The organism is Bacteroides sp. MSSM.1001136sp1_RTP21357st2_D2_RTP21359_211015, from assembly GCF_040913205.1.
In the GTDB taxonomy this organism is placed as follows: domain Bacteria; phylum Bacteroidota; class Bacteroidia; order Bacteroidales; family Bacteroidaceae; genus Bacteroides; species Bacteroides ovatus.
On record NZ_JBDFVF010000024.1, the window covers coordinates 57,672 to 113,659 of the forward strand.

Sequence of the window (55,988 nt, forward strand, 5' to 3'; positions counted from 1 at the left end):
AAAGCTCATTGACGGACTGAAAGCGACATGCCAGTCTTACGGTATGGGCAACGATGGCAACGAATATAAGATAATCACTCAGGTGTTTCTCTATAAATTCTTGAACGACAAGTTTGGCTATGAGTTGAAAAACACCAAAAGCGATATTGCCAAGAAACTGATAGGGGATGTGAAATGGGAAACGGCATACGAGAACCTTTCGGATGATGAGCGTATGCTTATCCAAAGTGCCATTTCGCCCGATGTTCCTATGCTTGAGCCTTATCACCTGATAGCTAACCTTTGGAACCAGCAAAGTAAAGGGGATTTCGATACAATCTTTGATTCCACGATGACAGACATTGCGGAGCAAAATGCGGATATTTTCTCTACGCAAACAACTGCCAACACAAAGATTCCTTTGTTTGAGGCTTTAACACCGTTTGTGACTGACACGGCACAACGTGCGCCATTCGCTCGTGCTTTGGTGGACAAGCTTGTGAACTTCTCTTTTGAAGAGGCATTTGCTCAAAACTACGATTTCTTCTCCAGTATATTTGAGTACCTGATAAAGGACTACAATACAGCCGGAGGTGGTAAGTACGCGGAATACTATACTCCTCATGCTATTGCCACGATTATGGCCCGTCTTTTGGTGGGTGACAATGCTGACCTTCATAGTATGGAATGTTATGATCCATCAGCAGGAACAGGAACCCTTCTTATGGCACTTAGTCACCAGATTGGTGAAGACCGTTGTACCATCTTCTCGCAAGATATTTCTCAACGAAGCAACAAGATGCTGAAGCTGAATCTGCTGCTTAATGGGCTTGTCTCTTCACTTGACAATGCTATTCAAGGTGATACCCTTGTTAATCCTTATCATAAGAGCGATGGCGGACAGCAACTGCGCCAATTCGACTTTGTTGTCAGCAATCCGCCCTTCAAGATGGATTTCTCAGATACAAGAGAAAAGATAGCTGCCATGCCTGCACGTTTCTGGGCAGGAGTGCCTAATGTGCCTGCTAAGAAAAAAGAATCAATGGCAATCTATACTTGCTTTATCCAGCATGTTATCAACTCGCTGAAAAAGACAGGCAAGGGTGCGATTGTTATCCCAACCGGATTTATCACAGCTAAAAGTGGTATTGAGAACAAGATACTTCATAAAATAGTAGATGATAAGATTGTATATGGCTGTGTTTCCATGCCAAGCAATGTATTTGCCAATACGGGTACGAATGTAAGTGTGTTATTCTTCGACAAGTCGGCAACCACAGATAAGGTAATTCTGATTGATGCCAGCAAATTGGGTGAGGAATACAAGGATGCCAACGGATTGAAGAAAGTACGTCTAAACGATGAGGAGATAGAAAAGATTGTCGGCACATTCCAACGCAAGGAGGCCGTAGATGATTTTTCTGTAGCCGTTACCTACGATGAGATTAAGGAAAAAGGATATTCGCTCTCAGCCGGACAATATTTCGACATCAAGATTGATTATGTAGATATTACCGAGGAGGAATTTAACCAACGTATGGCTAACTATAAGCAAACCCTTTCCGAACAATTTGCAGAAAGCCATCGGTTGGAAGAAGAAATCATGAAACAGTTGAATGCTTTGCAATTCAACGTAAATGTAGGCGACAATGAGTAAAGGATTGACCATCATAGACAAGGACTATACCCAGTGGGTAGAAAATCTTAGTGTGCGTTATCGGCAAAGTCAAATCAAAGCCGCCGTAAGAGTAAACCGAGAATTGCTCAAGTATTATTGGGAACTTGGTCGAGACATAGAAGAAATGCACGTTGAAGAGCGTTGGGGACAGAGTGTCATTAAGAATCTCTCTGTGGATTTACAACTCAAGAATCCGAATTCAACGGGGCTTTCTCGTACTAACATCTATTATGCAAAAAAATTCTATTTGCTTTATTCTCAACACCTAAAGGTTGTCCCACAAACTGTGGGACAATTAGAGGATGAAAATGGGCCACAATCTGCGGAAGACTCTTCTGAAGTTGTCCCACAGCCTGTGGGACAATTGAAAGAGATGCTTTTTTCAATACCTTGGGGACACCATCGTTATTTGATTGACAGATATGGAACTGAACCAGAAAAGGCTTTCTTTTATGTAAAAAAGACAATGAAAGAGGGGTGGAGTCGTGATGTGCTTCTCAACTTTATGGACTCAGGACTATATGAACGAGAGGGCAAGGCCCTGACAAACTTCACACGTACATTGCCAGACGAGGCAAGCGACCTCGCACAAGAACTGACGAAAGACCCTTACAATTTTGCCTTTACAGGAATAACGAAACCCTACAATGAGCAAATTCTCAAAGATGCATTGCTCGCCAACATATCCCAATTCCTGCTGGAACTCGGTACGGGATTTGCATACGTTGGCAAAGAATACCGACTTCAGATAGGACAAAAGGAAAAATTTATTGACTTGCTTTTCTACAACATAAATTTATCATGCTATGTGGTAATTGAGGTTAAGATTGGTGAGTTTGATTTTCAAGACTTGGGTCAGTTAAGTGGTTATGTGGTTGCATGCAATCATATCCTCAAGAAAGAGGGAAGAGATAATCCTACAATCGGTTTACTCATCTGTCGTCAAAAGGATTCATTACTTGCGCAATACGCATTGGAGGGAAGTAATCTTCCTTTAGGAATATCTGAATATGAGTTATCTAAACTCTATCCTAAAAAGGTGGATGGAACAATACCAACGATTGAAGAGATAGAAGCAAAATTGGGCAATAAAGATAAAAGTTGAAAGAAAAATATGATAGATTATGATAAAATAACCGAATATATGACCACTATGGGATTGAATGTGAATGGTGGTTTTCAGTTGTCTGCATTTGCGATAAATGAAATGTTAGGCAATCATTACTCTATATCCGAAAAAGACTTGCACGATGGTGTAGAATGGCTAAAAGCTAAGATGAAAAAAGAAGTTGAAGAAAATCCATATTGGACTACAGAGCATAAAGAAGATGTAAAAAATGGACAAGAATACTTTTTGAATTGCTTTGAACATGAAGCCAAATCATATCTAAAAAATCAAAATAGATTATTATGATTTTGACGAAATATAAATTGGGAGAAATCCTTGATGTTACAAGAGGTGCAAGTCTCAGTGGCGAGTATTACGCCACTGAGGGTGAATATATCCGTCTGACTTGTGGCAATTTCGACTATCAGAACAACTGTTTTAAGGAGAACAAGTCCAAGGACAATCTTTATTATGTCGGAGACTTCAAATCTGAGTTTCTAATGGAAGAGGGAGATATTATTACCCCTTTGACAGAACAGGCAATAGGCTTGCTTGGTTCTACTGCCATTATTCCTGAAAGCGGCAAATACATACAAAGTCAAGATGTAGCAAAGATTATCTGCAAGGAAGACTTGTTAGATAAGGATTTCGCATTTTATCTCATATCCTCCGCCCTCGTTAAGCAACAGCTAAGTGCTGCTGCCCAACAGACTAAAATTCGTCACACTTCACCTGATAAAATCAAGGATTGCACAGTGTGGATTCCCGAATTATCTGAGCAAAAACGCATCGGTAAGTTATTGCGCTCCATTGACCGCAAGATAGAACTTAACCGAGCGATAAATCAGAATTTAGAGGCGATGGCAAAGCAGCTCTACGATTACTGGTTCGTGCAGTTTGACTTTCCTAATGAAGAGGGTAAACCGTATAAGTCGAGCGGTGGCGAAATGGTGTGGAATGAGAAGCTAAAACGCAACATTCCTGTTGGCTGGCATTGTGGGAACCTCTTTGAAATTGCTGTTTTTACAAATGGTTTGGCTTGTCAGAAATTCAGACCAAAGGATGATGAAGTGCCATTACCTGTCATCAAGATACGAGAAATGCACGATGGTATTTCTGTTGACACTGAAGAGGTAACGTCAAATATACCAGAATCAGTAAAGGTGTATAATGGTGACGTGCTATTTTCATGGTCGGCATCACTGGAAGTTATGCTCTGGGCTTATGGGCTTGGAGGACTTAATCAGCACATCTTTAAGGTTACATCTGCAAATGATTTCCCGAAATCATTCTACTATTTTCAACTTTTGGATTATGTCGATGTATTCAAGAAAATGGCAGAAGCAAGGAAAACAACGATGGGACATATTACGCAAGACCATTTACAACAAAGCACAATCGCCATACCTGATAATAAAGATATTGCGGATAAATTTGAGGAACTTATATCACCAATCTTTAAGCAGATAGTGAAGTTGCAAGAGGAAATATCAAATTTTATCAAGCAGCGTGACGAACTTTTACCACTTTTAATGAATGGACAAATAACAATAGAATAAAAATGCCTCGCATACTCTACAAATATTTAGATATAGTTGGCGCAAAGTGCATGATTGGTAACCAGAATCTCCAATTCACTAATGCGTCTCAACTGAACGATCCTTTCGATTGTCATCCAAAACTAATTGACTACTCAAATGTACCTAATACTAAACTTCAAGGATGGATACCTAAGGAATGGTGGATAGAGAAAGAAGAAAACGATGCACTCAATTTGCGTAATGATACATGGCTATGTAGTTTATCAAAAATCAATGATTCATTACTCATGTGGAGCCATTATTGTTATAACCATAAAGGTATTTGTATTGGACTTGACATAGACAAAGTGTTGGAATCTGTTCCACCAATGTTTGGTACAATATATCTTGAACCGCTTGTTCTTGATGTTCAATATCAGGATATAATAGAGCGTCCTAACGCATATCATACCACAAAAGATTTATTCAGTTATCAATGGCAGACAAAAGCAAAGGAATGGGAATATGAGCAGGAGGTTAGATTAGTCATACCCAAACCAAGTCCAATATATGCAGCATTTACTCCTCAACAGGCAAAGCTGACAAAGGAAATATGGGATTGGCGTGAGATACGCCACTATATGCCACTGAAAGGCGAATGCTTTGAGTCTATCTATTTTGGTGTCAACATAGATGAGCAAGAGAAAGAAAAAATAATTCAGTTTGTTCGTAAGAAACTGAACCCACACATCAATCTTTACCAAATGCGTGTATATGCCGATGCCTTTAGGATACAACCAGAATTTATCAAGCCTCTAAATTCTGATTTATCCGACGGTTGAGTTCAATTTTCTTGTCCAATGCAGAGAATATTTCGCCAATTCGCTCTTGATTACGTAATGGAATCATTGGAACTGGAAACGAATTGAGCACTTCAACGGATAACGCATAGCGTTGTCCGCTTCCAGAAGCATTACAAGCGAAATATTTCTTTGCATAGTCAGTATGCAGAAGGGCGTTTAGGTAACGTCCATCTAAAATATCTTTGTTTGGAGTAATCAGGGCGCAATGGTACCCCAAGATAACATCATCAAAATCATCGGCAATATAAGTGGGAACACCAATGTCATCACGAGTCTCACTATCCTTGGTTAAAGCTACTTGACCTTTCTTTAATTGGAACTTGGAAATCTCATTGGGACGGGCAGTCGCAAACATAAAGCCATCATGCTGAGCTGTGGTTATAGCCCAGTTATAATAGACATCAACAAAGTTGCAAAGCCGGATTTCTTGTTCGCCGTCTTTTGTTTTCTTGTCAACCCCACTAATTTCTACAGTGGCAATATCTCCCAGTTTCTGTTTATCCATTTGCATCCTATTTTGGATGCAAAGTTACACATTTTCAAGCAGAATCCAGCATGATTACTTATCCCAAGTATTTCTTATGGGCTAACTTTACATTGTTTTGGTTCACAATGGCATAATGCAAGGTAGTATCTATACGCACATGACCGAGCAGACGTTGCACCTGTTCAATGGGCATACCTTTGTCAATAGCCATTGTTGCAAGTGTACGACGAAACTTATGCGGATGAACCTTAGGCATAGAAAGGGACTTTCCTAATTCCCGGATTCTTACTTCTACACCGCTAATTGTTAGGCGAGTATGAGGTGAGTGGAGGGAAACGAATAAAGCAGGATTGTCATCTGTGCGTTCATCAAGGTATTGCTGCAAATGTAGTTTAGTTCGGGCATTGAAGTAAACAACACGTTCTTTGTTGCCCTTGCCAAATACCACGCACTGGCGTTCATGGAAGTCAATATCTTCACGATTCAACTTAACCAATTCACCCACACGAATGCCCGTGGAAGAAAGAATGTCTATAAGGGCAAGGTCTCGTTTGTTGGTGCAACTATCCCGCAGTTGCTCCAGCTGCTCGTCAGAAAGCACCTCCTTAACAAGCGAATCTGTCTTAACCTTGTGGATACGTCTAACGGGACTTTTGGCAATATAATCTTCATCTTCCAACCATGCAAAGAAGCTGGAGAAGATGCGTCTCATGTTGTCTATGGTCACTTTACTGGATTGGTGCTCTTCCTGATAATCGGATAGATAGGCTCGAATATCTGATGTTGTTATATGACAAATCGCTACTGAAAGCGTAAGTAATAATCGCTCAATAGTATTACGGTAATATGCCAATGTCTTCTCTGAGCACCCCTCTATCTTCTTTGCCGAAATAAACGAGCTTAGAAGATGCTCATTCTCTTGCGCTTGTTGTTTGGAACAATCTTCTTTTTCGACTATTTCTACATTATGTAACTCTGATGCAAGCACAGTTTTAAGCCGTGCCATTTGTCGGCAGTCCAAGTCACGCTGCATCTCCGCAACTATTGCCTGAATGATGTTTTCTTTCATAATTCTATAAAAATGATGTATTATAATATAGAATATAAGCAAGAGAGACCTGATAGCCTCTCTTGTGCATTTTTAATTAGTCTTCGTTCCAATGCCTTTCACATTCAGGACAGCAATTGACACTAGATTCTGCATAGAACTCATGTCCACAACATTCACAAACGATTCTAAGGAATCTCTTTCGAATAATTCTATACCTCATAATGTAATTATTAAAGGTCATGTGGGAATATGCCCATGTATATATGAATAGTAATTTAGCAGCACAACGGGTTAAAAAGAGTCGATAAATCAGAATTTACCAACACTTGACCGTTCATTAAAAGTGGTAATAGTTCGTCTCGCTGCTTAGTCAAGTTATTATTCTCAATTATATTTTTATCAATCATTAAGTGATATTGAGAAACAATAGCATGAAATTTCTCAATTAGTTGTTCTTGAGCTTCAAACCAATGATTTGCCAGAAATACATCTGTTTGAAAGTTCTTAATACCAGAGGTTTTACCTTCAAAATTGAACATATTATCATTATCATAGAGGCTTTGCCATAGATAATAAAAGTACTCTGAAAGCACTCGTTTCTTCATACTAAATGATTGACAGAAATTAGAGCAGACCAGAGCTCCTCCATTTCTTTCTATAACTCCTTTTGTTATCAAAGCTACTCTACCTGTCGCTTGGACTGGGCTTCCTCCAGAAATTTCAATCACAATGTCACCATCTTCTAAAAGTCGGTCAGAGTGTTTCGATGTAATATGTCTTGTGGGCACATCATTTAGCTTAATAATATCAGCTCCACGCACACAGCCTACTTTGATTGTTCCATCTTTAGACGTATCATATCCCCAATCTCCACCTTTATTCTTATCTATAAAGGCATTAAGTGTAATATCTTTCCACCTTTTGGGTATTTCTCGTTTCAGTTTCTCATTCCAGACCATTTCACCACCACTTGACTTGTAGGGTTTGCCTTCTTCATTGGGAAAGTCAAACTGTACAAACCAGTAGTCGTAGAGTTGCTTCACCATCGCTTCTAAATTCTGATTTATTGGCATGCATCTTATCCTATATCTTGATTTCGGTATACAGAAACTTAGGCATAATTTCATTTGCCGGCAATTTGCCGAAAAGCAACTATTCGGATGTATATTATTGAGTATCAGTGCGATTTTGCTCACATTTCATTTGCTGGCAATTTGCCGATAAACACAAAAACCACAATAAGTAGACTATAACAGGGGCGGAACACCGTCCCTGTTAGTTGTATGTTACATAATATACAACCAGCCCTAATCCCAACGTATAAACGAGTAAGAATATCACCAAGCCTCTCATCCAAAAATCCGAGAACCAAACGCCTTCATTCCGTCTGAGGATTTTACGCATGTTGGATTCATGTTCAGTAATAAGTTTCGATTGTTCGGCACGGTGATTTGCCAATACCGAAATCCAACTTTCTACAGAATGGTCTATCAGTTGCTTAAGCTTTGCAAGTTGGTCAGGGGTAATTGTTGTTTTGAATTTCGTGTCTCGTTCAGCTTTCACAATGGCATTGCAGATGCCATTGACAATATTATCGCAACTGCCAACTGCCGCTTTGAGCGCACCCTCAATGTGACATTCGGCAGCGATAGCTTTCTCCAAATCCTCATTGAACTTTATCAGCGTTTCTTTTGCCTCTCTGATTTCTACGAGAAGTTTATCAATTTCTTGCTTTTCTGACTCAATTTGTTGGTTCATTTCAACCTTCTCCAGCATGTCATTGACATTTATAGGCGATGTGCCTCTTGATTTTCCTATACCCATGTTCTTGTATTTATAAAAAGTGAATTATCTGTGCAGCCCTTTCCTGCGTTTGCACATGCTGTTTGCCATTCGTGCGCAACGGCGTGCCCATTCAAGTTCATCCTCGTCCTTGTCTTTTCCCCAACCTCCAGTGTCAGAACCGCCACCGCCACTTGAAACAGCTATACTGGTAGCAGCATCCATATATCCTGCAAAGAGTAAAAGAGCCGTGTGTTGTATCTCTTTAATCTTAGCTAACGGATGAGCTTCCTTCAAAGAACAATCTTGCCGGATGATATTGTCAGCGGCTTCGGGTATCTCTACATGGTAGCTGTGATATTCGTCTGTCGCAATATCGTAATGCTTTATAACAGGCAGTAAAATAGGAGTCAAATCTGCTGTCCGTGTTTGTTGAGGAATAGATTTTGTTGGCTCGGATTTCCTTTCCTGCTGATGCAGTTTTGCCCAAGTAGCCTCTATCTTTGATGGAGTCAGATTTCTCCCGATACCCAACACGGATGATTTATAATTTGAGTTACCCCGTTTGATGGAATAACCATAAACTTTTCCCTTATCATTTTCTTGTATGTGTACTTTGTAACCTCGTTTTGTCAGTTCCATTTCATATTGTCGCCAACTGAATTTGTCCATTGTACGAAGTATCTCCATACAACAGTTTGAGATTTCCTGCTTGTGCCGTATACCTATTTCTTCAGACTGCACCCAGCCACGTCTCTCGTTGATGATATTCGCAGCCATGACTGCCCTCTCACCAATCTTATGGCTATCATTTATTTTCCCATTCATATCCACACGGTTGGCATCAATGTGCAGGTGTAGAATGCCACTTTTAGAATCACGATGCAGGGCGGCTATGTACTGCGAACCTTTGAGATTGGTTTGTTTTGAGGAAGCCCGTTTGGTCTTTTGGGAAAGGTCTATGGAATCGAATACCCGGATGAACTCATCTGCCAAACGAGCCCAGTCATCCATTGTCCAGTTTCGGCTCTCTTTTTCGGACGGGGAAATTTCAATTCTTATCACGTTTCTGCCAAGAGGTCTGCCCTTGTTGATTTTCTCGGTAAACATCTTCTGCACGAGCATCATCCGACCGTACATCGCTTCCGGTGAAATATCATCGGGCAACAGGTTGGCTTTGACTATATCCGCTCTGTCTTTATTGACGGAATATCTTATGGCATTTGCACCATGTGGAATGGTACTGGCTTTTGCTATCATAATAGGTAAGGATTTTTATTCTGTTAGGTAATTCTTTATCTGGCCCCAGCGGTTAATAAGCTGTGTAGCTGCTATCATCCATCGCTCTACAAAGCGTGTGTCGCGGAAGTATATGGCTCGTTTGTCCGCTTGGATGGATTTCACGGCTGCCGTAATACGGATAAGGTCGCCCCTTGCATCCGTCAGACTGCATAAGGCTTCTACCTCACGCTCAGACAACCGTTGCCGTGGATGCTGCCCTAAAGCAGTGCGGCGCACATAGTTGCTCATGGATAAACCGCAGGTCTTGGCAAGTTCTTTCGCTTTGGCGTATTCCTGTTCCGTTACTCTGGCTTCAAGTCGCAGGGTACGCTTTATAACTTTCTTGTCATTTTCTTCGTCAGCTTCATTGTTGATATTCTTTTTCTTCATGTTTTGTTATGTTATGGGTGAGACATCAATCTAAAAAGGGACAGCAGGGTGGGAGCTTGCGACTGCCGGAATACGCCTATGTAGTACGGATGAGTGTAACGAATTTGTGCGACATAGGAACTTCTTGCAAGACCCCGCACAAAATATAGGCTCTACCGCCATATCCAATATGATTATGTCTGACCATCTGCTGAAACATCCTCGTTAGATTCTTCCTCTCTCGCAGGCGGTGGAGAAACCGAAGCAGAAGGGAAAGAAAAAGAGGACGAGAGTAGTTCCCCTTTGTCTGATATAACAGGTAATTTGTCTTCAAAGGAAAAATCAGTGTCAGAAATACAGCCCTCATTCATTACTTCTGATTGACTGTAATCATTAGAATTGGAAACGTTTTCCTCCAGCGGGGGGGGGTGGTAAAAGAGGCTTCGCATCATTGGATAGTGCGCCTGTATTCTCTCCTTCCTCTTGTCGGTTTTTGATTCGAACATAGAAAGGATTGTCTATGCGATTGCCATTTTCCATCCATGCCGATATACATTTCAGCGTGTGGACACTTGTTCTGTTGCTTTGCGCAGATGCGACAATTCTCAACTGGTTCATCTTGTCCAACACGCGGGATATGGTTTTCTTGTCATAATCCAATTTACTGGACAAATCCACTTCCGAAAGGATGGCTTGCCCCACTTGTAAGGTTGTGGAAAATCCTTTTATGGCATAATCGTTTTCTTCCAGCACTGCCGCTTCGATAAGTTGGTGCAGAATTTTCATGCGGTCAATGCCATACTTGCTCCCTGCCAGATATGCAAGTTGCTCTGACGAAAGCACTATACAATAATTCAAGTTTGTTTTCATCGTCTGTCAATTTTGAAGATGGTTTATAAATGGTGCAGCCAAAAGAGAAAGTCAGCGGTGCATACCGTAACCTCTCTCCGGCATATAATACTCCTTGTCGTATGCAATGTGGTCAAGCACATCTTGAAGCCTGTCAAGTTGACGGCTGTCTAATATACGGATGGCGGCAATGGTAATGTTCTGTGAAGCGATACGGCGGTGTTCACAATTCCGTTCTGATGTACTTCCGTCTCCATCGACATGGACACTTCGCAGGTAATTATTCACCGTCTCGGTCTGTTCCTTGCTTGGAAAGGTGGAGGGATAACGGTCTTGAACATACGTAACCATGTGGCTGACCGCATTTGCCAACAACGGGGCACGTTCTTGTAGTTGTTTGATAAGTTTTTCTTTTCTCATATTGTGATTTATATTGTCCCGTATCCCAAGCATTTTTATAACTTTCTATTTTGTTTGTTTCCTGTTTTTATTCTTTTTCGAGGGCAAAAGGGGGACAAGGGGACATTAGTTTTTTCTTTTCCCTTATTTTGAAATTAGAATGGTAATTCCAGTTCACTTGGCAGAGTTGCGCAGGACTCTTCACTTGGAGCGTCCACCCTCACCCATGGGTATTTCGTCCGTCCCGTCTTATCGCAGTAGGCTGGATGCAGCCCCTTGACCTTCTCCTGTTCACTCCGTTTCCAATTGGGAAACATGGACATCAGGCGGTTGATGTATTGCGAAGTGTATTTGGACGGATTTCGTCTGACTAAATCATTGGGCAGTTCCTCTATAATCTGCCGGGCACAAACCATATTGAGTGAGGTCATTGTGGAATTTGGCTCTGAGTATGCTCCTTTCTGATAAGCCAGTCGTGTCGGAATCATCCAGCTTGCATACTGCATGGGAACCTCACGTTCCAGATACATTTCAATATCTTCCATAATGGGGTCAACAATGATGTTGGAATGTTGCATCTGTATCTCGTTGGCCTCTACCTCCATATCGGGAGCCAAGTATAATTTCATACCTTGCTTATAATAGGTATATGCCTCTGCCCAAAATTGAGGAACGGAACGTTGCAAATCATCCAACCAATCTGACACATGACCGTTGCCTTTGACAGGGATTATCCACCAACGACGGTTTCCGTTGTCCCCTTGCAGGAAGTTTGTCTCATTGGTAGTCGCTGCAAAGACATTGTGCCGCATGAACTCCACCACCTTATGCCCATAAGCCGGACGCATATAATCACTGCAACGGCTTAGAAAAGCCTTGGCTGCCTCTGCATCGTTCGCCCGTTTCAAACCATTCAACTCACTGATTTCAATAATCCAGCCATTGGTTATGGTTTCCACTTTCTCCTTGTCACCACTGGCAAAAGAGAATGAATCGTTGAACCATCTCCCACTGATGGCTTTGAAAAAGGTGCTTTTCCCGATACCTTGGGGACCGGGCAAGGTCAGTACGTTGTCAAACTTGCAACCTGGATTGAATACTCTTGCTACAGCCGCCACGAACCAAAGTTTTGTCTGTTCCCTGACAAGCGGATTGTCCTCGGCTCCAAGATAATCGATGATGGTTGTGGCTATGCGAGGTTGTCCGTCCCATGTCTCTTGTGAGATGAATTCCTGTACTGGATTGAAACTCCGTTCAGAAGAAGTGGTCTTCAGTATCTCAAATACCTTATTCTGCGTCAGACGTATTCTGTATGTCCTTTCCAGATAGTCCTGTATCTTTCCTGCTGATTCTTCATCAATTTTGTTACCATTGACATTGCGGAACAAAGGGCAGAAACACACATCGTCCTGACAGAAGGTATCGTACCTTATCTGACTAAGATTCTCATCCAGCGTAAAAATAAGCCGGAGATTGCTGATGGAACGAGCCGGATTCCCGTAACTGTCTGTTGCCAGATTCTTTTTCCAATTCTCTTCCATACCGCTATTCTTTGATATGGATGTCACCTGATTCCTTTGCCAAAGACAGTGCGAGGTCTGCATCCACTACGATTTTTCGTCCTATCTGTGTGATAGCTTTGTCTATGATACCGCTTTTCTTAATGCGGTTTGCCGTGGGTACACTGCATCCGAACACACGGGCGATTCCCTCTATGCCATAGTAGTTGCCTTTGGATGCCACTTGGGGAGTGGCCGCTTCTGTACTCTCCACACTTTTAGTGATGAGAAAGCAAAGCTCCTCACCCGTCATCATGGCGATGGGCTTTTGGAGTAGTTGGTTAAAATTGAGTTTTTCTTCCATACCTTTACTTGTTTGATGATTAAATACTTTAAGCCTCGGCTCAACTCTGTAAAACCGATTTCGCAAGCAAAGGTAGTGTATGAAACTCTGTGTGTTGGTCGGTTTATTTATACCTTAATTTAACCGACCGTATTACAACAGTTGTTTGCAAAATAAATACGGATAGCTGGATTCCCCAACTACCCGTTATTGGCAAAATAGTCCGTCCATCGGTCTATTATCCGTTTTGCTTTGGTGTAACTGCTTCCTCTTTGGGGTGAGTTCAAAGTAAGTTCCTTGATTTCCCCGTATCGCTTCTGCGGTATATCGTGCCCGTAATGCCGTTGTGAGAACTGTTCGATGGCACAGTGGAATGTCATGTATCTTGTAGACGCTTTTATCTTGCCAGACTTTACCAATGATTTCAACAGATAGGCAAGACTTATATCCTCGGTATTCTCTTCAAGAAACAAACAGATTCCTTGCTTGATGCGTTCTTTGTCCCCTACAAGAATATCATCCAATGACTGTATTACCTTCTTGTTCCCACGTCTGCCTTTTATTTTTCGCAAGGCAAATATAACTTCCTTCCATATTTCAGGGTTACACATCTCTACAGTATCTTCCCACTCCGCTTTGGTTTCTGTGCCCATCTCTATACTTCCATTGACAAGCATGGTAACGCATGACTTTACCAAAAGCATATCACCATGGTCAACCTCTTCACTATTCAGCAGACGGTTAAGCAACTTTGCCATACGGGACAGACCGTGGTCAAACACGACAAAATAATACATGCAATAAGCCAAGTCTTCTTTCTTTTCCATCACACGGTCATAGAGGTTAGCCATAAATCCACCAATAAACACCGCATGGGAGAGGAAAACAATTTGAGAGATATAGGTCAGGAACTGATAGACCATTTTTCTTTCCAGTTTACTCAACAGATAAAAACCTTTGCTGTTTCTCATAAGCAAATCCAACTGTACAGTCAAGTAGGTTCTCATTTCCAATGGCAGGTGATTCCAGATTTCAATAGGCGTTTCAGAATGAACCATCAGCAGCCCTAACTTCGGAGAAGTAAGCAGTTCAATTGTCCCCGTTTCTACATTGATACCTATCCACAATCGTTTGTTTGTGATACATTGGGCGATGGTCTCGGTATATTGGCCAGCCCATTGTCGGTTTGCGATGTCTGGTACATCCTTCCCGTTGGCAAAATCTGAAAGCCAATTGTACATCATCAAGGCTTCGGGTGGTGTGCAGTCCCGCATCATCTGGTACATGTCCATCAGAACAGTTATACCACCTTTAGCCACAGCATCTATGCGCTTACAAAAGTTGGTATATACTTCTTCATTGACTGATTTCCATGCACGGATAGCCATATCAGCAGTGTCCTTTCTCTTGGAATAGGATTTTATCCTTTCTATGAAGTTTCTCATTGTCTTATGGTATTAAGGTTGTCTGAACAGTTTGAGCAATTCTTCTGTGGACATGCTTACCTGCTTTGCCAACAGAGCATCCCTTTCAGAAGTATTACCCAGGTTTAGCAGCTTTGAATTGTTCTGCATCTGTATGTCGAGAGGATAATGCTCGATGTAGATTTGAGTAATGGCATGGTCTGAAGAAGCATGTCCCATGCTCTCCGAGATATAATCCATATCCACTCCGGCATTATGCAGGTTGGTGGCAAACGAGTGCCGGCACCATGTACCGGACGGACATATTGACTTGTCCCAATTTAATGCTTCATGGCATATCCTAATAATACGGTCTTTTACGTTTGAGTTTTCCTGCATGGTATATTTACGGCGCAACTCTTCTGTTTCCGCACCTTTTAATATATGAGGAAAAACAAAGCCACCCCGAGTCGGAGGTGCCGCCACTTCATCTAACACATATTGTAAAGGAGGGATAATGGGAACGATTACTTCAGAACCATCGGCACTTCTTCGGGAAGTTTTCTTTCGGTTGAAGCGGAAAGCCTTGCCATCTGTCTGATAATAATAACTGTCGTAAGTCAATCGCCCTGCATCTGCCATGTTGAAGCCATTGCACAGGTACTGGGCAAGAAACAATCCCAATGAGTAGTGGGCACGTTTGGTATATTCTTCCGACCAATGTTCGGGATATTTCTTTGAGACAAAAAGGTTGTATAACTCCGTCATTTGACAGACATTCAGAAAGCTCTGTTTGCGCTTCGCACTCTTGGGTATGCTCACAAGCCCTTTTTCCTTCTTATTAGAAAAAGGATAAGGAACATCTTTGAGATAGCCTTCATGTATGCACCTGTTCCATACAGCACGGCAACAACGGAGATAAATCCCGGCGGTAGTATCGCTGATTTTCCCGACCATCGCCCCATTCTCGTCTTTTACTCCATTATGCATACCGTCTTTCCACTTCTGAATTTCTGCAGCACTGATGCAGAATCCTCTAATCATATTGGTTCCGAGAATTTTTCTGAATGATTTGAGCGCGCACTCGTAGCTCTCTGCTGTGGTAAAACGTGCACCACCATCATCTGTCCGTAATTCGTGGATGATTTGCTCCCATACACCGACAAAGGATTGTGACTTGGTCGTATCTTCTTTGGATGGCATCACTCCCTCACCCATGATACATTGGCGTACCATTTCAAATGTCAGGATGCCACCTTTATTCAGGTTCATCAGAATTTCTTTGTATTTGGGAATAAAGGTATCTTTCCACTCTTTTTGAAGTTTATAATTATCGCTTCTACTTTTTACGGCATTGCAAATATCGGAAAATTCTTTCGCTGTATAAGAGCCACCGACAGGGTAGTAAAATGCTTTGCGTTCTAATGTAAAACGAATAGATAGGGGATACTCACTTGACTTCCTCCTATTAGTTCGAATATCAAGGGCAAGTGATACAGTACAACCACGCTCCTTGAAAAGAGGTAAAGACTTTGTCAATTTTTCCATTGCATTCAATAGTTTATGTTCTACATAACCTCTGAATACAGACGCTTTGCGATGTGAGGTATACATACGCAAAACACTGCATATAACCACATAATTCTTATCCTTAATTGGATAAAAATATTGTTGTTATATGCAGCGGTGCAATCTCGTTGTCTCTTGTCGCTGACTGGTAACCGGGCTTATGCTAATCGGTCTCAACCCCTAGAGCAACTCTCGCGTTTCGTTGATATTAAAGTATCCTCCGACTGGTACTTCCTCTACGCTTCGATTCATCGGAATGGAATAACCCTCCCACGATGGTTAGGCAAACTCACTTTTCCATATTGCAGGAAAGAGCACTCTATTGTCATGGTTTGCCTTATACATAGTGCGACAAAGTTAATGAATTATCTTCATATTTTGAAATAACAGATTGGAAATTGAGTATCATAGACACTATTAAACTTTTATTCTTTTGAAATAATTGTCGTAAAATTGAACAGTTGAAAATATTTATGACTAAATTTACATCCGATTTTATTCACTTAATTTTGAATGTCATGGAAGGAATTGTATATAGGCACTTAACTCATAAAAAGAAAAAAAACGGTGAGGTTTCTTGGATTCTTGCCAAAATGAATCTATATGACTACATTGGCAATTTAAAACGGAATTTCTTTGATTATGATATCCAGCGTAGAATTGTTCCTAACCTTTATTTGGATAAGATTTGGGAAACTGTATTGCGCGATGATTTTATACCTTCAATAACATTAACAACTACCGATAAGGCGATAGAAACTGATTTTTCTAAAGATGAAAATTTAATAAATTTGAGTCAATGTGAGATTATTGATGGTCTTCAGCGTACTTATCGTCTATGGAGTCTGATATATCTAGAAAAAGTATTGGAGAAAATTCAAAGTAAAAGTGCTGATGAGATAATTCAGTTTATCAGAGATGATGTAACTTATGGCGGAAACAAGTTATTTAATTTAAAAATTTTAAGCAGAAAGAATCTAAAGACCCTTTTAGAAAATAATCATGCTCTTTTGGATAAATATATTGAAGCTTATAGGAGTTTTGATATCATCATTAATATATGGGTTAATCTTAGCCAAGAAGAAATTATACGTAAAATGCTTACTCTAAATGCAGGGCAAAAAGGAGTTACCTCTACTCATCAATTCGAACTTCTTTTTCTCCATTTTTTCGAAAGCCTAGAACTTCCTAAAGACGTGCAGCTCCTGAGAGAAAAGGATCCAGACTATTTTAAAATCAAAAACGGTAATGACCGTAAAACAGGCCAATTTCTTATGAGTTCTGTAGTGATTGCTCTTCAAAGTTATATTCAGGGGAAACCGTTACGAATTTCACAAGTTAATAAGATAAATATTGATGATTTTAATATTGATGAGAATGATGCTTTCCGATATTTTACAAAACAGAACCTCGAAGATTTTGTGAGATTGATATATGGAATAGATCAGAAATTCTTAAGAAACAAGGAACTTGCGAATTGGTTGATGAAGGATACTACTCTAAGTGGAATTTTTTCAGCTTTGGGAAATTGTAACTCCAAGCAATCGAACTTTGACAATAACTCATTAGCTTATAAAAAATTGAATGATTTAACGCCTGCAAATATTGATAAAGTTGGATTTGATAAAAGCTATAATCAATTATCAAGTGTAAAACTAAATGTCGGAAATGCTGTTAGAAAAGCTGTATATAATTATTTCCTCAATATGTTTGAGGGTAATAAATCTTATTCATGGTCACAAGCATTTAACAACTACTACGATGAAGAGGAGTGATTTATACAGAGCAGTGGCTCGAGATATTGCAGCCAAAGCTAAGAATGACAGGCTTATTGACGATGATGAAGAAAATTCTGTAAATGATAATATCGTTAATTATGATTCTATAGGTAATTTAGGTACTGTCGATATCTTTGATGATATTAATAAATTAGGTATCTATAAAGAAGTAGCCAAAGTTATAAATTTGTTTGATGGAACTGACAATGCTGATATAGCATTTGGATCAAATATATATTTTGGAAATGTTGAGCAGAAGAATGAGCCAAATTATGTGAAAGATGTTTGTATTTATGATTCAACAAATAAATTTACTGTGATAACAAGCGAAATGCTTTATGGCGTTTGTAGAAATCCAATCAATACTACTCAAATTCGTAATATATTTGAAAGTATATTAGGAGTTTTGAATAACAATGCCATAGATACAACTGATTTTTGGAATTTGTGTAAAAACCCTGTTCCCCAAAAATTTATTATTGTAACAAATACAACATTACCCATTCCATTAAAGCAGGATGATCTTTGGAATCTTTTTAGTTTCGGATATTTATTGTACATAAATGGTTATGCTGTAACAAAACATCCAGACTTAGATTTTGATAAAAGTCGTAAGTTTAAAAATTCTATTTTATATACTTCAAATAAGGAATATGCACAGTATTATGACGTGTATAATCTTATTGGGGAAAGCCACTATTGTGATGATGTTTTGAGTCGATATCTCAATATGTATCATATTCTAGAGTATATGGTTTTTCGTTCCCACTTAGTAAATCTTTCAAAAGGCTCAATACGAAAGAATGCTTTTGTAAGAAGGACTATTGAAAAGATGACCCGAAATAATAAATCAGAAACGGATGTAATTATTGATACGCTTCCAAAATTATTTCCAAATTTAAGTTCTATGATAGGATTAGACGCTGCCCAAAAAAGAACGGTTCAAACATTCTTTGATATAAACATTAGTGGAAGCTCGGATAAAAAAATGGCTGAATTGATTTATAAGATAAGGAATAGTATCGCTCATAATAAAGCAACAGAACTTCATTTTGGATTTGGAAATATTGATGAATATCACGCTATGATAAGCGTAATTAGGAAGATTGTAGAGATAATGGAGAATAGAATTATTGACTTAATCAATAATAATAATCCTAACCATCCTCTAGAATACGAAAAACGAGAATTTTTAGTTTATTGATCGATATATGTAACAATTTTGCATTTATCATACTTTTCTGATATTTAAAATTAGAGTAAATATTATATAGAATAAGGTTTTAGGGTACTGATTTTCAATAACTCTGTTTCTTATTCTATATAAACTCTATTTTCTTAGAATGTTTTTTCGCTATTTTTGCGAAAACAATGCGAAAACAAATTGTTTCAGTTATGGGTATTTAATGAGTTTTATAAGGAATAGTAAAATTATAACTACTTGATATTCAGTTAATATTGATAAAATGAACTATCGTAGAATATCATCTTATCGTTCTCATAATCTGGAGGTCCCTGGTTCAAGCCCAGGCTGGTCCACTGAAAAATTCCTGCAAGTGAAGCACTTGCAGGAATTTTTCCTTTTTATAGCCATCCTCCAACTAGAATAAAAGATAACTAATTGTTCCCAAACAGGTAAAAACAACAGCAACGGACAAAGCAGAAATGGCGAAGAATAAGCAATAGGGGAATAACACCTATAATATTAAGCTATAGAGTACCCAATATTAAATAATTCCAAAATGTTTCAGCGCTTTACAAAGCCCGTCATTCTCCACCGTATCAGTAACAAAATTGGCTGAAGCCTTGACTATCTCCGATGCATTTCCCATAGCCACTCCGATTCCGGCAACTTTCAACATAGGAATATCATTACCACCATCGCCGCAAGCCATTATTTCCGTCATTCCGATCCCATAATAATCAGCAAATACCGAAAGGCCGGTTGCTTTACTTATTCCTGCCACATTTACGTCAGCAAATAAAGGATGCCAGCGCGACAAGGAAAGATTAGGCAGAAACGACATCACTTTTTGTTCCATCTCATCATCGATATAAAAACAAAGCTGACAACACTCTTTCTTTTCAAACAGGTTTTCAATGTCTACAACGGTCGGGATAGGGTGTTCCACGATTTTAGCAATCTGTTCGACAGTCGGAGTCAGACGATTAACAAACACACCTTCATCCAATTCAATAGCGACTGCAAAATCAAAGGTCTTTGCTATTTCCATGGCTTTCTTAAAATCATCTTTCGGAATAAGGTGCTTTCTTATCACGGTGCCATCCCGCAAAACACAGTCGGCACCATTCAATGCAATAATTCCGTCATACGGAACATCAGCTATTTCATGAAGGTCGCCTGCCGCTCTACCGGTAGCAATGACTATTCGAATTCCACCGTCATGAATCTTCCTAAGGGCATCAACAGAGGATGGCAACACTTTATGAGTTTCAAAACTTACCAATGTTCCATCCACATCGAGCATGATTGCTTTTATCATAACATTTATATCTTTATTCATTCTTCGACAATTTAGAGAAGCAAATCGACTATCCTTGACTGATAAGTCAGAGCAGTCAATTAAACAGTGACAAAGTTACTGAAAAAATTCCCATAACAAATACAAACCTCCAACACATAAAATAAAAAAGGCAAAAGGAAACGAGATCCTTTTGCCCTATACCTATTGATACCAACTGAAAATTGATAGTAAACGTTTAGCGGAAGTCCTTTAATTCTTCCTGCAATTTCTGACGGGTAAAGAATATGCGGCTCTTTACAGTACCTAACGGAAGATTCAGCTTTTCTGCAATCTCACGGTACTTGAATCCTGAAACATGCATAGCAAACGGAACTCTGTATTCTTTCGGCAGAGCATTGACTACGCGATGCATTTCTTTTAAATCGTAAGCTCTTTCCGTACTTTCAAAACCTGAATCTTGTGGCAGGTTAAGGTGATAGAGGTTTTCAGTCTGATCGACAAATGTCTGATCGCGCACTATTTTGCGGTAATTATTAATAAAGATGTTCCGCATTATAGTATACATCCATCCTTTGAAATTTGTGTCGGGGGTATATTTATCTTCGTTATCCAATGCTTTTAATGAGGTTTCCTGTAACAAATCGTTTGCTTCTTCACGATCGGTTGTCAGTTTATATGCAAAACGGAGTAATTCATCCTGTACTCCTATCAGATCTTTCCTGAAGCTTAAACTTTTCATATACGTTATTTTTAAATTGTGAGTATTCGTTATCATCATTTCGATGTTGCAAGTTTACGCGTTTTCAACAAATGTGGCAGGTGAAGAACAAACATTGTTTAGGGGAAAATCTATCAGTTGATAGAATTTAGGTCATTTCTGATAGTATTCAGGTGGTTTTGAGACTGTCCTTATAGCGAAAATCCCATTTTGAAGTCACACCTGACTCAAAATGGGATAACACAAACAAAACAAACAATATTAGCGATTTTCACAAACAGCTGTCTTTTTCATCTTTAAAAATTCATAAGACTTAATTTAGAATCTGTTACTAAAACATTCTAATTATGGGAACAAAAGTATTATTTTCCGGCAAAAAGGAACGTAGAAATTAAGAATAGTTATAAATAATAGTTGTTTTATGTATAAAAAATTGTGCCTGACTATAAAGAATTGTATTTAATATTTGCTGCCAAAAGAGGCATAAATGCTTCATTTGACGATATTTTATAATATCAGTATTCCAAAGCGATGTAAATTCTCCTACTTCTTTTTTTCACTAAGAATTAATTTCTATATTTGGAGAATATACAACCAAATTCAGATTTACTATCTATGACTGATACCATCTCTTACCAATATGCAGCTCCTTCCGCACTGCAACGGTCAGCCGATCAGGACGAACTGTTTCTTGCCAAATACAGCGAAATAGAAAAGAAAGAAGCACCCTGTTTCTTTTGGGGAAAGTTGACACAACCCTACATGACAGCACGCTGCCTCATCGCATTATCCAATGTTGTGCAGTCCAGTTTTAATCTGACACCGTCACAGCTTTCCATGCTGAAAGATCCGATTGTAACCGCAGGAAATGACCGCCTGCGTTTTGAAGGATTCTCTAATTGTGCAGGTGTATATGCCAGAGTCGACGTGCTTCCTGACGGACACGACGGAGAATTTCTGGAAAACGGGACAACAAACGTAGATTTTAATCCCGGAATGATTTCTGCCTTAGGAGGAATAGGCAGACAGGAGAATATGGTAATGTCGGTCGGTTCCAAAGAGGTGGGACTTTATCATAAAGGTGAGAAAGTGATAGAACGAAAAGTACCTCTTCCCGTGAAATGGATAAAAGGGCTGACTACAGTACAGATTTATCAATCCGTTGCGGAACAGCTCTACTCCTTCAATCGCATACAAACCTTGCAACTCTTCCAGACTCTTCCGAAAAGTAGTGTGAAATGCGACTATTATTTAGTGATGCGCGGTCAAAAACCCGCCTTTTCACCGGTGAAAAGCATGAATGCCGTCTGCATTGGAGGACTTCATCGCTTACGTCTGCTCGAGCCCTTGCTTCCATTTGCCGATGAGCTGAAAGTCTTTGCGCATCCCACCATGCAATCTACCATTTGGCAACTTTATTTCGGTCCGGTACGCTTCAGCCTTTCTCTTTCCCGCGAATGTTGGAGAGGATTTTCCGGAGAAGGCGCCGCACTGGAATCTCTGCTCGAAGATGTCCCCGAAAGATGGATAGAAGCAATGGATAAATACAGTTATGCCAACCAACAGTTCAACCCCACTCTTTTTGCCATAGAGGAACATATTGACCTGGAGAAGGTAGATTCCCTCGCGGCACGGCTGGCAGCCATGGGGTTATTAGGATTCGATTTGGATGAAAACAGCTTCTTCTACCGTCGCCTGCCTTTCAAAACCGAACGTATTTTAAGTCTCAATCCTCGAATGATAGCTGCAGAAAAACTACTGGAAGAAGAAAAAGTAGAAATCATATCGAATGACGAGAAACGGACAGAAGCACGCGTGGCAGGAAGCGGAGGTGTCAGACATACGGTCATTCTCGACAGAGAAAGTGAGAAGGAGCGTTGCACTTGCACCTGGTTCAGCAGCAATCAAGGAGAACGGGGAGCTTGCAAACATATTCTGGCAGTAAAGAAACTAGTACAATGGAAGAACTAAAAAAAGAACTCGAGAAATTATCCAAGGCTTATGTGGATACTCCGGAGAATGAAGAGAAGATATTAATCCCTTTTGTCAAGAGATTACTGGAGTTACCAATGAAAGAAAGGCGGAAGCTGCTGCCGGTTATCCGGGATTTACAATGGATAAAAAGTAAGTTTGCCGGTTTCAGTAGTGAGACAACCTGCAGTGCGGCACGGGCACATTTTCTATCCGCTGTTCAGTTTGTCTGCGCCAACAAACGAGAGATGGATATGGCATATCATGTAAAGTTTGATATGCTTTGCAAACTACTCCCACTTTACTACCCCACCTGGCTGATGGATTTTATCAATGATGACAAAACTTGGTTTAATTTCAATCTCAATTACGAACAGCTGATGCAGCTCATGGATATGGGATACCTCAAAGAAATTGCTCCAAGCCGCATTGCACATGTACTCCCCTGGATTACCCGCATCAGAAATAAGGAACCTAAAGGAAACGATACTTTCAACAGTGAGTTATTACTCAAGCGTGACATCACCCTGAAAGAACATATCTGGACGATTTTCGAATACGAATCGTCCATCGGCTATCAAGATAATTGCGCCAAAGAGGCTTATAAAAAAGGAGTTACCGCACGGGATGAAAGTATCAGTGCCGCTCTCTACCGCTTTTCGCTGGACGGCCATCTGGATAGAGAACGCCTATTAAAAGCCACACTCGCCACCTTCCACCGGAGTTTCAAAAAAGATATGGCAGGATGGTTTGCCGGATTCTTCGAAACTCTGCAACCAACTACCGGAGAACTGTTATCCTTGCAAGAAGAGATGATGCAAATATTCACCTCTTCCTATACCAAACCGGTGAACGTGATGTTGCAACAGTTGAAAAATATTGCATCCGAAGAAGGATTCCGTTATCAGGAATTCATCGAACGTGCAACCACCCTTTTCTTCTCCAGCCCCAAAAACTCGCTGCTTACCATTTACGCCCTCTTTGAAAAGATCGTCGCACAACATCCCGAGATGAAAGAGCCCTGCTGCATCACTCTCTGCCAACTCTTCTTGAAGAAAGACGAAAGCCTTCAAAAGAAAGCCGCTAATTTTATATCAAAATATGGAGACGTCTCTTCATCCAATCTCCAGGAAACACTGCAATCTTATCAACCGGAGATGTTTCAAAGCGTGCATGCGATACTCTCTTCTTTCAAACCGCAGCCTACAGAAGAACCCCATGAGCCCGATGCAAGTGTGGGAGAAACGGTACACATCTGCAGGGAAGACAACCCTATTCCCTTCCCCGCCAACAAAGAAGATTTCCTGTTCCAGCTTAGTCGTTTGTTCGACATGGAGGAAAGTTGGGAGATAGAAACAACCATCGCCGCCATCATTGCTTTCCATCCCCAATTGGACAAAGAAGATCTCAACCGGATGGAACCTGTTTTCCAACGGGCTGCCACTATCGTTGCCAATAGCTGGGAGCCATACGAAGATCTTCTCGCTACCTTCCTACTGGAATATCAACGCTTATGGGCACAGAAAGATACCTCCAACACAGGATTTTTGAGAAATATGTTCACCCGACTGGAAGAAAGGCTGAAAGGAATAGATGAAAACAGAGGAGCTTATGACGAGCGCTCTTTCAAACGACTTGCCGACTGGAAACCCGGCTACAGCAACGCAACCTGTTTCACACCCATCAAACATTTATGGCTAAATGTGATCCGTAAAATAAAAGGAGGCAATGCCTTCCCCCTACTTTCTACTCCCACCCATACCCCGGCATACGTACAGGCTACCGAACTGGTACGCCGGCTTGCCGTATATCAGAAAGCAGAAACGAAACCCTGTCCATGGGATTTCCAGCTAGCTATTGCCCGATGTGCCATGGAAGACAAAGAAGAAGCCATCGCCACCGCCCGGCAACTGTTGCAAGATGAATACCTGCATCTCTCTCTGTTCCTGTTGGATGAAAACACGCTACCCGAACCGCCCTACAATCATCCGACTGCCTGGGTGGCCGCCGGACTGGTAAAAGCACCGGAGACGGAATTCGAAGCATTCAAATCTTTCGCCTGTAACACATTACCACACAACTATCTGACAGGAGACTACGAGTGGAAAGAGGTAAAACCCAAAGAGAAATCATACGAAACAGACAGGCGTCTGCTCCAACTCGAGTTCTACAAATGGCATACATATGCCGAATGCAACAGCCACCAGTTATGGCAGGAACATCTGATTATCAACAGTAAATATAACATGGATGATTCCCGTTACATGGAACCTTTGTTATGCTGCTTTCCCAACCGCCCGGAACCATTAATAGCCCAGATTATCACTTGCTACATGACTTTCGGCACTCCGCAGGAAGACAGCAAACGCACCCTCGCCTGTGCCTTGCGCATGTTGTTGTCTTTCCACTGCCCGCTCAAAGAGATGAGTTTGCTCCTACTAAGTGGTTCGCTGCTTTTTGTAGACAAAACAGTCCGTTCCTATGCAGCCGAATTATGGGTAGAAGGAATATCCACAGGAAGAATAAACAATCACCGGGTAGGAGAAATCCTGGCCCGCCTCATCCAGATGGAACTTGCTCCGCTAAAACGCTTCACCACACAAGTGTACGAAAGCATGTACAAACGAAGTACTTTCCACAACCAGCAACTGGAAGCACTGCTCACAGAATTTATAGGCGGATTGCCAGACAAACCCGTTACCGGACTCAAACAACTGCTCGAACTTTATCTGGAGCTATTGACCATCAACCACAGCAAGGTTACAGACGAACAAATCCTGCAACGCCTACAAGAATGGGGCACAAACAGCAACCTGAAAAAAGTGACGACTTCACTCAACAACCTATAACAAATTCATGATTATGACCATAGAAGAACGCCTCAACGAGATAGTAGAAAAAGGACAAGGCGATGCCATCATCCCTTTTCTGCAAGGATTAACGCAGGAAGAACGAAAAACGCTTGTTCCCTGCCTTAACAAATTGGAAGAACACTACAATAAATTCGTGCAACTTAACGAGAATACATACGGTACACGCGGAACTCCCGAACAGCATCGTATCATCAATCTTACCGCCCTCGTCATCTATTCGCTAAAAGAATTCCGCAAACACGAATGGGGAATCTATACAGAACAGCTGAACGAATTGATTCCGTGGTATATTCCTTCCTGGCTCGACAGTTTCTTCAAAGAGGGTGAAAGCAGGGAATTTGGCGGTTTCTATGGAATGAATTACGAAACTCTGATGGATTGGATAGAACAGGGAGTACTCACCCTAACACCCTCTCCGCAAACCATCGCCGGTTATCTGGTGAACTACATGAACAATACCGATTTCCTGCAAAAGCGGGCAATCACACTCAAAGAACATATCTGGTATCTGTTCCAATACGATTGCGGACAAAACTGGACGGATAATCGTACAGGCGGACAGCCTTATTTCTCTTTCAGATACTTCGTAGAACACGGTCAACTAGATCGTATGCGTGTATTAAAAGAATCTCTGCTTGCCGTCAACCGGAATCTGAACAAAAACCTAAGCAGTTGGTTTGCAGGCATGTTTACCGCACTTAACCCCAGTACAGAAGAACAACTAACACTACAACCGGAAATGTTTGCCGTTCTGTCCGCCCCTCACAGCCGTCCGGTAAATATCATACTCGGACTGCTGAAGAACTTATGCACTCACCCACAATTCCAGGCTGAAGAGTTTCTAAGTCAGACTTCCGTGCTTTTTGCTTCGGACGTGAAAGCGATTCACCAAAACACACTGGCAGTACTCCATAAGCTGGCAAAAGAAAGAAAAGAACATCGCGACACTATCTGTTGTGCAGCCGCACAAGGACTGATGAGCCGGGAAGAATCCACCCAAAGTAAGATAGTCAAACTTATTCAGACGTATGGAGAGACGGCATCTACTACATTAAAAGAGGTACTTTCCATATATACGGAAACCATGTTGGCTAATACTAAAAAGGAGCTGAAAGCGTATTTGGAGAATAATGAGCCGGAAGATTCCGCCTCTTTCACGTATGAGCCAATACTCCCTATCATCCGTGAAGACAACCGGATACAGGAAATCACTTCCACTGAAGACCTGATATTTCTAGCCAGCCAAGTGCTCGACGTGAACGAGATCTATCACTTCGACCTGTTACTCGGAGCCTTAGTGAAATGGGACCGGCAACAGGAAGCAAAACAAATCTCTCAATGGACCCCTATTCTCCAACGTGCCTACAAATTGCTGATGAGCGGAGGAAGTTCCCGAAATGGTATATCAGACCAGTTAATGGCCACCTTCCTCCTTGACTATGCCAAACTGCTGATTAAACGTTTCCCTGAAGAAGCCCAAGAGTTAAACAACTTACATCTGAAAATGGTACAAAAAGACGAACTTCAAAAAGGCAAATGGGGGTATCGTAATCTACAAAAACTCACCATTCGTGAAAAGACGAACAAAAAAATAAAGTTCCCCGTTCATAAGCAACTGTTATGCCGGACATTAGACCTTCTGGAAAGCAAGGAGAAACCTTTGCCCCTATTGTCCACTCCCACTCATACACCGATGTTTATCGCTCCGGAAACCCTGATAGAAAGGTTAAAACAATATCAGCAGGCAAATGCCGAACCGGACGATATGGATATGCAAACAGCACTTTCACGAGTGGCACTGGAAAGTTCGTCGCAAGAGCTTCCTCTGCTCCTCCGAAGTTTGAAAGGAGAATACCGGCACCTGCTCACTTTTTTGCTGGGAGAAAAAGACGTACTTCCCCAAGCACCTTTCAATCATCCTTCCTGGTGGATGATGGCAGGATTAATGAAATCACCGGAAACAATCTATGCTGAATTTAAAGATTTCTCCTATAATAAAAGTCCACGTGAATTTCTGACCGGAAACTTTAAATGGAGAACCTATCAGTATACTGACTCGTACACGGATTATAACAAGAAAACGGTAGAATGGATTTGTTCAACTCTTACTTTCGATATTCCGGAAAGCGAGAACTCTCATGTCATCAATAAAGACAAATATAATGAAAGAGTCAGTTACTATTCATACGATCCGCATCCGTTACTGGTTGAAATGTACCCACAGATAGAACGTTTTGACGACATACAGAACGACTTGCCACGTTTGGCATGGTTAACTCCCAATATACCGGAGCCACTATTGGTATGGTGCATCCGCAGCGCCATATACGACCCGACGTTAAATGAGGTAAGGGAAGCAGGTATCACCCAAGCTGCCATTGAAGCGCTTCATCAGTTAAGGCATACATGGCACGAAGTGTCTTATCTACTGGAAGCCACTTGCATGCTGGTAGCCGATAAAACTTCCCGTTCCTATGCTGCCGAAATCTGGATAGAGCGTGTAGGTCAAGGCTGCATAGACAGTGGACGCATAGGCAGCATCTTAAGTTCGCATCAACATACCGGCTGGGGACCGCTGAAAAGACTCACTGATCTGATACAGCAACAAATGATAAACGTCAGTCCGCTGCATAACCGGGAATTGGAGAAACTAATCGTGGCAATGTTGGCCGGACTTCCAGAAAAGCCTGTCAAAGACTTAAAGAAATTACTGGAAATATATGCGGAGCTGTTATCCATCAACCATAGCAAAGCCGAAGACGAACATGTTTTGCACCTGCTTGACGCATGGAAAGGAGTGGCCAATCTGAAGAAAGCAGCAGCTAATATCCAACGGTAAGAGAGGTAGCTTATTGGAGCTAAAGCCAAAAAGAAGTATCTTTGGCACACTAAATACAAAAGGTTGAATGATTATTCTAAAATATAGTTTAGCTATTTTCTGTTTACTGCTGACAGGATGCTCCTTCTTTTCCAGTCATAAGGAAAAGGAGAGCACTCCCCTCATGGAATACGAACAAACGACGGAGGATATACAACCACGCGAAGAATGTTCCACCGTTTCACCACCGGAGCGAAGCGAAATGGCTCTCTACATGGACTCATTAGGACTCGTCAATATAGCTGACCTGGATAGCAGTCTCGTTGTAAAACTGATGTATACACAGGCTGATAATTTCACAGGCGAAGTGCTTTACGACAACTTAACGGAAGCCTACCTGCATCCGGATGCGGCATACGCTCTGATAGAAGCACAAAAAGCCTTAAAGAGACTATACCCGTCTTATAGTCTTATCATTTACGATGCGGCACGTCCAATGTCGGTACAGAAAAAGATGTGGAACGTAGTGAAAGGAACGTCCAAATATAAATATGTCTCCAACCCCAACCGTGGAGGCGGGTTACACAACTACGGACTGGCAGTAGACGTCAGTATCCAAGACTCTCTGGGACAGCCCCTACCGATGGGAACCAAAGTAGACCACTTAGGCATGGAAGCACACATCACAGACGAGATCGGATTGGTACATAATGGAAAAATGAGTGAAACAGAGCGTCAGAACCGATTACTGCTACGAAAAGTGATGAAAGAGACCGGATTCCGTGCATTACCCAGCGAATGGTGGCATTTCAATTTTTGCAGCCGGGACGTAGCCAAACAGAAGTATAAGTTAATACCATAACCGACACTCAACAACCCCATAATCAGAGCTCGACGATTCATTGTAATATCCTATAACACAATAACACCATGATGCAAATCTCTCCTGAAACCCAACTTTTTATTCGCGAACATTCATCGGACGATGTACGTGTGCTGGCTTTACAAGCTAAAAAGTACCCGGATATAGATATGCCAACTGCCATCACCCAAATTGCAGGAAGGAAGGTAGCAGCCGAAAAGATTCCCTCATGGTGGGAGATCGAAAAGATATGGTATCCGAAACATCTGTCGCTGGAACAATGCTCTTCAGAAATCACCGCCCGCTACAAAGCACGTCTTTTGCAGGGAGATTCTCTGACCGACCTCACCGGCGGATTCGGCATTGACTGTTCTTTTCTTGCCACCGGATTCAAATCCGCCACTTACGTAGAACGTCAGGAGGAACTCTGCGAAATAGCAGCACATAACTTTCCCGTACTGAATCTAAACCATATAAACATAAAAAACGAAGATGGAGTAACCTACCTGCAAGTAATGTCCCCCGTAGACTGCCTTTTCCTCGATCCTGCGCGCCGCAATGAGCACGGCGGAAAAACGGTTGCCATCTCCGACTGCGAACCAAACGTAGCCGAACTGGAAGAGCTTTTACTTCAAAAGGCCAACCGGGTAATGATAAAACTCTCCCCCATGCTCGATCTTTCATTAGCACTGAAAGAACTGAAACAGACACAGGAAGTTCACATTCTGTCCGTCAACAACGAATGCAAGGAACTACTAATTCTACTCGGACAAACATCACCGGCAGAAATCTCCATTCATTGTGTGAACCTTTTCACAAAAGGAACTCAAAAAGAACAACACTTTGTATTCACCCGCGAACAGGAACAATGCAGCGAATGCACATATACGGATTCTTTAGAAACCTATCTTTACGAACCGAATGCCTCCCTTCTGAAAGCCGGTGCTTTCCGAAGCATTGCAGCAGCCTATCCTGTCCGCAAACTGCATCCCAATAGCCATCTTTATACTTCCGATACTTTCATTGAAAACTTCCCCGGAAGAATATTCCGTATTGTCAACCAGTGCAGTTTCAATAAAAAAGAAGTAAAGGAAAATCTGGCAGACCTGAAAAAAGCAAATGTGACTGTCCGTAACTTCCCCGCCACAGTAGCCGAACTCCGCAAACGAATCCATTTGGCTGAAGGAGGAGATACCTACTTATTTGCCAGTACATTAAATAATGGGCAAAAAGTTCTGATTCGCTGTGAGAAAGTCTGAACTATTTTCTATTTTTGCAAAAAAGAAACACAATCTAAACTAATCCAGATGAATCAAACACTCATAAAAGCGATTCTATTACTAATCGCATTCACCTTGTCCTGTCACACTCTACTTTTCTCACAGAGAGATTTTGAGCGACACGAGTTCTCTTTTCACGCGGGCTACGGTGTTATGTTCCATCACCCTCCTACACTCACGTTAAGTACCCATAGTTACCAACGTACACTCGCACAAGGCGTAAGCTGGGATGGACAATATAATTTCCGCCCTCTCAAACGTTTTGTCTTTGGAGGAATCTACTCCGGATTTTCTTCCAAAGGAAGTCATCCTGAAGGGAAGGACCATTTATGGGTTCATTTCATTGGTACTCAAATCGGAATGTGTAATGCCAACACCAAACATTGGCAAATCCGCGTAACAACTGGTCCCGGTGGAGTCATTCTACGGAACAACAGTGAGGTGTTCGGCAAAACACGGAAAGTGAAAGCCTTCACTATTGGTCTCCTGACCAATGCCAATCTTACCTATAAACTGAATCCCAATCTGGGAGTCAGTCTAGGAGTACAATATATGTATAGTGAACTGCTTAGAATTAGAACCCACTATCACGGAGAAAGGGTTATTGTAAAACTCGATGGCAATAATGATACCAACCTCACACGAATAAATTTCACTACGGGATTATCCTATTATTTCTAACATTCACTCAAAAAAAGCACTATGAAGAAATATATACTCATTCTTTTTTCCATTATCAGCTTTTGGAGCTGTACGGAAGATGAATCGATTGACATTACAGTTTTACCTTCTGTCACCACTACAGGTGACAACACCTTTGGCTGTCTGATGGACGGATGGATTTATGTGGGAGGACGATACCTGAATTGGGGGCACTCGTATGTCTGGACGTATGATTCATTCCACTACTATCCGGAGGAGGACAAACTATCCGTCAATGTTTCCGTCAAACCTGACATCAACATACACTTCATCATTTTATCTCCCCAGGAAGGCAAAGAAGCAACTCTCACCGATATACGGTTCAGAGGAGAAGAACTGGAAGACGGAACAGCTTTTATAAGCCATTTCGACCCAGAATTGAATATTATCAGTGCAACCTTCGGCAACGGCAAACGTCTGACTAACGGACGTTTTGATATTCATTATACAACACAACAGCAATAATGGCGGCGACAGTAATAACTATTCAGATTTACTTTCTTCTCCCGCCTTATTGGAAGGATTGTTACTTTTCTGATACTCTTTGGGAGTGGTTGTCTCATTTCCATCCCGTACAGCCATATAGTGCGGCGACATAATTTCAATGCCGGCTTCATTAAATTTATCCTGAATATTCTGATGCAAATCCGAATAAATCTGTGCCATTTTATCTGCCTGTTTGATATAAGCATTAATTTGATAGACCGGATACCAGTCGCTCAAAGAAGTCTCTAACACAAACGGACGCGGATCATCCACCACTCCGGGAGTATTCAACGCAGCATCAATCAGTATCTGATTAACCTGTCGCCAGGGAATATCATAACCGATAGATACTTCCGAGTGAATAATCAGTCCATATTCACGTGCCGAAGTACTGTAGTTTACCGTATGAGACGACATGATAAATGAATTGGGAACAGTCACAACCTCATTTTTAGGAGTCCGAATACGTGTCACTAGAGGAGTCTTTTCAATGATATCTCCGGTGGTATCATTCAATTTGATCCGGTCACCCATCTTAAACGGACGCATATAAGTGATAACCAATCCAGCGATGATATTACCAATAACCGTACTTGATCCGAGCGAAACAATCAATCCGACAAATACCGAAATACCTTGGAACACTCCGGAATCGGAACCCGGGAGATAAGGATAAATCATCGCAATCATAAATGCATAGAGCAGGAAACGAGCGATATGGAAAGTCGGCATCGCCCAGTCCGGATAGAAGCCGTTGATTTTGAGCCGTCCTGCTTCCACCTCACGTGCCAGATACAAGACGAGACGTACCAAGTATTTCACGGCATACCAGATAACGATGATAGTAAACAATTTGGGCACATAGTCGATAATACCCACAAAGATACCGCGAATCGGATTCCATATATATCCTAACAGTTGGTATGCCAGTCCTTCCGTCTGGGGGAAGATGATGAAAATCAACGGTACGGTAAACAGTAGTTGCAATCCCATCAATATATACCGCCCGATACTGGACAGGAATACCAACAGGTCCGCCTGTTTCTGCGCATCCAGCAATTCATACCCCTGGATGGATACCGGTTTTATCTTCGTATCTTTCAGGCGCAGGATACGCGCTTTCAGTTTACGGAACAACCAATTGGTCAAGCGGAACAGGAAATACTGTCCCACAATTACCAACACAAAATAGAGCACACGCTTTGCCATCCGCCAAAGTCCGTGCTCCGCTTTCATCTCATGCAGTTTGGTAATGACGTTCTGCTGTCTTTCCTTAGCTAACGAATCACGGGAAACTCCTTCCCACAAAGCATCCTGATCGGTAAGAGAAAGCAGGACTTTACTGCCGTACATCAAATCGGAAACAATGTCCGAATGGTCGATAGCCACAGAATCGGGTTGTAGATTAAAGCGTCTTCCTATCTCTTCAATCGCTGCACCGGTCATTTGGGCACGTTGCTGAGGAGTATATCCGCCTCGTTTGGTGAAAAGGTAGAATAAGGTATCACCGTCCGCCACTACCGGTATTCCCTTAGTGAACTGACGCAGAGAGTCAATACGCTGTCGCTGCTGTACATACTTGACGGAGTCGGCAGTAGCCATCTGGAGCTTCATCTGCTCCATTTCCATCCGCATATTCGCTTCATTGAGCCGGGCTTCTTCCAACGATTTCCGCATATCCGCCAGATGGATAGAGTCCGAATCCCGTTTCAAAGGAACATGTCCGTTCGTTACTGTATCTCCGGCAAATATCTTCTTAACCGCCTGTTCCAACTGTGCCTGCGCCCCGATTGCCAGAAAAGAAAGGAACAACACCAGTAACGACCGTTTTATTTTATTTATTTCCATACCTTATATCCCTTGATTATAATTAAGGTTAATCTAACTTTTCATAAAAAACAGAGCAAACATACGGATTGTTTTTGACATTACCATTTCCAAATTGATTATCTTTGCCACTAAAAGAGAAAAAGCATGAATATATTATTACTTATCGGGGGATTAATCCTCATTCTTCTAGGAGCTAACGGATTAACAGACGGTGCCGCCTCGGTAGCCAAGCGTTTCCGCATCCCTCCCATCGTGATCGGACTTACCATCGTTGCATTCGGTACTTCTGCCCCGGAACTGACGGTCAGTGTATCTTCTGCTCTCAAAGGAAGCGCGGATATTGCCATAGGCAACGTGGTGGGAAGTAACATTTTCAATACATTGATGATTGTAGGCTGCACGGCATTATTCGCCCCGATTGTCATCACCCGCAATACACTTAGAAAAGAGATTCCGCTCTGCATACTTTCTTCTATTGTCTTGCTGATTTGTGCCAATGATGTATTTTTGGATAAAGCTCCGGAGAATATCCTGAACAGAGTAGACGGCTTGTTGTTGCTTTGCTTCTTTGTCATTTTCATGGGCTACACTTTTGCCATCGCTTCCAAGCCGGTTACAATGGAACAACAAGCAGAACATCCGGTCATAGAAGAGGAAACAGAAATCAAATCACTGCCTTGGTGGCAATCCATTCTTTATATCATCGGAGGCTTGGCCGCCCTTATTTATGGAGGGCAGTTGTTTGTCGACGGTGCCACGGGCATCGCCCGCAACCTGGGTGTCAGCGAATCAATTATCGGACTGACACTGGTTGCAGGAGGGACTTCTCTTCCGGAACTGGCTACGTCTATCGTTGCCGCATTAAAGAAAAATCCGGAAATTGCCATTGGAAATGTGATTGGTAGTAACCTCTTCAATATATTCTTTGTACTGGGATGCAGCGCGAGCATCACTCCTCTCCATCTTAGTGGAATCACCAATTTTGACCTGTTTACATTAGTAGGTTCCGGTATTCTGCTTTGGTTATTCGGACTGTTTTTTGCCAAGAGAACAATTACAAGAATCGAAGGAGCGATTATGATACTTTGTTATGTGGCGTACACGGTAGTATTAATTTATAATACCTAAATAATATAACAAAACACCTGATATTCAGCTTCATTCCAAGTAAAATTTCCTTCTTCAAACATAGAAACTGGTACAATACGAATGTTTAATGATTTCTTCCCCTTAGTATACCTGACTGGAATTTCAAAATCATCTTCCAGCCAACGTTTATAAGGGTTACTATCAGCTACATACCATAAACGTTCTGTAACTTCTTCGCCATCAACAAAAACACGGGCTGCTTGTCGAGCATCGTTTTGATCGCTCAACCTACGCAAACGCACTCCTTCATTTTGAGAAGATATGTTCACTCTAAAATTACTAAAATTTTCAAACCGGACAATTTCTCCTACATATAAAATACTATCCTCATTTCCTTCAAAGAAACTTTCCAATTTTGTTCTTCGTACATTACCCATAGCTTTATAAGAGTGTTGCTTAATGGAATGCGAAGAACTTAAATCCAAGCTATCAGTCTTCACCAGTACATTTTTATCTTGACCATAATAAAATATAGTACCCGAATGTTCCAAATACTGATTATTATATTCTCCCGACTCTATACCAAACTTCAACTCTGAATAGAAAGGATAACTGTCGCCTATACAAAAACGAGTCATTGACCATGGGTTATCCGAAAGACCGTCATACCCTCCCATTGGATGCACTTCGGGCGGAGTCGGAAATCCCCAGCCATAACAAACATAACTTTCAGAACCGTCGCTCTCAACTTGTGGAGTCCGTTTGCCATCAATATATATACGAACATCCCCTTCACAAGAAATAATATGTGAGCGTTCGGCGTGACATGTAATATGGGCAGCAACCATCTTCCCTCTTCCTTGAATAGCAGCTATCGGACTATCTGTTCCTGCCACATATTTTCTCGTATAATATGGTGTATTACGAAAATACCCGGTATTAAATGTAGGATAAACCGACCGGGAAACTGCTATTTCAGAAAATCCCAAAGAAACAGGAACACCACTACGATTTTCAATTATTATCTTCGCATGCTTCCAATATGGCATTGGAAAATAATTATAAAACCAACCGTATGTGTTATATCCTGACAGCAGATAGTTGGTATCGTGAAAGCCCAAAGAATTACCTCCCAAACACGCCAAAGGACAAGAAATATCGGGTTGTTGATGAGCATCCCAAAACATATGAATCCATACATTCTGCAAGTGCTGCTCATTAATCTCCGGAAGATAAAATTTTAAAGAACCAATAGCTCCCTCTCCTTTTTCATCCAATAAAGTAATGGACTCGCCAGCATTGATCTTTTGTTCCGACTTACGATGATATGCCAATTGATCTTTACACAAAAGATTGCTTCCTTGTTTCTTCCATAATTGTATCAAAGTATCATAATTCTCCTTCCCGGTAAAGGTCTTGATACCATTGTCCGCATAAGTGTGGTATACAACATGTCCCCAACCTCCTTCACCTTTGGTTCTTTCATAACCTTCCAGTTTCACATCGGTAGTTACACGGCATCCCTTGTTAAACGGCATTGGAACAAAACTCCGTGCAACACGTATGGGCCCTCTTCCGTTATCAAACGGACCAATATAACTTTCAGCCAAAGGTTTTATAAAAGGTTCTTTTTCTCCGAATTCAGATAAACGCAAGCTAAAACGAGGTGTTTCTTCTCCATCAAAATAAAAACGGAAGAGCGGATCACTTGAACTCATATAGCGATGTTGTACAAGGTTATAAATGCATCCCGGACCATCAACATCAAATATTACCCACTCTCCACGTTGGTCCTGATAAAGACTCCAATCCCAGTCGGCATTCTTTCCTCTTTTATCAATGCTGCCTTCATAATGGACCGAAATTCCACGATCTAACAAGGGCAAAGATGCAATATCAACCATTCGTGATATACCATAAGATATACTATCGGTTTGCCAACCCAACCGTGATACAGAGACTATCGGACCAATTGCCGACAATGACACAACCCCGAAAACTACCAAACAAACTAAAAAAATACTTTTTTTCATAAGGTGATAAATATAAAATAAAACATTAATCTATCTATAAAATTTAATTCATAAAAGTACGGCAACTTATATAAGCATACAACCACTTTATTATCAAATCAATATACTATTTCGACCTTCAAACCATCTGTTATCATATTTATTTCCCGGCTTAATCCCTTTTTGTATATATAATAAGGTAATATACTCTTGTTTGAAATAAATAGTAAGAAAAGTATCAGTATATGATAACAAAGCACTTTTTTACATATTTTTTTTGTGCTTACTTTGCAACGTCCATCTTATATGTTATACCTAATTTATTATGAAAATGAAGAAAGTCATTTTGTTTATCACCTTATTCTCCATGATATCATTATTCAGTTACAGTAAAAATCCTGTAAAACAATGGGGACAACTACAAGTGAAAGGCAATCAATTATGCGATCAAACCGGAGACCCTATTGTTTTAAGAGGGGTTAGTTATGGCTGGCACAATCTATGGCCTAGATTTTACAATAAACAATCTGTAAAATGGTTGAAAAAAGATTGGAAATGCACCGTTTTACGTGCAGCAATGGGGACAGTTATTGAAGACAATTACATTGAAAATCCCGAATTTGCATTAAAATGCATGAATAAAGTGATTAAAGCAGCGATAAAAAATGACCTCTATATAATAATCGACTGGCATACTTATTATCCGCAAAAAGAAGAAGCGAAAGCATTTTTCTCGATGATGGCACAGAAATACGGAAAATATCCTCATATTATTTATGAAATATATAACGAACCCATGGAAGACAGTTGGGAAAGCGTGAAAGAATATGCAACTGATATTATCTCTGAAATACGCAAATATGATCCTGATAATATTATTCTTGTAGGCAGTCCACACTGGGATCAAGATTTACACCTGGTAGCAGAAAGTCCTTTAAAAGGATTCAATAATATAATGTATACCCTCCATTTCTATGCCGCCACTCATAAACAAGAGTTACGGGATAGAGCTGAAGCGGCATGGGAAAAAGGAATTCCCATTTTTGTTTCAGAATGTGCAGGAATGGAGTGTACTGGCGATGGGCCATTAGATATACCGGAATGGACCCGTTGGGTAGAATGGATGGAAAGTAAAAAGATCAGCTGGGTTAACTGGTCCATTTCAGACAAGAACGAAACTTGCTCTATGATTCTCCCGCGAGCAAGCAAAAACGGAGGATGGGATGAGTCTTTAATAAAACCAGCAGGACGCCAAAGTCGTAAGTTTATCCGACAATACAACTCATATATTTATAAAAATAAAGAATGATAAAATAATATCAGTTTTAGGTAAATAACGTCAATTATTTACTTTCCTTATTTACTAGCTTTGCATCAACAATAAACCTACGAAATTTTATAATAAAGTTAATTTTAAATTTGAGAAAAATGAAAAAGAATCTCTTTTCTTTTCCCCGCTCAAAAGTGCGGATGTTAAAAGGATCAAAAGGAGTCTGGCTCTTCTTGATTATGTTCTGGATGATAAATACAGCTGCCTCAGCAGCAGGTATTGAGATTAAAGGTACTGTAACAGACAGCAAAGGTGAACCTCTTCCGGGAGTTAATATTGTTGAGTTAGGAGTTAAAAAGAATAATGGTACCATCACTGATTTAAATGGTAAATATACTATAACAGTAGAAAGCCAAAAATCTGTTCTTCAGTACACTTTTATCGGTTATAAAACAACAGAAGTCACTGTAGGAAACCGTAAAACAATCAATGTTTCACTCAAAGATGATACTCAATCTCTGGATGAAGTAGTAATTATCGGCTATGGTACAATGAGGAAAAAAGATTTATCCGGAGCTGTTTCTTCTATTAAAAGTGATGACTTGATGCTTGGTAATCCTACCAGTATTTCCCAAGCTTTACAAGGCAAATTAGCCGGTGTACAAGTAAACCAGAGTGACGGTGCTCCCGGTTCAGGCGTAAGTATCACCATCCGTGGTGCCAACTCATTTTCTACAAATTCACAACCACTTTACATTGTCGACGGCATTCCGTTTGAAGTAGGAGACACTCCAAGTAGTAAAGCAAATGAAGGCAATAACTCAACAACCAATCCTCTTTCATTAATCAATCCTAATGACATCGAATCAATCGATATTTTGAAGGATGCTTCTGCAACAGCCATTTACGGTTCTCGCGGAGCTAATGGTGTCGTATTAATTACCACTAAAAGAGGTCGTGCCGGAGATGCCAAAGTTGAGTTCTCGGCCAACTTCGGACTTTCCAAAATAGCCAAAATGGTCAAAATGCTGGATGCTTACACTTATGCTAATTATGTAAATGAAGGTGTAATCAACGGAGCTGCTTATGACAATCTTCCCTATTCATACCTGCCTTATCGTGGAAAATGGAACTACCGTCGCGACGAAAACGATAAAATCGTTCCTAACTCCGGTAAATACTATGCTTCACCAGAAGATTATCTCAATCCGGGTTATCGTGAAGACGAATATGGCAATAAAGAATGGGTAGAAGGCACCAACTGGATGGACGAGATCTTACAAGATGCATTAACACAGGAATACAATCTTAGTGTATCAGGAGGAAATGAAAAGAGCAACTATGCATTTTCAGGCAACTATACAGACCAGAGTGGTATCATCAAGAATTCAGGTTATGAACGTTTTGCTGTTCGTGCCAACATTGGAAGCCATGTGAAACCCTGGTTAAATACGGGACTAAATATCAACTTTACCCGTTCGTTAACTAAGTTTGCCAAGTCAAATTCCTATGATTATAGTATCATCCGCTCTGCTATGCTTTATTTACCAACATTATATGTAGGGGACAAGACAGAAGATGATTCTTATGCATGGTTATCAGCCAATCCACGTACATACGTTAATACAGCTAAAGATGAACTGAAATCAATTAATGTATTTACTTCTGCATTTGCCGAAATTACAATCCTTGATTGTTTGAAATTCCGTCAGAATCTAGGTATCAGTTATTCTGTAAACGATCGTGCAAGTTACTACAATCGTGAAACAGGAGAAGGTAAAGCTTCCAACGGACGAGCTGGTAAAAGCGACAATTTCTGGCAGAACTTAACAGCAGAATCATTGGTTACTTTCGATAAGACATTCAACAAACTACATCATCTCAATGTAGTAGCCGGTTTCACTTACGAAAAATCAGACTGGGGTGGCAAAACAATGAATGCGTCCAACTTCCCGACTGACATCACACAGGACTTCGATATGAGCTAGGCGTTAAATATTGAGACACCAGCCAGCTATCGAGGACAAGCAGTTCTAGTCTCCTTATTAGGACGCGCCAACTATACACTCAAGGATCGCTATATTTTCACAGCATCGTTCCGTCGTGATGGTTCAAGCCGTTTCGCTCCCGGAAATAAATTCGCGAACTTCGCTTCAGGAGCAGTAGCATGGACTATATCTGAAGAAGAATTCATCAAAAACCTAAATATATTCAGTAACTTAAAGTTGCGATTCAGCTACGGTCAAACCGGTAATCAAGCGATCAGCAGTTACCAGACCATCGCTTCACTTGCACCATCCAATTACCCTCTCGACGGAACATTGAGCAGTGGATTTGCAGGACAAACTTACAAAGGTCCTTTGAATGACAAACTCAAATGGGAAACAACCGACCAATATAATGTCGGACTCGACATGGGATTCTGGAATAACAGGATTAGTTTATCCGCTAACTATTATTATAAAAAAACTAATGACCTGCTACAAAATGTATCTATACCGAATAGTACCGGTTATACTACCATGTGGACGAATTTCGGTCATGTAAAAAACAAAGGACTTGAGCTAACCGGTAAAATCATTGCATTAGATAAAAAAGACTGGACCTTAGACTTCGACGGTAACATCTCTTTTAATAAAAATGAAATCGGAGGTTTAACGGCCGATCAATATGCTAACCAATTATGGTATAGTGCCAAAGAAGTCTTTCTGCAAAGAAATGGATTACCTATCGGAACACTCTTCGGCTATATAGAAGACGGCTTCTATGATAATATAGCAGAAGTCCGTGCAGATCCAATATATGCCAAAGCATCTGATGATGAGGCTCGCAGAATGATCGGTGAAATCAAATACCTGGACAAAAACAATGACGGAAAAATAACGTCAGAAGACCGAGCTATCATCGGTGATACTAATCCAGACTTTATTTACGGGCTGAACGCCAATTTACGATGGAAAAATCTGACTCTGGGATTGTTCTTCCAAGGTACTCATGGTAATGATATTTTTAATGGTAACTTGACAAATATCGGAATGAGCAGTATTGCAAACATCACTCAAGATGCTTATGATTCCCGCTGGACACCAGAGAATGCAGCTAACGCCAAATGGCCTCGCGTCACTACTGCAATGACCCGTGACATGAAACTCTCCGACCGTTATGTAGAAGATGGTTCTTACTTCAGACTAAAAACGATCAACTTAAACTACAATTTCGGTTCAGTCATAAAAGGAATTAGCAACTTGTCTGTTTTCGGTACAGTAACAAACGTATTCACGATTACAGGTTATAGTTGGTTTGATCCGGATGTAAACGCCTTTGGTTCTGACGCTTCCAGAAGAGGAGTTGATATTTTCTCATATCCAAGCAGCAGAACATATTCAATAGGTTTTAAATTAACGTTATAATCTCAAGAAATAATGAAAAAGAAAAATATATTCATATATCTGATGGCATCCAGCCTCCTATTATCCGGAGCAGTAATGACATCATGCGAAAGTATGATCGAAGAAAAGCCTTTCGACTTCATTGTCCCTGAAGATGTTGAGGATTCTGATAACGGTGCCGACATGTGGGTAACAGGAGTATATAACACATTACACGAAGCCATGTTCAGATACGGTAGTTTCCCACGTCCGCTGGATTATGACTGTGACTATATTTCCGGTGCAGTATGGCAGTTCAGCCAATTTGGAAGTGGTAACTTCCAGGGAGGTGACGGACAAGCCGATGTACTTTGGACCGGAATGTACTCTTTGATTAACCGAGCAAATATAGCGGTTTCTGAAATCAACAAGATGCAAAATGTATCAGAAGTATTTAAAAAGAATGCATTAGGAGAATGCTATTTTCTTAAAGCATGGGCATATTTCTATCTGGTACGTGCTTATGGAGCTATCCCTATTTATTCCGTCAGTGTAAACGAATCCGGGCAATATACTAATAATCCGCGCATTCCAATTGCACAAGTATACACGGAAACAATCATACCTTTGCTTAAAGACGCCAAAGATATGATTTATAAAAATTCGGACAATGGATTTAAACCCGGAAGAGTCTGTGCTGCAACTGCGGCAGGTTTGTTAGCCAAAGTATATGCGACTATCGGCTCTGCGTCCATGGCTACCGGAGAACAAATAACAGTAAAAACCGGCGCACCGTTTGTCATGCAGAATGTAAACGGCACTATGACCAAAGTATATACAGAACCTGTTCCGACAACATTCTCCAAGGATCAAGTTGCCGGTTACGAAAGCTTTTCCTCTCAAGAATATTATAGACTGGCCTACGAAATTGCAGGAGATATAATAGGAGGAGAATATGGAATACACAAACTTGAGGACTATGATTTGGTTTGGTCTCCTTCCGGCAAGACTTGTAGCGAACATTTATTCAGCTTACAAACTAAGTCCGGTGATGAATTATACGGTACATTATTCAGCTCGCACTACTGTGGCAGACTCAATGCAGCAGGAAATATAGACAATAGCTTAACGGTAGGATGTAGAAAACACTGGTATCTATTATTTGAAGAAAAAGACTACCGCGTGGACAAGGGAGTGTTGCATTGTTGGATACGTCAGAACTCTGATACAAGTTGGGGGGGTGGTTCATACTATCCGAACTTTGGGAAATGGCAACGTATGGTTGAAGCCAAAGAACCTCCGTTCGATAATCCTAAAGTAACCTCCGGATGGAGATGTGATGAAGGAGGATCAGAACAGTTCTTCGCTTTCACGACCAAATATTCACAACAAATAGCCGATCAGACTCAACCTCGTACAGATGCCAATTACCCATTTTTACGTTATGCTGATATTGTTCTAATTTTTGCAGAAGCAGCTAATGAATTAAATGGCCCGACAAAAGAATCGGTAGATGCTTTAAATGATGTTCGCACCCGTAGTAATGCAACAGGCAAAGAACTGGCAAACTTTACAGATAAAACCAGCCTGCGTTCTGCAATCCTTGAAGAACGTGCAATGGAATTAGCCTTGGAAGGCGATCGTCGTTGGGATTTAATACGTTGGGGAATTTATTTGCAGGCAATGAATGCTCTAGGCGGAATGGATGAAGCTAACAACGTAAAACAACGTTCCAGCAAACATCTGCTATTCCCGATTCCGACTCTTGAAATCCTGACAAACCAAGGAATTAATGAGAATAATCCTGGCTGGGATTAATCACTTATAACCATGTAAAAAACAGATTATGAAGAAAATAAAATATTTTGCAATAATCGCAGCATCCATATTTACTTTAACATCCTGTACGGATATTGTTGAAGTCGACGATCTGAAAGCCAAAGAAAACAAACCGTCAACAGGTGCTCCGACTGTAGACAAAGTCGTTTTGGCAACAGATGCTGAATTTCCCATTGAGGGAGCAAATTTCGAACAAGTAGTACGAATCGAGGGAACAAACCTTGGAGATATCACTTCCCTAAAATTCAATGATATCGAGGTGGACAGTAAGGAGATATATTCGACATACGATATGCTTCTCGCACCTATTCCCCGTGCACTTCCTAAAGAAGTGACAAACACAATTTATATTACAACCAAACACGGAGAACTAAGTATTCCTTTTGTCGTTTCCATCCCTGATTTAACAATCAATGGACTCAAGAATGAATTTACCCAGCCGGGAGATACGACGGTTATTACAGGTGATAATTTTGACCTCTACGGTATTACAATTGAGGAAGCAATTGTTAATCTAGGCAATTTACCAGTAAATGTAATCGATGCTACTCGTACAGAGCTGACAATAGAAATTCCTGCAAATGCCGCTCCGAAATCTACTCTTACTATAAAAGGGGCAAACATGGATGAAGCATACAAGCTCACATACATGGATCCGGGAGTATCTCAACTTTTCGATTTCAATAATTGGCCGGGAAGCGGTGCCTTTACACATTCCAGCCAATTCCCTGATGCCCCGAAAGATTTCTTATGTGACGGCACATTAGAAGGACAACCGGAACCATTAGTAGAAGGAGGAAAATATATTCGCTTCAATAATTCCGTGAAAGCTTGGGGATGGATGGTTATGTGGGCCGGATATATTACTGTACCGGCAGAAGTAGCCGCAGACCCTTCATCTTACGATTTAAGATTTGAAATCTGTACTGGAGCTAAATTTCCGATATCAGCCCAGGCGCGTATCATTTTAGGAGATTATGGATGGTATCCTTCCAAAGGAGGAATTCCTGTTAATACTTATGGTGGATGGCAAACTGTACGGATCAGTGCCGATACAGAAGCATTGTTGCCTAATCCTATCGATCCTAGTACCAACACAGCTTTCAAAATCATATTTTCTCCCGAATCTGCTCAAGATTTTGATTTAAGTATGTGTAATTTCAGGTTTGTTCATAAGTAAAAATAAAAAGGGAACGCTCGTACTAAAGCGTTCCCTCATAAACAAAAACAATTCGATTTATGCTAAAAGACTTATTTTCATTATTAACGATTATAGCACTTCTATTTTCATCTTGTTCCAAATCAGACGAAGAAGAAAATGGTGATGAACCTCAACCAACCAAACAAACAGCTTATTTCGGAGTTAACCTGTCAGGAGCTGAATTTGGGAATGTATATCCGGGGGTAGATGGTACTCACTATGGTTATCCCACAGAAAAAGACTTGGATTACTTTAAAGCCAAAGGTCTTTATCTGGTACGTTTTCCATTTCGTTGGGAACGCATACAACCCACAATGAATGGAGAATTAAATGCAACAGAACTGGCAAAAATGAAGAAATTCGTCAAAGCTGCCGAAGATAGAAACATACAGATACTATTGGATATGCATAACTTTGGAAGATATTGTGTATATTGCGACGGGCAAAGTTCACAAAATAATCAATATGCAATCATTGGTAATGCACGATGCACTGTTGACAATTTCTGTGACGTATGGAAAAAACTGGCAAAGGAGTTTAAAGACTATAAAAATATCTGGGGTTACGACATTATGAATGAACCCTACGAAATGCTGGCATCGACACCGTGGGTTAACATAGCCCAAGCTTGCATTAATGCCATCCGCACTATAGATACTAAAACAACCATCATAGTTAGCGGAGACGAATTCAGTTCTGCCAGACGATGGAAAGAATGCAGTGACAATCTGAAAACTCTTACAGATCCAAGTAATAACCTGATATTCCAGGCACATATATATTTCGATTCGGATTCTTCCGGAAACTATAATAAAGGATATGATGAAGATGGTGCAACCGTTCAAACAGGGGTGGCTCGTTTGAAACCTTTTGTTGACTGGCTGAAAGAGAATAATAAACGTGGATTCGTCGGTGAATATGGAATACCTGATACTGACGGTCGTTGGCTGGATATTCTTGATGCAGCACTTAAATATCTACAAGAAAATGGAATAAACGGAACTTATTGGTCTGCCGGTCCACGATGGGGTGACTATCCCTTATCTGTCCAACCGACCAATAATTACACACAGGATCGTCCGCAATTAAGCACGCTCCTGAAATATAAAAGTACACAACAATAATCAGAATAAATACTGTCCATGAGAACTCGAATCATCACCATTATCACTTTACTGCTATCTACTCCAATGATTATTGCACAAAAATCAATGGATGAGATAGACAGGGAAAGCTTTGCAGCAAAGCTATCTCCAATAGAAGTAAAAGGTATACAGATGACTGAAGCAGGAAATATTCCTCTTGTCAGGGATACTCCTGCGAAAATCTCTTTGGACGGAACTTGGCAACTGGCAGAAGGAGGAAGTGAAAAAGAACGTTTACATACCATCTGGACAGATCAAATACCCGCCCGTGTGCCTGGTAGTATTCACACCGCATTAGTAGAAAATGAAATCATACCTGATCCATACATCGGACAGAATGACTCTATTGCAGAAAAACAATCTTACAAAACATGGTGGATGAAGCGGGAGTTCGAACTAGACTCCCCCTCATCGCACTGTATATTATCTTTTGGCGGAATCGCTAACAAATGTACAATATGGCTCAATGGAAAACTTTTGGGAACACACGAAGGTATGTTCGGAGGCCCCGATTTTTCAATAGGTAAATATTTAAAGAATAAAAATACTCTCATAGTAAAACTAGAAGCCATTCCCCAAATGTTTCTGGGAAACTGGCCTCCCAACGCAAATGAAAGTTGGAAATATACTGTTGTATTCAATTGCGTTTATGGATGGCATTATGCACAAATCCCATCATTAGGAATCTGGCGTAGCGTTCAATTAAAAGAACAAGCCGCAGTAGAAATAGAATCGCCATTCATCGCCACTCGTTCGCTCGATGGTCAAATGCGCTTAACTCTCGATTTGCATAAAGAATCATCTCCATTAAAAGGAGTATTATATGCAGAAGTATCTCCTAAAAACTTTAAAGGAGTAAAACAATATTATCATTTCGACATAAATAGTCAGAAGAAACAGGAAACTCTATCTTTAGACCTTCAAATCAAAGATCCGCATCTTTGGTGGCCCAATGACAGAGGAGAACAAGCACTATACGACCTCAATCTATTCTTCATTCCACAAAAAGGAAAGACCGCCCATGCAAAAACGTCGTTCGGTATACGGACTATTGAGATGAGACCATTAATTGATGGTGCTAAAGAAGATTATTATAACTGGACATTTGTCATCAATGACAAGCCGATGTTTATAAAAGGAACAGGCTGGTGCACTATGGATGCATTAATGGACTTCTCAAGAAATAAATATGAACATTTACTCCAAATAGCCCAAAGCCAGCACATACAAATGCTAAGAGCTTGGGGAGGGGGAATGCCCGAAACTGATGATTTTTACGAATTATGCGACAAATATGGTATTTTAGTCATGCAAGAATGGCCAACGGCCTGGAATAGCCATAACACGCAACCGTACGCTATGCTGCAAGAAACAGTGGAAAGAAATACCAAACGATTAAGAAATCACCCTTCTCTTATCATGTGGGGAGCAGGAAATGAATCGGATAAACCATTCGGACCTGCAATTGATATGATGGGACGACTAAGCATTGAACTTGACGGAACACGTCCCTTCCATCGCGGGGAGGCCTGGGGAGGTAGTCAGCACAATTACAACTGCTGGTGGGACGATGCCCATCTTAATCATAACTTAAATATGACCGCTCCTTTTTGGGGAGAATTTGGGATAGCATCATTACCTCACATCGAGACAGTGCGTAGATATTTGGATGAGGAAAAAGAAGTGTGGCCTCCCCAAAGGAGCGGTAATTTCACACACCACACTCCTATCTTCGGAACAATGAGAGAAATGGAAAAGCTCGTTCAATATTCCGGTTATTTTATGTCGAAGGATTCGCTGGCTTCTTTCATACTCGGATCACAGTTAGCACAAGTAGTAGGAGTGCGCCATACATTAGAACGGGCACGCACATTATGGCCTCATACTACCGGAGCACTTTATTATAAGATGAACGATAACTATCCCGGCGTATCATGGTCATGTGTAGATTATTATGGTATCATCAAACCTGTCCACTATTTTGTGCAAAAGTCTTTTGCTCCGCTAGCGGCAGTCATGCTATTTGACCGCAGCAATCTTTCCAGTCAAGAAGTCAGTCTTCCTGTCTATCTACTCGACGATTGCCAAATATTGGAGAAAGAGCCTTATCAGGTCAAAGTGTCTATATACAATGCACTACTAGACACTGTTGCCACCCATACTTTTAACGGCACTGGCGATGAGAATGTTGTCAAAAAATTAGGAGAAATAAGTCTGAATAGAGAACAAACCAAATCGACCATGTTATTCTTTGTCTTGGACATAATCAAAGACAACAAGAATATGTATCGGAATTATTACTTTACCAATTACGAAGTACGTCCGGGCTCCATCTTATCAATGCCCCAGACAGAAATAAAAATGGAACGCACAGGTAATATAGTGACTTTAACAAATACAGGAAAGTACCCCGCTATCGGAGTGCACATAGAAGCACCAGAAAAGATGGATCAACTTATCGTTTCAGAGAACTATATATGGCTTAATCCACAGGAATCAAAAATATTAAAAATAAATTTGGAATCTCCAGTTATTGTAAAAGGCTGGAACCTTCAATCACCCTATTAAACAGAACATTATGAAAAAAGTTTTTATTTCGGCTTTTCTACTACTCAGCCTTCTTACTCTAAATGGATGTAAAAGTAATCAACCTCCAGTAAAAGAGACAGGTGAACCTTACGGAGTAAACTTGGCATGTGCTGACTTCGGTTCATCCTTTCCCGGGGAATATAATAAAGACTATACCTACCCGACAGACCAGGACCTCGAATATTGGCAAAAGAAAGGGCTGAAACTTATCCGGTTGCCATTCAAATGGGAACGGCTACAACTTGACTTAAAAGGACCGTTAAACCAACATGACCTCAATAAAATGAAAGAACTGGTCAGAGCTGCAGAGAAACGCGATATGGTGGTTCTTCTTGACTTACATAATTACTGTCGCCGTTACATGAACAACGAACATACCCTCATTGGAAATAACGGATTAACGATCGGAGACTTGGCTTCTTTCTGGCAAGCTATCGCTAAAGAATTCTCGACTTTTAAAAACATATATGGTTATGGGCTAATGAACGAGCCACATGATCTGACCCCGGAAACCAGCTGGTTCGACATGGCGCAAGCGTCCATCAATGCCATTCGGGAAGTCGACACAAATACTCTTATCATGGTAGGCGGCAATGACTGGTCATCAGCAGAGCGCTGGATTGAACAGAGTGATACACTCAAATATTTAAAAGACCCGGCTAATAACCTTGCTTTTGAAGCTCATGTATATTTTGACAAGGATGCATCCGGTACCTACAAATATTCATACGAAGAGGAAGAATGTTATCTGGAGAAAGGTATCGACCGGGTAAAACCATTTGTAGAATGGATCAAACAAAATAAATTCCATGGTTTTATCGGAGAATATGGAATTCCCGACAATGATCCCCGTTGGAATGAAACCCTCGACTTATTCTTGGGATATTTACAAGAAAACGGAATCAATGGTACATATTGGGCTGCGGGTCCGTGGTGGGATAGCTATTTCATGGCAATCACCCCCAAAGACGGGAAAGACAGACCGCAAATGCCTATCATTGAGAAATATACAAGTACTTTTAAAAAATAGAATTATGTTCAAAAGGTTCTCCATCTGCTACATTTTATTTATGTTTTATTTAACTGGAATTTCTGCTCAAGAAGACCGGTGGACAGGAAATGCCACGAATCTATCCAAAGGAAATTTAAGGGTAAATTCTTCAGGACGTTATCTGGAATACACCGATGGAACTCCTTTTCTCTACATAGGAGATACAGCATGGGAACTCATTAGCCGTTTAAATGACAAAGAAACAGAGCAATATCTGGAGAATCGTAGAGAAAAAGGATTTACCGTAATACAAACGGTAATCCTGGATGAATTAGATGACATGAATGTTTCATCTAACGGAGGACCCAAGTTAATTGACGGCAATATTGACAAACCCGCTCCTGACTACTTCACCCATGTAGACAAAGTTATTTCTCTGGCTGCAGTCAAAGGCTTATACATAGCTCTACTACCAACCTGGGGGGATAAGGTAGACAAACAGTGGGGAAAAGGACCAGAGATTTTTACTCCGGAGAATGCATATAAATACGGCAAATGGTTAGGAGAACGCTATATGAACGCTCCCAATCTGATATGGGTAATAGGAGGTGATCGAAGTGGAGACGGAAAGAACTTTGCCATTTGGAATGCATTAGCGACTGGTATTAAAAGTGTAGACAAAAACCATTTGATGACTTATCATCCTCATGGAGAGCACTCATCCTCGTTCTGGTTTCACAATGCTTCCTGGTTGGATTTCAATATGTGTCAATCCGGACACGCACAACAAGATTTCGCAATCTATCAACGTCTGCTTTTGCCCGATTTAAATAAGGAACCACACAAGCCATGCATGGACGGAGAACCCAGATATGAAAATATTCCGATCAATTTCAAAAAAGAAAATGGAAGATTTGGAGATGATGATATCCGCCATACACTTTACCAAAGTATGTTCAGCGGAGCTTGTGGATATACATACGGCTGTAATGATATATGGCAGATGTTTGATACCGGACGTGAGCCTAAATGTGACGCCGACACTCCATGGTACCAATCAATGGATAAACAAGGAGCCTGGGATTTAATTCACTTTCGCAGATTATGGGAGAAATTTGATTTTACTCAAGGAAAAAACCTACAAACCATCTTTGGCGATGTACCTTTAGAAAATAAAAACTACCCTGTAGCATTCGGCAATAAAGACTATTTATTAGTATATTTTCCACAAGGTGGAGAGAGAACCATTTATTTGCCTTCAATGAATACGCCCAAACGGTCTCTAAAGTGGATGAATCCTCGCAATGGAAAAATCACATTCTATCAATATACAACAACAGATACCATTCCCATATCCTCTCCCACAAAAGGAAAAGGAAATGACTGGGTTTTAATTATAAAATAATTAACCGAAAAAAATAACAATAGAATATGAAAAGTAATAGATTAGAAGAGCTAACACAAAATTATGAAGCTCTTATCAACCGAAAAAATGAGATATGCAGCAATAGCAACGGTATATACAAACGTTACTACTACCCTGTATTAACAGCAGAACATGCACCACTCATCTGGAAATATGATTTTGATGAAAAACAAAATCCATTCATGGAAGAAAGAATTGGCATCAATGCTGTAATGAATACGGGAGCCATCAAAATCAATCATAAATACTATCTTGTGGCGCGCGTTGAAGGAGCAGACCGAAAATCATTCTTTGCAGTAGCAGAGAGTAATAGTCCTGTAGACGGATTTCGTTTCTGGGATTATCCGATAGAAATGCCGGAGACAGACATTCCCGATACCAATATGTATGATATGCGCCTGACCGCACATGAAGATGGCTGGATTTATGGTATTTTTTGTGCGGAACGCAAAGATGCAAACGCTCCAGCCGGTGATTTGTCTTCCGCAGTAGCCGTAGCAGGTATTGCACGAACAAAAGATCTGAAAACATGGCAACGCTTGCCGGACCTAAAATCTCCGAGCCAGCAACGCAACGTAGTGCTTCATCCGGAATTTGTGAACGGGAAGTACGCACTGTATACCCGTCCCCAAGATGGTTTCATTGACGCCGGCAATGGAGAAGGTATCGGATGGGCACTCATCGATGATATCTGTCATGCAGAAATAAAAGAGGAAAAGATCATCAATAAACGGTTTTATCATACGATCAAGGAAGTGAAAAACGGAGAAGGGCCACACCCTATTAAAACCCCACAAGGATGGTTACATCTGGCACATGGTGTAAGAGGATGCGCAGCCGGACTACGCTATGTATTATACTTATATATGACTTCCTTAGAAGATCCGACACAGATTATTGCCGAGCCTGCAGGTTATTTCATGGCCCCCATTGGAGAGGAAAGAATCGGTGATGTATCGAATGTATTATTCTCAAACGGATGGATTGAAGATGATAATGGAAAGGTTTATATCTATTATGCGTCTTCTGACACACGTCTTCATGTAGCTGAATCAACAGTAAGCCAACTTGTAGATTATTGCCTGCACACACCAACTGACGGTTTCCGTTCTATAGAATCTGTGAAGCGGATCATTACTATGGTAAATCATAATAAACAATACCTGAAACAATAAATACATCACCATGGAAAACATAAAACTAAGAGAAAAAATCGGATATGGATTAGGAGATGCTGCTTCTTCCATGTTTTGGAAGTTATTCACAATGTATCTGCTATTCTTCTACACAGACGTGGTAGGTATCTCTTCGGCTGTGGTAGGGACGATGTTCCTTATCACACGCGTCTGGGATACTTTCCTCGATCCGTTTGTTGGAATATTAGGCGATCGGACAAGCTCACGCTGGGGTAAATTCCGCCCCTACCTACTATGGGTAGCCATACCATTCGGCATCTGTGGTATACTGACCTTCTCCTCTTTTGGAGATAACATGACTACCAAAATAATATTTGCTTATGCCACATACACCCTTATGATGATGGTATATTCATTAATCAATGTTCCATACGCATCTCTATTAGGAGTAATGTCTGCCAATCCGCAAGTACGCACAGAGTTTTCCTCCTACCGCATGACATTTGCTTTTGGAGGAAGTATTCTGGTACTATTCCTCATTGAGCCACTGGTCGATATATTCAGTAAAATGAAGATAACGGAGAATATACCCGATATCGCTTTCGGCTGGCAAATGGCTGCAGTCGTATTTGCGATTATGGCTAGTGGAATGTTCTTATTAACTTTTCTATGGACAAAAGAAAGAGTGCAGCCCATAAAAGAAGAAAAAGGGTCGCTGAAAGAAGATCTGAAAGATCTGGGCAGAAACAAACCCTGGTGGATTCTTTTATGTGCAGGAATCATGGCATTAGTTTTCAATTCTCTTCGTGACGGTTCCGCTGTATTCTATTTCAAATATTATGTAGACAGCTCCGATACATTCTCTTTCTCACTCATGAACAGTGCCATTACTCTAATTACTATCTACTTGGTATTAGGCCAAGCAGCCAATATTCTCGGAATCATGTTTGTGCCATCCTTGACCAAGAGAATCGGTAAAAAGAAAACTTATTTTATGGCAATGGTTGGCGCTACCATTCTAAGCGTTTTATTCTACTTCCTTCCTAAAGATTTTATCTGGGGAATTCTTTGTTTACAGGTCTTAATAAGTATCTGTGCGGGTATTATTTCTCCCTTGTTATGGTCTATGTATGCAGATATATCAGATTACTCCGAATGGAAAACCGGAAGACGTGCAACCGGTCTGATATTTTCTTCTTCGTCCATGTCTCAAAAGTTCGGTTGGACAATCGGAGGTGCTTTGACCGGATGGCTACTGGCCTATTTCGGTTTCAAAGCAAATGTAATCCAATCCGACTTTGCTCAAACCGGCATTTGTATGATGATGAGTATCTTCCCGGCAATTGCCACCATGCTATCAGCATTCTTCATTTCACGTTATCCGTTAAATGAAAAAAGATTATATGAAATATCAACAGAGCTCGAAGAGAGAAGAAAAAAGTAAATTCATCACTAACCAACTAACCAATATGGCTCATATTCCAATTCAGTCCTATTTGTATTTACTATTGGGTACAACCCTATTCTCATGTGCACCTCAAGAGCTAAAAACGCCATTTGAATTAAAATGTGAGAATATACCCGTTCCTGTAGGAGTAGATACTCAAACTCCCAGACTCTCCTGGAAACTTCCGCTGCTAGAGGAAGATAGTATCAACAGAGTTGAGATATGGCTATCAACAGACAGTACTCAATTATCAGGCAGACAGTCCGGTTATTGGAACAAATCCATCATAGGAGCTCCTATAAGAGTCTCCTATGATGGACAACCCTTAGATTCATATACAACGTATTATTGGAAAATAGGCTATCAAACCTCTTCCAAACAGAAAACTACATTTTCTCCAATATCCTCCTTCACGACAGGATGTTTATCACCCGACAACTGGAAAGGGAAATGGATTACTGACAAACATGACATCACATACCGTCCGGCACCCTATTATAGAAAGAGCTTCCAATTAGACAAAACAATCGAGCAAGCCTTACTCACTATTGCATCGGCAGGCCTACATGAGCTCTCTGTCAACGGGCAACGGGCAGGAAATCATTTCCTGGACCCTATGTATACACATTTCGACAAACGTATACTATCAGTCACTCATGATGTTACGTCATTACTATCTCTGGGTGAAAATGTAATAGGAGTACAACTGGGGAACGGCTGGTATAATCATCAATCCACAGCAGTATGGTTTTTCGACAAGGCTTCATGGAGAAACCGCCCTAAATTCACAGCACAACTCCATCTGCGTTACACAGATGGAACAACAGAATATCTGGGTACTGACTCAACCTGGCAAACAACTGACAGCCCGGTTATTTTCAACAGCATCTATACAGCCGAGCATTATGATGCACAGAAAGAATTAGCAGGCTGGGACTCCCCCGGATTCAACGCTACCGGATGGTATCATGCACAAGAAACCGAATCGCCTACGGAAACGATCAAATCACAAGTTATGCATCCGATTCGTGAAACGGCCCGCTATACAGCAACTCAATGCAAAAAAATAAATGACAGCTGCTACGTCTATCATTTCCCCAAAAACATTGCAGGTGTCACCGAGCTAAAAGTGAAAGGGAAAAAAGGAACAAAACTGCGCCTGAAACATGGGGAACTTTTAGACAAAAACGGTATGGTAAACATGGCAAATATAGATTATCACTACCGGCCGACAGACGACAGCGATCCTTTTCAAACAGACATCGTCATACTTAGCGGAAAGCAAGATAGATTCATGCCCAAATTCAACTACAAAGGTTTTCAGTTTGTAGAAGTCTCATCATCTGCCCCTATTCAATTATCCGACGAAAATCTTATTGCAGTAGAAATGCACAGTGATGTTCCGGCCATCGGCTACTGGTCTTCGTCATCCGATCTGCTAAACAAAATATGGAAAGCCACTAACAGTTCCTATTTAGCCAACTTGTTCGGTTACCCGACTGACTGCCCTCAACGGGAAAAAAATGGCTGGACAGGAGACGCACATATTGCCATAGAAACAGGATTATACAATTTCGATGGTATCTCTATATATGAGAAATGGATGAACGACTTTTGTGATGAACAAAAAGACAACGGAATCCTTCCATGTATCATCCCAACTTCTGTATGGGGCTATGATTGGGCCAACGGGGTCGACTGGACGAGTGCTGTCGCCATTATCCCTTGGGAAATTTATCGATTTTACGGAGACACCACATTACTCCGCCGCATGTACGGACCAATCAAAAAATATGTCTCCTATATAGAATCCATATCAACCAATCATCTTACAGACTGGGGATTGGGCGACTGGGTACCTGTACGCTCAAAAAGCAATATAACCTTGACTTCCTCTATCTATTATTATACGGACGTCTGTATTCTAGCCAAAGCAGCCAGACTTTTCGGATATGCCGAAGATGCCTCCTATTATAACACGCTGGCACAAAAAATAAAAGAGGCTATCAACACCAGTTTTCTCAATAAGGAAACAGGAATATATGCAGAGGGAACACAGACAGAACTTGCCATGCCATTATACTGGGGAATCGTTCCGGAAGAAGATAAAAAGAAAGTTGCTGCCAGACTACATGAATTGGTAGAAAAAGACGATTATCATCTGGACGTCGGTTTATTAGGAAGCAAAGCCCTACTTTCCGCCATGTCAGATAACGGATATGCAGAAACAGCTTACAAAGTCGCATCACAAGACACCTATCCTTCCTGGGGGTACTGGATCAAACAAGGTGCTACAACTCTACATGAAAATTGGCGGACAGATGTCGTTATCGACAACTCATATAACCATATTATGTTCGGAGAAATAGGAGCATGGCTATACAAAGGACTGGGAGGAATTCAGATAGATGAAAAACATCCCGGATTCAAGCATATTTTGCTAAAACCTTTCTTTCCGGCAGACATGAATGAACTTACCATACGCTATAAT

General features: G+C 40.9%; 40 protein-coding genes and 3 pseudogenes (1 of these 43 only partly in view). 26 read left to right on the top strand and 17 right to left on the bottom strand.

From position 1 onward, the window contains the following. The 5 genes in view from AB5217_RS15810 to AB5217_RS15830 are tightly spaced (at most 9 nt apart) and all read left to right on the top strand, a layout consistent with a single transcriptional unit that may run on beyond the window. A protein-coding gene (locus tag AB5217_RS15810) for an N-6 DNA methylase (protein WP_004311126.1) crosses the window boundary here: on the top strand, positions 1–1,636 show its 3' portion. It extends 26 nt beyond the left edge of the window; only the last 1,636 of its 1,662 coding nucleotides appear in the window; its start codon lies beyond the left edge, outside the window; the stop codon is at positions 1,634–1,636. Continuing rightward, positions 1,629–2,762: a YhcG family protein gene (locus AB5217_RS15815; protein WP_032844358.1), complete on the top strand. Its 1,134-nt coding sequence runs from the start codon at positions 1,629–1,631 to the stop codon at positions 2,760–2,762. Before AB5217_RS15810 ends, AB5217_RS15815 begins: the two co-directional genes overlap by 8 nt. Positions 2,763–2,771: 9 nt before the next feature. Continuing rightward, positions 2,772–3,071, top strand: coding sequence for a hypothetical protein (locus AB5217_RS15820; protein WP_032844357.1), 300 nt, complete (start codon positions 2,772–2,774; stop codon positions 3,069–3,071). Further along, entirely contained in the window at positions 3,068–4,324 is a 1,257-nt protein-coding gene (locus AB5217_RS15825; RefSeq protein ID WP_211480800.1) for a restriction endonuclease subunit S, read from the top strand. The genes AB5217_RS15820 and AB5217_RS15825 overlap by 4 nt, the downstream gene beginning before the upstream one ends. Before the next feature lie 2 nt (positions 4,325–4,326). Beyond that, a complete protein-coding gene (locus tag AB5217_RS15830; protein WP_211480799.1) occupies positions 4,327–5,127 on the top strand; it encodes a DUF2971 domain-containing protein in 801 nt (266 codons plus the stop codon). Here the strand turns inward: AB5217_RS15830 and AB5217_RS15835 are convergent. The 13 genes and pseudogenes from AB5217_RS15835 to AB5217_RS15890 all read right to left on the bottom strand — a co-directional run bounded on the left by AB5217_RS15835 (position 5,093) and on the right by AB5217_RS15890 (position 16,159). After that, entirely contained in the window at positions 5,093–5,653 is a 561-nt protein-coding gene (locus AB5217_RS15835; RefSeq protein ID WP_234153972.1) for a restriction endonuclease subunit S, read from the bottom strand. The two genes, AB5217_RS15830 and AB5217_RS15835, sit on opposite strands and share 35 nt — an antisense overlap. A 58-nt stretch (positions 5,654–5,711) precedes the next feature. Further along, the gene (gene xerA / locus AB5217_RS15840; protein WP_032844354.1) at positions 5,712–6,704 is read right to left on the bottom strand and encodes a site-specific tyrosine recombinase/integron integrase; all 993 of its coding nucleotides are present in this window, start codon (positions 6,702–6,704) and stop codon (positions 5,712–5,714) included. Between the two features lie 257 nt (positions 6,705–6,961). Beyond that, positions 6,962–7,063, bottom strand: a pseudogene (locus AB5217_RS24950) (restriction endonuclease subunit S); the annotation flags it as partial. 537 nt (positions 7,064–7,600) lie between these two features. Continuing rightward, positions 7,601–7,753 (bottom strand): annotated as a pseudogene (locus AB5217_RS24955) (restriction endonuclease subunit S); the annotation flags it as partial. Positions 7,754–7,961: 208 nt separating this feature from the next. Beyond that, positions 7,962–8,510 (bottom strand): hypothetical protein, encoded by a 549-nt coding sequence (locus tag AB5217_RS15850; RefSeq protein ID WP_032844353.1) that lies wholly within the window; start codon positions 8,508–8,510, stop codon positions 7,962–7,964. Between the two features lie 24 nt (positions 8,511–8,534). After that, complete coding sequence (locus tag AB5217_RS15855) at positions 8,535–9,728, bottom strand: relaxase/mobilization nuclease domain-containing protein (RefSeq protein WP_032844352.1); 1,194 nt, start codon at positions 9,726–9,728, stop codon at positions 8,535–8,537. Positions 9,729–9,743: 15 nt separating this feature from the next. After that, positions 9,744–10,139, bottom strand: coding sequence for a plasmid mobilization protein (locus AB5217_RS15860; protein ID WP_032844351.1), 396 nt, complete (start codon positions 10,137–10,139; stop codon positions 9,744–9,746). 372 nt (positions 10,140–10,511) lie between these two features. Further along, positions 10,512–10,988: a hypothetical protein gene (locus AB5217_RS15865; RefSeq protein ID WP_050486403.1), complete on the bottom strand. Its 477-nt coding sequence runs from the start codon at positions 10,986–10,988 to the stop codon at positions 10,512–10,514. A gap of 51 nt (positions 10,989–11,039) precedes the next feature. After that, a complete protein-coding gene (locus tag AB5217_RS15870) occupies positions 11,040–11,387 on the bottom strand; it encodes a hypothetical protein (protein WP_032844350.1) in 348 nt (115 codons plus the stop codon). Positions 11,388–11,521: 134 nt separating this feature from the next. Continuing rightward, positions 11,522–12,907 carry a virulence-associated E family protein gene (locus AB5217_RS15875; RefSeq protein WP_032844349.1) on the bottom strand — a complete coding sequence of 462 codons (1,386 nt, stop codon included), beginning with the start codon at positions 12,905–12,907 and terminating at the stop codon, positions 11,522–11,524. A gap of 4 nt (positions 12,908–12,911) precedes the next feature. Further along, positions 12,912–13,229, bottom strand: coding sequence for a DUF3853 family protein (locus tag AB5217_RS15880; protein ID WP_032844348.1), 318 nt, complete (start codon positions 13,227–13,229; stop codon positions 12,912–12,914). A gap of 179 nt (positions 13,230–13,408) precedes the next feature. Continuing rightward, positions 13,409–14,653, bottom strand: a complete 1,245-nt coding sequence (locus tag AB5217_RS15885; RefSeq protein WP_032844347.1) for a DUF6043 family protein — start codon at positions 14,651–14,653, stop codon at positions 13,409–13,411. A gap of 12 nt (positions 14,654–14,665) precedes the next feature. Beyond that, positions 14,666–16,159 (bottom strand): tyrosine-type recombinase/integrase, encoded by a 1,494-nt coding sequence (locus tag AB5217_RS15890; RefSeq protein WP_139147536.1) that lies wholly within the window; start codon positions 16,157–16,159, stop codon positions 14,666–14,668. 539 nt (positions 16,160–16,698) lie between these two features. Here AB5217_RS15890 and AB5217_RS15895 point away from each other — a divergent pair. Then, positions 16,699–17,955 carry a hypothetical protein gene (locus AB5217_RS15895; protein WP_055255785.1) on the top strand — a complete coding sequence of 419 codons (1,257 nt, stop codon included), beginning with the start codon at positions 16,699–16,701 and terminating at the stop codon, positions 17,953–17,955. Further along, on the top strand, positions 17,942–19,162 hold the full coding sequence (locus AB5217_RS15900) for a hypothetical protein (protein ID WP_032854348.1): 1,221 nt from the start codon (positions 17,942–17,944) through the stop codon (positions 19,160–19,162). Before AB5217_RS15895 ends, AB5217_RS15900 begins: the two co-directional genes overlap by 14 nt. A gap of 523 nt (positions 19,163–19,685) precedes the next feature. Here the strand turns inward: AB5217_RS15900 and AB5217_RS15905 are convergent. Beyond that, a complete protein-coding gene (locus AB5217_RS15905) occupies positions 19,686–20,462 on the bottom strand; it encodes a Cof-type HAD-IIB family hydrolase (RefSeq protein WP_004311110.1) in 777 nt (258 codons plus the stop codon). A gap of 217 nt (positions 20,463–20,679) precedes the next feature. Beyond that, a complete protein-coding gene (locus AB5217_RS15910; protein WP_004302598.1) occupies positions 20,680–21,183 on the bottom strand; it encodes an RNA polymerase sigma factor in 504 nt (167 codons plus the stop codon). A 594-nt stretch (positions 21,184–21,777) separates the two neighbouring features. Here AB5217_RS15910 and AB5217_RS15915 point away from each other — a divergent pair. From AB5217_RS15915 to AB5217_RS15945, 7 genes are all read left to right on the top strand, one after another. After that, a complete protein-coding gene (locus tag AB5217_RS15915) occupies positions 21,778–23,133 on the top strand; it encodes an SWIM zinc finger family protein (RefSeq protein ID WP_008775245.1) in 1,356 nt (451 codons plus the stop codon). Continuing rightward, positions 23,121–25,982 (top strand): DUF6493 family protein, encoded by a 2,862-nt coding sequence (locus AB5217_RS15920; RefSeq protein WP_032854347.1) that lies wholly within the window; start codon positions 23,121–23,123, stop codon positions 25,980–25,982. Before AB5217_RS15915 ends, AB5217_RS15920 begins: the two co-directional genes overlap by 13 nt. Positions 25,983–25,995: 13 nt before the next feature. After that, complete coding sequence (locus AB5217_RS15925) at positions 25,996–28,845, top strand: DUF6493 family protein (RefSeq protein WP_368112632.1); 2,850 nt, start codon at positions 25,996–25,998, stop codon at positions 28,843–28,845. Between the two features lie 67 nt (positions 28,846–28,912). Further along, the gene (locus tag AB5217_RS15930) at positions 28,913–29,686 is read left to right on the top strand and encodes a M15 family metallopeptidase (RefSeq protein ID WP_004311106.1); all 774 of its coding nucleotides are present in this window, start codon (positions 28,913–28,915) and stop codon (positions 29,684–29,686) included. Positions 29,687–29,754: 68 nt separating this feature from the next. After that, entirely contained in the window at positions 29,755–30,945 is a 1,191-nt protein-coding gene (locus AB5217_RS15935) for a THUMP-like domain-containing protein (RefSeq protein WP_032844336.1), read from the top strand. Positions 30,946–30,993: 48 nt separating this feature from the next. Next, complete coding sequence (locus AB5217_RS15940; protein WP_004302604.1) at positions 30,994–31,647, top strand: hypothetical protein; 654 nt, start codon at positions 30,994–30,996, stop codon at positions 31,645–31,647. Between the two features lie 21 nt (positions 31,648–31,668). Further along, positions 31,669–32,133 carry a hypothetical protein gene (locus tag AB5217_RS15945; protein ID WP_032844335.1) on the top strand — a complete coding sequence of 155 codons (465 nt, stop codon included), beginning with the start codon at positions 31,669–31,671 and terminating at the stop codon, positions 32,131–32,133. A gap of 18 nt (positions 32,134–32,151) precedes the next feature. Here AB5217_RS15945 and AB5217_RS15950 read toward each other — a convergent pair whose 3' ends face one another. Then, positions 32,152–34,002, bottom strand: a complete 1,851-nt coding sequence (locus tag AB5217_RS15950; protein ID WP_032844334.1) for a mechanosensitive ion channel family protein — start codon at positions 34,000–34,002, stop codon at positions 32,152–32,154. A gap of 126 nt (positions 34,003–34,128) precedes the next feature. Between AB5217_RS15950 and AB5217_RS15955 the strand changes: the two genes are divergently transcribed. After that, a complete protein-coding gene (locus AB5217_RS15955) occupies positions 34,129–35,112 on the top strand; it encodes a calcium/sodium antiporter (RefSeq protein WP_008646632.1) in 984 nt (327 codons plus the stop codon). On the opposite strand, the gene AB5217_RS15960 is transcribed toward AB5217_RS15955, so the two are convergent. Beyond that, positions 35,109–37,106, bottom strand: coding sequence for a DUF2961 domain-containing protein (locus AB5217_RS15960; RefSeq protein ID WP_004302608.1), 1,998 nt, complete (start codon positions 37,104–37,106; stop codon positions 35,109–35,111). The genes AB5217_RS15955 and AB5217_RS15960 overlap by 4 nt on opposite strands. A gap of 310 nt (positions 37,107–37,416) precedes the next feature. Here AB5217_RS15960 and AB5217_RS15965 point away from each other — a divergent pair, with 310 nt between their 5' ends. From AB5217_RS15965 to AB5217_RS16015, 11 genes and pseudogenes are all read left to right on the top strand, one after another. Beyond that, entirely contained in the window at positions 37,417–38,394 is a 978-nt protein-coding gene (locus tag AB5217_RS15965) for a glycoside hydrolase family 5 protein (protein ID WP_004322993.1), read from the top strand. 119 nt (positions 38,395–38,513) lie between these two features. After that, a pseudogene (locus tag AB5217_RS15970) lies at positions 38,514–41,765 on the top strand (SusC/RagA family TonB-linked outer membrane protein). Positions 41,766–41,777: 12 nt separating this feature from the next. After that, on the top strand, positions 41,778–43,541 hold the full coding sequence (locus tag AB5217_RS15975; protein ID WP_004302611.1) for a RagB/SusD family nutrient uptake outer membrane protein: 1,764 nt from the start codon (positions 41,778–41,780) through the stop codon (positions 43,539–43,541). A gap of 28 nt (positions 43,542–43,569) precedes the next feature. Continuing rightward, complete coding sequence (locus AB5217_RS15980) at positions 43,570–44,742, top strand: glycan-binding surface protein (RefSeq protein WP_004302612.1); 1,173 nt, start codon at positions 43,570–43,572, stop codon at positions 44,740–44,742. Positions 44,743–44,801: 59 nt separating this feature from the next. Further along, positions 44,802–45,887 carry a glycoside hydrolase family 5 protein gene (locus tag AB5217_RS15985; RefSeq protein ID WP_004302613.1) on the top strand — a complete coding sequence of 362 codons (1,086 nt, stop codon included), beginning with the start codon at positions 44,802–44,804 and terminating at the stop codon, positions 45,885–45,887. Positions 45,888–45,905: 18 nt separating this feature from the next. Continuing rightward, positions 45,906–48,476 carry a glycoside hydrolase family 2 protein gene (locus AB5217_RS15990; protein ID WP_004302614.1) on the top strand — a complete coding sequence of 857 codons (2,571 nt, stop codon included), beginning with the start codon at positions 45,906–45,908 and terminating at the stop codon, positions 48,474–48,476. Positions 48,477–48,486: 10 nt separating this feature from the next. Continuing rightward, a complete protein-coding gene (locus tag AB5217_RS15995) occupies positions 48,487–49,527 on the top strand; it encodes a glycoside hydrolase family 5 protein (protein ID WP_004323976.1) in 1,041 nt (346 codons plus the stop codon). Positions 49,528–49,531: 4 nt separating this feature from the next. Continuing rightward, entirely contained in the window at positions 49,532–50,893 is a 1,362-nt protein-coding gene (locus AB5217_RS16000; protein ID WP_004302616.1) for a DUF4038 domain-containing protein, read from the top strand. Between the two features lie 26 nt (positions 50,894–50,919). After that, entirely contained in the window at positions 50,920–52,089 is a 1,170-nt protein-coding gene (locus tag AB5217_RS16005; protein WP_004302617.1) for a glycosidase, read from the top strand. A 10-nt stretch (positions 52,090–52,099) separates the two neighbouring features. Continuing rightward, positions 52,100–53,494: an MFS transporter gene (locus tag AB5217_RS16010; protein WP_004302618.1), complete on the top strand. Its 1,395-nt coding sequence runs from the start codon at positions 52,100–52,102 to the stop codon at positions 53,492–53,494. Next, positions 53,454–55,988 (top strand): family 78 glycoside hydrolase catalytic domain (locus tag AB5217_RS16015; RefSeq protein ID WP_368117371.1); only part of this gene is annotated, 2,535 nt, incomplete at its 3' end. The genes AB5217_RS16010 and AB5217_RS16015, both read left to right, overlap by 41 nt.

Bases quoted from the DNA above. Each gene is read 5' to 3' on its own strand.
- AB5217_RS15925 (WP_368112632.1), top strand. From the start codon at position 25,996: ATGACCATAGAAGAACGCCTCAACGAGATAGTAGAAAAAGGACAAGGC.
- AB5217_RS15865 (WP_050486403.1), bottom strand. From the start codon at position 10,988: ATGAAAACAAACTTGAATTATTGTATAGTGCTTTCGTCAGAGCAACTT.
- AB5217_RS15880 (WP_032844348.1), bottom strand. From the start codon at position 13,229: ATGGAAGAAAAACTCAATTTTAACCAACTACTCCAAAAGCCCATCGCC.
- AB5217_RS15830 (WP_211480799.1), top strand. From the start codon at position 4,327: ATGCCTCGCATACTCTACAAATATTTAGATATAGTTGGCGCAAAGTGC.
- AB5217_RS15990 (WP_004302614.1), top strand. From the start codon at position 45,906: ATGAGAACTCGAATCATCACCATTATCACTTTACTGCTATCTACTCCA.
- AB5217_RS15985 (WP_004302613.1), top strand. From the start codon at position 44,802: ATGCTAAAAGACTTATTTTCATTATTAACGATTATAGCACTTCTATTT.
- AB5217_RS15940 (WP_004302604.1), top strand. From the start codon at position 30,994: ATGAATCAAACACTCATAAAAGCGATTCTATTACTAATCGCATTCACC.
- AB5217_RS15875 (WP_032844349.1), bottom strand. From the start codon at position 12,907: ATGGAAGAGAATTGGAAAAAGAATCTGGCAACAGACAGTTACGGGAAT.
- AB5217_RS15995 (WP_004323976.1), top strand. From the start codon at position 48,487: ATGAAAAAAGTTTTTATTTCGGCTTTTCTACTACTCAGCCTTCTTACT.
- AB5217_RS16000 (WP_004302616.1), top strand. From the start codon at position 49,532: ATGTTCAAAAGGTTCTCCATCTGCTACATTTTATTTATGTTTTATTTA.
- AB5217_RS15910 (WP_004302598.1), bottom strand. From the start codon at position 21,183: ATGAAAAGTTTAAGCTTCAGGAAAGATCTGATAGGAGTACAGGATGAA.
- AB5217_RS15870 (WP_032844350.1), bottom strand. From the start codon at position 11,387: ATGAGAAAAGAAAAACTTATCAAACAACTACAAGAACGTGCCCCGTTG.
- AB5217_RS15945 (WP_032844335.1), top strand. From the start codon at position 31,669: ATGAAGAAATATATACTCATTCTTTTTTCCATTATCAGCTTTTGGAGC.
- AB5217_RS15900 (WP_032854348.1), top strand. From the start codon at position 17,942: ATGAAGAGGAGTGATTTATACAGAGCAGTGGCTCGAGATATTGCAGCC.
- AB5217_RS15960 (WP_004302608.1), bottom strand. From the start codon at position 37,106: ATGAAAAAAAGTATTTTTTTAGTTTGTTTGGTAGTTTTCGGGGTTGTG.
- AB5217_RS15935 (WP_032844336.1), top strand. From the start codon at position 29,755: ATGATGCAAATCTCTCCTGAAACCCAACTTTTTATTCGCGAACATTCA.
- AB5217_RS15855 (WP_032844352.1), bottom strand. From the start codon at position 9,728: ATGATAGCAAAAGCCAGTACCATTCCACATGGTGCAAATGCCATAAGA.
- AB5217_RS15965 (WP_004322993.1), top strand. From the start codon at position 37,417: ATGAAGAAAGTCATTTTGTTTATCACCTTATTCTCCATGATATCATTA.
- AB5217_RS15915 (WP_008775245.1), top strand. From the start codon at position 21,778: ATGACTGATACCATCTCTTACCAATATGCAGCTCCTTCCGCACTGCAA.
- AB5217_RS15885 (WP_032844347.1), bottom strand. From the start codon at position 14,653: ATGAGAAACTTCATAGAAAGGATAAAATCCTATTCCAAGAGAAAGGAC.
- AB5217_RS15815 (WP_032844358.1), top strand. From the start codon at position 1,629: ATGAGTAAAGGATTGACCATCATAGACAAGGACTATACCCAGTGGGTA.
- AB5217_RS15825 (WP_211480800.1), top strand. From the start codon at position 3,068: ATGATTTTGACGAAATATAAATTGGGAGAAATCCTTGATGTTACAAGA.
- AB5217_RS15980 (WP_004302612.1), top strand. From the start codon at position 43,570: ATGAAGAAAATAAAATATTTTGCAATAATCGCAGCATCCATATTTACT.
- AB5217_RS15850 (WP_032844353.1), bottom strand. From the start codon at position 8,510: ATGGGTATAGGAAAATCAAGAGGCACATCGCCTATAAATGTCAATGAC.
- AB5217_RS15930 (WP_004311106.1), top strand. From the start codon at position 28,913: ATGATTATTCTAAAATATAGTTTAGCTATTTTCTGTTTACTGCTGACA.
- AB5217_RS15895 (WP_055255785.1), top strand. From the start codon at position 16,699: ATGGAAGGAATTGTATATAGGCACTTAACTCATAAAAAGAAAAAAAAC.
- AB5217_RS15835 (WP_234153972.1), bottom strand. From the start codon at position 5,653: ATGGATAAACAGAAACTGGGAGATATTGCCACTGTAGAAATTAGTGGG.
- AB5217_RS15820 (WP_032844357.1), top strand. From the start codon at position 2,772: ATGATAGATTATGATAAAATAACCGAATATATGACCACTATGGGATTG.
- xerA (WP_032844354.1), bottom strand. From the start codon at position 6,704: ATGAAAGAAAACATCATTCAGGCAATAGTTGCGGAGATGCAGCGTGAC.
- AB5217_RS15975 (WP_004302611.1), top strand. From the start codon at position 41,778: ATGAAAAAGAAAAATATATTCATATATCTGATGGCATCCAGCCTCCTA.
- AB5217_RS15955 (WP_008646632.1), top strand. From the start codon at position 34,129: ATGAATATATTATTACTTATCGGGGGATTAATCCTCATTCTTCTAGGA.
- AB5217_RS15950 (WP_032844334.1), bottom strand. From the start codon at position 34,002: ATGGAAATAAATAAAATAAAACGGTCGTTACTGGTGTTGTTCCTTTCT.
- AB5217_RS15890 (WP_139147536.1), bottom strand. From the start codon at position 16,159: ATGGAAAAATTGACAAAGTCTTTACCTCTTTTCAAGGAGCGTGGTTGT.
- AB5217_RS15860 (WP_032844351.1), bottom strand. From the start codon at position 10,139: ATGAAGAAAAAGAATATCAACAATGAAGCTGACGAAGAAAATGACAAG.
- AB5217_RS15920 (WP_032854347.1), top strand. From the start codon at position 23,121: ATGGAAGAACTAAAAAAAGAACTCGAGAAATTATCCAAGGCTTATGTG.
- AB5217_RS15905 (WP_004311110.1), bottom strand. From the start codon at position 20,462: ATGATAAAAGCAATCATGCTCGATGTGGATGGAACATTGGTAAGTTTT.
- AB5217_RS16010 (WP_004302618.1), top strand. From the start codon at position 52,100: ATGGAAAACATAAAACTAAGAGAAAAAATCGGATATGGATTAGGAGAT.
- AB5217_RS16005 (WP_004302617.1), top strand. From the start codon at position 50,920: ATGAAAAGTAATAGATTAGAAGAGCTAACACAAAATTATGAAGCTCTT.